Genomic DNA, 57,671 nt, shown 5'->3' with positions numbered 1-57,671 from the left:
TTTCGATGGAAAGAGGGGAAGCAGAGTCGCTACTGTTAAGGAGTATCCGGCTTTTCTGGTCGAGGTGTCCGTAGAGGACGATGACTCGGCCGGCCGGGACGCCATCGCTGCCAGGCTGACCGGGGAGCTTTCCGGGATGTTGGGGGGGACCATTCGGGTCCGATGCCCCAGCCGGGCCACCGTGTGGTGGCTGGGGATCGCGGCTCCGGACGAGGCGGCGGCGTTGGAAACGGCCAGACAGATCACGGTGACGAAACGGCGCGATGCGGGGCTGCTCATGAACCCCAACTACCAGCGCGCCGAATTCGTTTCCGCGGGAAGGATCGAACCGGTTACCTCATGATCGACTCGCTCCACGAGGAGTGCGGTGTGTTTGGGATCTTCGGGTCCGCGGGCGCGGCTGAAAACGCGTTCCTGGGCCTGTATGCCCTGCAGCACCGCGGTCAGGAGGGCGCCGGGATCGTTTCCACCGACGGCGAGCGCATGTACGAGCACAAGGGGGTGGGCCTCGTCGCACAGGTGTTCGACGCGGATGCCATCGCCGGCCTCAAGGGCAACGCCGCCATCGGCCACAATCGCTACTCGACGACGGGGCAGCCCGGGATTGCGAATCTACAGCCGATCCTGGTGGACTGTAAGGTCGGGAAGCTGGCACTGGCTCATAACGGCAATCTGGTCAACGCCCGCGAGCTCCGATCGGAAATGGAGGCCGCGGGGTCCATCTTCAACACGACGGTGGACAGTGAAGTGATTTTGCACCTGATTGCACGGAGCCGGGAAGCCTCACTCGACCGCATCGTCATCGACGCGGTGGGGCAACTGCGCGGCGCGTTCTCGCTTCTGTTACTGACGCGGGACTCGCTCATCGCCGTACGCGATCCGCAGTCGTTCCGTCCGCTGTGTCTGGGCCGTCTGGGTGATGCAACCATCATCACCAGTGAATCCTGCGCGTTGGACATAATCGGCGCCGAATACATCCGGGAAGTCGAGCCAGGGGAACTCGTCATCGTAGACGAGCGGGGGATTCGATCCTGGAAGGCGTTTGAGCCCCAGCAGCAGGCCAAGTGCATTTTTGAGTTCATCTACTTCTCGCGTCCGGACAGCAAGGTGTTCGGGGAAAACGTCGACAAGGTCCGCCGTAAGCTGGGAACCGTCCTGGCCCAGAAGCACCCGGTCGATGCCGACATCGTCATCTCTGTCCCGGACTCGAGCAATACGTCGAGCCTGGGATTCGCCCGCGAAGCGAACATACCGTTCGAGATCGGGCTGATCAGGAATCACTACGTGGGTCGCACCTTCATCCAGCCGAGCCAGTCGCTGCGCGACGGCACGGTGCGGCTGAAGTTCAACACGGTGGATGGCGTGCTCAAAGGCAAGCGCGTCGCCGTGGTGGACGACTCCATCGTGCGTGGTTCCACAATGAAGAAGCTCGTTGCCATGCTCCACAAGGCCGGTGCAAAGGAAGTCCACCTGCGCATCGCATCCCCCCCCGTCAAGTTCCCCTGCTTCTACGGAATCGACATGCCGTCGCGAAGCGAGCTGGTCGCGTCGTCGGCGTCCGTGGAGGAGATCCGCACGTATCTCGGGGTCGACAGCCTCGAGTACCTGACCATCGAGGATCTCCGCTCGGTCGTCGCCGATCCCGACAATTTCTGCAAGGCCTGCTTCAGCGGCGAGTATCCGGTTCCGTTGGCGTCTGACCTGAACAAGTCCGTGTTCGAGGACTCCGCCGTCGGCGCCTAGCGCCGCCGCCCCGGAGCCCGTCCACGCGACACCGCCGCGGCATACCGCCGGGGCGGGTTCGGGCCCTTGTATACAGGCAGGGCGCTCGCCGCATTAAGAGCGCATACATGAAAGTCAGGATCCAGTTCGAGAAACTGGGAGCCATCCGTTTTACGTCCCACAAGGACGTACTGCGGATTTTCGAGCGCTGCTTCGCCGCGGCCGGGGTGCCGGTGGCGTGGAGCGAGGGATTCCATCCGCACGTGCGGATGTCCTTCGGCCCGCCCATCCGGACCGGCTGGGAGAGCCGCCACGAGTTCATGGACGTGCAACTGGAGTCACCCATGGACGGCCTGGCGGAGGCGTGCAACGCAAAGCTCCCGGACGGGTTTCGGGTGGTCAGCGCCGTGCCTATTGACGACGCCACCCCCAAGCTCGCGACGGACATCGCCGCGGTCACCATGGAAGTGACCGTGGAGGCGGACGACGCGGCCGGTTCCAATCCGGAGTCAATCCGGGCGGCTGTAACCGAACAGTTCCTGAACACACCCAGTGCCGATACCGGCGAACCGAGGGTTGTGGAGGCGGAGGTTGTCCAAAAGGAGGACACGATCCGCATCCGCTACACGTCCAGCATGCAATCGCAGCGGGTCGTAACCCCGGAAGCGCTGGTTTCGGCGACGATCGGAGACCCCGACTCGTTCCGCGTGCCCATCAAAGTCATGCGCCTTGCGCAGTACGTGGCCCGTGACGGGCGGCTGGTTTCTCCCATCGATGAAGGAGTCGTGCAGATAAACGCATGAAAGAAGTAATGATCAACTCGACCTCCCTGGAGGTGCGGGCCGCCATCGTGGAGGATGGCGAGCTCGTCGAGTTCATGGTGGAGCGCGCGCAGACCCGTCGCCTGGTGGGCGACGTGTACCTGGGCCGCGTGAACGCCATTCTCCCCGGTATCCAGGCGGCATTCGTGGACATCGGCTATGAGAAGGCCGGGTTCCTGCACGCGGGCGACCTGGTTCCCGACACCGACGGGCTCGACGTGGAAGGCGGCGGTGTGGACGTGGAAGACGCCCCCGAAGCCGACCGTGGCGGCGGGCGTGGCGGACGCGGTGGCCGCGGCGGGCGCGGCGGACGCGGCGGTGGCGACCGCGGACGGCGCGATTCGCGCGACAAACCCGGCGTGCAGCCCATCGAGAAGATGCTGCAGAAGGGCCAGGAGGTGATGGTGCAGGTGACCAAGGAGGCCATCAGCACCAAGGGCCCCCGGCTCACCACGCAGATCTCGCTCCCGGGCCGTCACGTCGTGTACATGCCCAACTCGGACTACCTCGGCATCTCGCGGCGCATCGAGTCGCGCCAGGAGCGGCAGCGCCTGCGGCAGCTGATCGCGCGCAAGAAGCCGGCAAACTGCGCCATCATCGCGCGCACCGCGTGCGAAGGTGTCGAAGACAAGCAGATCGTGTCCGACATCAACTACCTGCACAAGCTGTGGCAGGAGATCAAACGCCGCGCGGAAAAAGCGCAGGCGCCGGAACTCGTGCACGAGGAGGTCGGCATGGTGGTGGGCATGGTACGCGACCTCATCGCCGAGGACATCGACAAGATCTGGATGGACAACGAGAAGGAGTACCGCAAGCTGGTCAAGCACCTGCGCGACGTGAGCCCGGACATCGCCTCGCGCACGCACCTGTTCCGCGAGAAGACGCCCATTTTCGACAAGTACAACATCGAGAACGAGCTGGAGAAGACGCTCGATCGCAAGGTGTGGCTCAAGAAGGGCGGCTATCTGATTTTCGATCAGACCGAGGCCATGGTGGTGGTGGACGTCAACACCGGCCGCTTCGTGGGCAAGCGCGACCAGGAGGAGACCATCCTGGAGACCAACCTGCTGGCGGCGCGCGAGGTGCCACGGCAGCTCAGGCTGCGCGACATCGGCGGCATCATCGTGATCGACTTCATCGACATGGAGAGCGAGGGCAACAAGAAGAAGGTGCTGGCCGAGCTCAGGAACCACCTGCGCAAGGACCGCTCGCGCGCCAAGGCGTTTGCGGTGAGCGACCTGGGCCTGGTGGAGGTGAGCCGCAAACGCGTGCGGCCGAGCCTGCTGCACTTCCTCTCCGAGGAATGCCCGTACTGCCATGGCACCGGCAAGGTGCTCTCATTCGATACGCTGGCCAACAAGATCGAACGGCAGATCCAGCGCATCGGGCAGCGCACGCGCGAGCGCCGCATCCAGTTGCGCGTGAACACGTCGTTCGCGGTGTTCCTGGAGGAACAGCGCTCCGCCATGCTGGACGCGCTGGAGAAGCAGCACCGCATCCGCATCGAAATCCAGGACGACCCGCGCCTGCACCGCGAGGACTTCAAGCTGGTTTCGTTGCAGAACTTCCGCGACCTGGTGGCGGAAACGGGGTAGTGCTTGACAAACCCGGGCCGGACGGCCGACGGTTGCGGGTGCAATGAAAACGCGTTTGTTTGTGGCGACCGTGTTCGTTCTCTCGGCCGTGGCGTCGTGCGGGCCGAAGGAACCGGAGATCACTCCCGCGGAGATTCGCGCCATCGCGAAGGAAGCGTATGTCTATGGCTTCCCGCTGGTGGACGGCTACCGCGTGCTGCACTCGTACTTCGTCGACACCGCTGGCCCCGACTACAAGGGGCCGTGGAACGAGCTGGTCAGTGTGGCGCGCGTCTACACGCCCGATGACAGGGCGGTACAGACGCCCAATTCCGACACGCCCTACTCGTTTCTGGGCGCCGACCTGCGCACCGAGCCGCTGGTGCTCACCATCCCCGCGATCGACAAGGGGCGCTACTACTCGCTCCAGTTCATCGATCTCTACACCTATAATTTCGCCTATGTCGGCACCCGCGCCACCGGCAACGACGGCGGCGTGTTCATGCTGGCGGGGCCGGGCTGGCAGGGCGAAACACCGCCGGGTATCACCGCGGTGATTCGCAGCGAAACGGAGCTGGCGCTGGTGATCTATCGCACCCAGCTCTTCGACCCGCGCGACATCGACGAGGTCAAGGACATCCAGCTACGCTACAAGGTGCAACCGCTGTCGCGTTTCCTGGGTGAGACACCCCCCGAGCGTGCGCCGGATATCGAGTTCATGCCGCCGCTCAGCAACGCGGCGGAGCGCAACTCGCTCGAGTTCTTCGGCGTCCTCAACTGGATTCTGCAGTTCTGCCCGAGGAATCCCTCGGAAGACCCCCTGATGGTGCGCCTTGCCCGGATCGGTGTGGGCGCGGGGAAGACGTTCGACGTGGCCGCGCTGGAGCCCGGCACGCGCACGGCCTTCGAGGCCGGAATGGCCGACGCGTGGGCGGCGTGCGACTCGATACAGGGCCTCGGGGCGTCTGGAAAGGTCCACAGCGGCGACGTGTTCGGCACGCGCGAGTTTCTTGGGGACAACTACCTGTATCGCATGACCGGCGCGGTGATGGGGATCTACGGAAACTCGAAGCAGGAGGCCATGTACCCGGCGTACCTGGTTGATTCCGGCGGGCAGCCGCTGGACGCGGCCGCCGCGCGCTACACGCTCACGTTTGCGAAGGGCCAGTTGCCGCCGGTGGACGCGTTCTGGTCCATCACCATGTACGACGCCACGACGAAACTCCTGGTCGCGAACCCCCTGGAGCGCTACCTGATCAACTCGTCGATGGTGAAGAAGTTGAAGAAGGACAAGGACGGCAGCATCACCATCTACCTGCAGTACGCGTCGCCCGGGCCGGGCAGGCAGGCAAACTGGCTGCCCGCGCCCAACGGACCGTTCTTCGTGGTCATGCGCCTGTATCAACCACAGCAACCGGCCCTCGATGGCAAATGGAGACAACCACCGCTGGAGCGGGTCAAGGGCTGAGCCGGTTGCGGAACCCGTCGTGTTCGATTACGTTCCAACGAACACGAGGAGGCCTTCCATGAAGAAGACAATCGCTCTGCTCGCGGCCACCGTACTCCTGGCGACGGTGCCCGCCTACGCCGACACGCTCACCATTGCCGTCCATCTCACCACCGATACCGGCGTCGGCGCGAGCATCGGCACCGTGGTGGCGACGGACACACCCTACGGACTGCTGCTGACACCCGATCTCAAGGGCCTTACCCCCGGGCTGCACGGCTTCCACGTGCACGAGCACGCGAGCTGCCAGTGCTCCGAGAAGGACGGTAAGATGGTGGCGGGCCTCGCTGCCGGCGGGCACTACGACCCCGCCGGGACCGGCAAACACCTGGGGCCCTACGCCGACGGCCACCTGGGCGACCTGCCGCCGCTGTATGTCGCGGCGGACGGCACCGCCACGCTCATGCTGCTGGCGCCGCGGCTGAAGGTGAAAGACCTCAAGGGCCGCGCGCTCATGATCCACGCCGGCGGCGACAACTACTCCGACACCCCCGCGCCGCTCGGTGGCGGTGGCGCGCGCGTGGCGTGCGGCGTGGCGGAGTAATCATGAAGCTCAAAGATGCACGCATTCTTATTACGGGCGGGAGCCTCGGTATCGGCAGGGCCGCCGCACAGGTGTTGTGCGAGGCGGGGGCGAAGGTGGCCATCACCGGGCGTCACGAGGAGCGCCTGCACCGGGCGGCAACCGAGACCGGCGCCGTGGCCATCGTGGCCGACGCCGGCAACCCGAAGGACGTGGAGCGCACCTACCAGGACGTGCAGAAGCGGCTGGGCGGTCTCGACTGCCTGGTCAACAACGCCGGCATCGGTGAGTTCGTGGAGATGGAGAAGGTCACCTTCGAGCAGTTCGAGAAGATCTTTTCCGTGAACGTGTACGGCGCCGCACTCATGGGCGCGCGTGCCGCCTCGCTCTTCAGGCAGCAGAAGTCGCGCGGGCACATCATCAATATCGGTTCCACCGCCGGGCTCAAGGGCTTTCCGGGCGGAACCGTCTACGCCGCGTCCAAGTTTGCGCTGCGCGGCATGACCGAGTGCTGGCAGGCCGAGCTGCGCAAGCACGACATCCGCGTGACCCTCATTGCACCCAGCGAAGTGGCCACCGCGTTCGGCCGCGAAGACGGCAGGGAACGCGAAGCGCCGCCCAACAAGCTCACCTCGATGGAGATCGCACACGCGATCAAGTCGGTGATCGAGCTGGACGACCGGGGCATGATCCCCGAGTTGTCGGTGTGGGCGACCAATCCCTGGTGACGGCCGCCTGACCCCGACCGTTACGGTTGTGAATATGAAGAAGCCGCCCCGTGCACGACGCTCGGGACGGCTTCTTTATGTCCACGCAGTGGCGAGTTACCGCTTCTCGGCTGCCGGGCGGCCCGGGTCGGCCGGCTTGCCGGCCTTGAGCGCCTTCATCACTTCTTCGATGGCGCGCTCGAGCTGCGTGTCGACACCCTTCGCGAGCTGCGCGGGATCCTCCGGCACCTCGATGTCGGGATCGACACCGTGTCCCTCCAGGAACCACGCGCCGGTGGGGTCGTACATGCGAAACGTCGGCACCGTCACCACGCCGCCGTCCACCAGCTCCGGCGCGCCCGAGATCCCGATCAGACCACCCCAGGTGCGCGTTCCGATGAGCGGCCCGAGGCCCGCCTTGCGGAAGTAATCCGGGAAGGCATCGCCACCCGAACCACTCCAGCCGTTGATCAGCATCACCTTGGGTCCGAAGTTCGCCACCGGCGGCCACTGCCACGTCTGTCCGTCGCGCACCGCCCAGAACGCCAGCGCAGGGCGGTTGAGCAGCTCGACGAAGCGGTCGGGAATCTGTCCGCCGCTGTTGAAGCGCTCATCGACGATGAGCCCCTCCTTGGTGAACTGGGCCATGAACTGGCGCACCAGCATGGACTGCGCGGACCGCCCTGTGCTCTCAACGTAGATGTAGCCGATCTTGCCCCCCGTCGCCTCGTCGACGCGCTTGCGGTTGCCCTCGATCCACTCCAGGTGGCGCAGCCGCGTCTCGTCGTCGAGCAGTTCCACCAGCACGTGCCGCGCGCCGTCCATGGACGGCTTGTCGTTCACGGTGAGATCCACGCTCTTGCCCGCCAGCCCGGCAAACGCGCCCCACGGCGCCTTGCTGGTATCGATGGGCCGCCCGTTGACGGCGAGGACGTAGTCGCCCGTCTTCACGTCTACAGCGGGCATGTCCAGCGGCGAACGTACCTCGGCGTCCCAGGGTGCGCCGCGCACGATGCGCCGGATGCGGTACGCGCCGCCCGAAAGCTCCCAGTCCACGCCCAGGTAGCCCACGGAGATGTCCGCTGCTTCGTCGGTGTCGCCGCCGCCGCGGTAGGTGTGCGACGAGCTGAGCTCTGCAATCAACTCGCCGATGACGAAGTTCATGTCCCAGCGCGTCACCGCCTGGTCCACCAGCTTGCCGTAGCGCGCGCGCATGGCATTCCAGTCCACGCCGTGCATGCCCTTGTCGTAGAAGTAGTCGCGCTGGAAGCGCCACGCGTCGTTGAACATCTGGTGCCACTCGGCGCGCGGGTCCACCGTCATCTCCAGCGTGCCCGCGGGCATTTTCTTCTCCATCTTCTGATCCTTGTCGATATCGACCACAGCGTAGTCGTCACCGTCGGCAATCAGGATCTTCTCGCCGTTGGCGCTCACCTCGAAGTAGTCCGCGTCGTCCACGATGGTCTGCTCTTCGCGCTCCTCGAGGTCGTAGTACATGACGGGCGAGTCCTCGTCCGCCGAGCCGGAGTTGGGACGGCGCTGGAATACCAGTTTGCCCGACACCGCCTGAATGCGCCCGAAGTTGCCCGCGTGGGGCGGCAGCACCACCACGCGGCGCTCGAAGCCGTCGAGCGTGATCTTCGTCTCCGGCGGTGCATCCTTCTTCTTGTCCTTGTCGGCTTTCTTCTCGTCCTTCTTGTCCTTGTCGCCGGTATCGACAGAAGTCGAGTCGTTCTTCGGCGCCAGCGGGGAGGGGACGTCGCCGGTGAGCGACGCCGCCGCAATCTGGGTGGCGTTGGGATACACCCACGAGTTGTCCATGTCGGAATAGACCGGGTCGAAGTTGCGGTTGGTGAGGAAGTAGAGGTACTTCCCGTCGGGGTCGAACGACGGCATGGTGTCGCTGTAGTAACCCGACGTCACCTGCGTGCTCTTGCCGCTCTGCGTGTCGAACAGGCAGATCGCACCCGCCTGGTTGGGCATGTCGCGCCGGTAGGCGAGCCAGCGGCTGTCCGGCGACCACGCCGGCGCAAAACCCTGCAACTCACCCTCGTACAGGAAGCGGTTCTGGTCGACGTCCATGGTGCGGTTCTTCGCCACGTCGTAGACGTACACCTTCATGGCCTGGTCGATGAACGCGATCATCCTGCTGTCCGGCGACCAGTACAGCCGGTAGCGGAAGCCGGGGCCGTACGACGTCACCTTGCGCGGTGCCGCCGAACCGGAAGCGTCGAGCAGCGTCAGTTCATACTCGCCCGACGCGTCGCTCCAGTACGCGACGGTCTTGCCGTCCGGCGACCACGCCGCGTACCGCTCCGCGGATGCGGGCGTGCGCGTGATGTCGATTACGGGACCGTTCTGGGCCGGCACCGAGAACACGTCGCCGCGCGCGGTGAACAGCGCGCGTTTGCCGTCGGGGGCGAGGGACACGTTGCTGATGAGATCCGCGGCGTTCTGCAGGCGCGGGAGCAGCGTGAGTTCGTCGGTGACCACCTTGACGTCGATGGCCTGGTAGGAATCGTCCGCCAGCTTGAGCACGTACAGGAGCCCGCCCGCTTCGAACACGATGTCCGACGGCCCCATGGCCGGGTAGCGCACGTCGAAGTCCTTGAACGTGGTCACCTGCTTGAGCGCTTTCGAATCCAGGTCGTACGACCAGATGTTGCCGCGCTGGCTCGCGTCGCGGTCAGAAAGAAAGTAGATCTTGCGCCCCGTCCACATGGGGAACTCGTCGTTGGCCGGGTCGGGCGCGATGGTCTGCGCGGTCTTCTTCTCGAGATCGAAGATCACCATGTCGGGCGCGGTGCCGCCCCGGTAGCGCTTCCAGGTGCGGTGTGCGCGCGAACGCGGCGTGTAGGCGATCGATTTGCCGTCCGGCGAAATCACGCCGAACTCGCCGTAGGGAACCGGCAGCTGCTGCGGCAGGCCGCCCGCGGGGGCGACCGCGTAGAACTGGCTGAAGCGCTGGCGGCCGCTGTGCATCATCGACGAGAACAGGATCTTCGAACCGTCCGGGTACCAGTCCAGCACGCGGTCGGTCATGCCGTGGTTGGTGACACGCACCGGCATGCCGCCGCCGGTGGGGATCACGTAGATGTCCGTGTTGCCGTCGTAGTTGGCGCCGAAAGCGATGCGCGTCCCATCCGGGGAGAAGCGCGGAAACAGCTCCTGCCCGGCGGGCGAACTCAACCGCGCCGCGGTTCCACCCTCCTTGGCGACCACCCACAGGTCGCCGCCGTAGGCGAAGACCACCTGGGTCTGCGACACGTCGGGGTTCTGCATGAGGCGCGCGTTGATCTGGGCGAGGGCGCCGGATGCGAACAGGGAAACCAGCGATGCGAGGATGAGCGAATGTCGTGCACGTTTCATGGGCATCTCCACTTGTATCTGTGAGGATTGGGCGTACAATTTCGGACGCGGCAGGACACGATACTTACACGGATTTGCCGCCACCGGAAGCCCCTAATGACAGGAGGAATGCCATGTCCTTCGGTGGTATTGCGGGTGGGGCGGCCGGCGCATCGGTTGCCCGGCGCCGGCGCCAGATTATCGCGGCCTTTCGTGCCGCCGGCGCCACCTCGCCGGCGCGGGCGGTCCCCGAGAGCTCGCTCGAGCTGCGCGGCCACCTCGTGTTCCGGACCATGCAGAAGCGGGGGATCATCGTGCGCACGCCCGACGGGCGCCTCTACCTCAACGAGGCGGTGGAGGCGGCCGTCAACCGCATGCGCCACCTGACCGTGGCCGCGATTCTGCTTATCATGCTCATCGGCATCGCCTGGGTCTTCGGCATGAAGGGGAAGGCGCCATGAAGCCGCGGATCAGCATGATCACCCTGGGGGTCTCCGACCTCTCGCGGTCGATCCGCTTCTACGAGGAGGGTCTGGGGCTGCCGCGCATCCCCATGGAGGCGGACGTGGCCTTCTTCAACCTCAACGGCACCTGGCTCGGCCTCTACCCGCGGGACCTCCTGGCCGAGGACGCCCAGGTCCCGGCCGGCGGCGACGGCTTCCGCGGGTTCTCGCTGGCCCACAACGTGGCCTCGAAGGCCGAGGTGGACGCGGTAATGGCCACGGCCGCCACCGCCGGGGCCCGCATCCTCAAACCGGCCCAGGACGTGTTCTGGGGGGGATATTCGGGCTATTTCGCCGATCCGGACGGCTTCCTGTGGGAGGTGGCCTGGAACCCGGCCATGTGGGTGGGCCCGAAAGACGAGTGACCGGCGAAGTTGACCCCTTGACACACCGGGGTCCCATGAATTACAAATGACAGGTTATTTTCTACCGCCTGGAGCGGCCCGGCACGGGTGCGGGCGGCGGAAACCTGAAGTGGAGCAATCATGTACGCCATCGTAAAAATCGCCGGCCTGCAGTTCAAGGCCACCCCCAATTCCATCCTCCGCGTTCCCAAGCTGGAAGCCGAGGTGGGTGGCAGTGTCAAGATCGAGGAAGTTCTGCTGTGGTCGGACGGCAAGAGCACCGAGGTGGGTGCCCCGTTCGTGGCCGGCAAGTCGATCAGCGGCGAAGTGGTCCGCCACGGCCGCGGCGACAAGATCATCGTCTTCAAGAAGAAGCGGCGGAAGGGTTACCGCCGCAAGAACGGCCACCGGCAGTGGTTCACCGAAATCCGGGTCTCCGGTTTCGGTGGCTGACGGGATGGGATGAAGGAAAATCAGTCATGGCTCATAAAAAAGGTGTAGGCAGTTCCAAGAATGGGCGCGACAGTCACGGCCAGCGGCTGGGAGTGAAGCGTTTCTCCGGCGAGTTCATCACCGCCGGTTCCATCATCGTTCGCCAGCGCGGCACCCGAATCCACCCCGGCCAGAACGTGGGCCGAGGAAAGGACGATACGCTCTTTGCCAAAGTCACGGGCACGGTCAAGTTCGAAACGTTCGGCAAGAACCGCAAGCGCGTCAGCGTCGTCGAAGCGAACTAGCGCTCCGCGAACCAAGCGTCCGGCCGGTCGCCCGGCCCCCGTGTCTCCATCCTTCGCGATCGTTCTCCCGGCCCGCTACGGGTCGACACGTTTTCCCGGCAAACCTCTCGCGACGATTTCCGGTAAACCCCTGATCGAGTGGGTATACCGGGGGGCGTTGCTCGTGCGCGGCGCAGAGCGCGTGGTGGTGGCCACCGACGACGACCGCATCGTGGACGCGGTGCGCGCCTTCGGCGGCCAGGTGATCATGACGCGCGACGACCACGTCACCGGCACCGATCGCGTGGCGGAGGCGGCGCGCAAGCTGCGCTCGCCCATCGTGGTCAACCTGCAGGGCGACGAGCCCGTGTTCGACCCGCGCATGGTGGAGCGCATGGTGGATCGCCTGCAGCGCGACCCCTCGGTCGACATCGTCACCGCCTGCCACCAGATTCACAGCGTGAAAGAATTTCAGAGCACCCACGTGGTCAAGGTGGCGCTCGACCGGCGCGGGCACGCCATGTATTTCTCGCGTACCCCCATTCCCGAGGGCGGGCTGGCCACGGGTACCGCATACCGCCACGTGGGCGTGTACGCCTTCCGCCGCGAGGCGCTGGCGCGGTTTGCGCGCCTGCCGCGCTCCCCGCTGGAGATCGCCGAGCGCCTGGAGCAGCTGCGGGCGCTGGAAAATGGCATGAGAATCGGCGTGGTGGAGACAAAACGCGCCACGGTGGGAGTTGACGTGCCCGCGGACATAAAAAATGTTGAAAGGGTCGTGCGAGTCTCCCTAGACTGAATCGAACGGGGACGAACCACTCACCCAACCGCGAAGGAGCAACGGAAGCATGAAATACATTTTCATCACCGGTGGTGTCGTCTCATCTCTCGGCAAGGGCATCGCGGCGGCATCGATCGGGTTGCTCCTCAAACAGCGCGGGCTGCGCGTCGTCATCCAGAAATTCGATCCCTATCTCAACGTGGACCCGGGCACCATGAGCCCGTTCCAGCACGGCGAGGTCTTCGTCACCGATGATGGCGGCGAGACGGATCTCGATCTCGGCCACTACGAACGCTTCCTCGACCAGAGTCTCACCCTCGACAACAGCGTCACCGCCGGCAAGGTCTACCAGGCGGTGATCGAGCGCGAGCGCTCGGGCGGTTACCTGGGCAAGACCGTGCAGGTGGTGCCGCACATCACCGACGAGATCAAGGCGCGCGTGCGCGCGGCGGGCGAGAAGGGCGACGTGGACGTGATCATCACCGAGATCGGCGGGACCACCGGCGACATCGAGAGCCTGCCCTTCCTGGAGGCCTGCCGCCAGATGCGCCACGAGGAGGGGGCGGAGAACTGCCTCTTCATCCATCTCACCCTGGTGCCGTATATCAAGGCGGCGCGGGAGATCAAGACCAAGCCCACCCAGCACAGCGTCAAGGGCCTGCTGGAGATCGGTATCCAGCCGGACGTCCTTCTGTGCCGCACCGAGGTGCCGCTGGGCAAGGACATCCGCAGCAAGATTGCGCTCTTCTGCAACGTGCGCGAGCGCGCGGTGATCGAGGCGCGCGACGTCGCGTCCATCTACCATGTGCCGTTGCACTTTCACCGCGAGGGACTGGACGACATCATCCTCAAGATGCTGCACATCGAGGCGGGTCAACCCGACCTGGAGGCGTGGGAGCGCATGATCCGGCGCATGACCGCCATCGAGGACGAGGTGAAGATTGCGGTGGTGGGGAAGTACGTGCAGATCCAGGACGCGTACAAGTCGATCATCGAGTCGTTCACGCACGCCGGCGTGCAAAACGACGTGCACGTGACCGTGCAGTGGGTGGATGCGGAAGACGTGGAGAAACTGGGCGCCGAAGAGGTTCTGCGCGGTGTGGGCGGTGTTCTGGTGCCGGGCGGGTTTGGAGATCGGGGCATCGCGGGCAAGGTGGAGGCCATCCGTTACGCGCGCGAGAACGACATCCCCTTCCTGGGCATATGCCTGGGGCTGCAGTGCGCCGTCATCGAATTCGCCCGGAATGTGTGCGGCATCAAGGACGCGCTCTCCAGCGAGTTCAGCCCCAACTGCCCCAACCCCGTCATCGATCTCATGGAGGGGCAGACGCACAGCGGCAAGAAGGGCGGCACCATGCGACTGGGCGCGTACCCGTGCCGCATCACCCCCGGCACGCTGGCCGAAGAACTGTACGGGGACGGCGAGATCAGCGAGCGTCACCGCCACCGCTGGGAAGTGAACAACGAGTACCGCGAAACGCTGGAGCGCAACGGGCTCACCTTCTCGGGAACGTCGCCGGACGGCAGCCTGGTCGAGATCATTGAAATAGCCGATCACGCGTACTTCATCGCCTGCCAGTTCCACCCCGAACTGAAGAGCCGGCCCAACCGGCCGCATCCGTTGTTCTTCGGGCTGGTTCGCGCCGCCAAGGCCCAGCGCAACTCGCATTCCTCCGCCCGGCAGATGAGCGCCTAGGCGCGTTGCGCGGGAGGTTCCGGTGCCGGTCTCCGCATCCATCGGGTCGTATCGCGTCGGCGGAGGCAACAAGCCCCTGCTGATCGCGGGGCCGTGCGTCATCGAGTCCGCCGAGCTCGCGCTCTCCCTGGCCGAATCCATCTCGAAGCTCCCGTCCGCCGCCGAGTTCCAGTTCGTGTTCAAGGCGAGCTACCTCAAGGACAACCGCAGCGCGGGGGACAGTTTCCGCGGTCCCGGCATCTACGAGGGCCTGCGCGTGCTGGAGAACGTTCGCGCGCGCGTCGGGGTGCCGGTGCTTTCCGACGTGCATACCGCCGCCGAGGTGCCGGCCGCCGCGGCGGTGCTGGACGTGGTGCAGATCCCCGCTTTTCTGTGCCGGCAGACCAGCCTGCTGGAGGCGGCGGGTGCGTGCGGCAAGCCGGTGAACGTCAAGAAGGGGCAGTTCATGGCCCCCGAGGACATGGTCAACGTGGTCAAGAAGCTCCACGCCGCCGGCGCCGACGACGTGCTGTTGACCGAGCGCGGGTCGACCTTCGGCTATCACGACCTGGTGGTCGACTTTCGCGGCTTCGCGCGCATGCGCGCCGCGGGAGCACCGGTGATCTTCGACGTCACGCACAGCCTGCAGCGGCCGGGTGGCCTGGGAAACAAGTCCGGCGGCGAACCGGCGCTCGCCGCCATGATGGCGCGAGCCGCGGCGGCGGTTCCGGTGGACGGCTTCTTCATCGAGACGCATCCCGACCCGTCGCGGGCACTCTCGGACGCGGCGTCGATGCTGCCGTTCGATCAGCTGGACGGTTTGCTCGCGCAGGTGGCACGCATCGTGGCCGCGTCGCGCGGTCTGGACGGCAACTAGCTAGGGGTATGGTGCAATCATGAGCTTTTCCGCCAAGTTGAGGCACGAGCTGGTGTCGCTCACCCTGGCGTGGGTGTACTTCGTGCTGTGGTTCGGGTTCCTCATCGCACTCAAAAAACTGATGCTGGAGCAGTACCACATCGAGTTCAAGGGACTCTCGATCGTGCTGGTGAGCGCGCTGATCCTCGCCAAGGTGATCCTGCTCATGGAGCCCATCCCGCTGGGAAAATGGGTGGGCCGCCGCCCCGCGTGGGTCGACGTGGTGGCGCGCACCGTCCTGTACAGCCTGGGTGTGGTCGTGGTGCTGGTGCTGGAGAAGGGTCTGGAGGGGCGGCACGAGTACGGGGGGTTCGGTGCGTCGGTGCAGGCACAGATGCGCGACACCAACGCCGAGCACATCGCGATGAACGCGCTCTGCATCACCACCGCCCTGCTGGTCTACAATGCGTTGTCCGTGGTGCAGAAGAACCTCGGGACGCGCACGCTGACCTCTTTCTTCCTGAAACCGCTGCCCGAGGAGTCCTCCTCGAAGCCCGCCGGGAAGGCATGAGGCGGGACACTCCATGGTGAACGTGATACCCTCATGCCGGTGAAGACGGACAGGAACAAGGATACCGACGCGGTCGTCGCCGGCGCACGCCGCGTCATCGACGAGGAGATAGAGGGGCTGCGCGCCCTGCGCGACGGGCTGGGGCCCGAACTGGGGCGCGCGGTGGACGCCATTCTTGCGTGCCGCGGGCGCATCATCGTGTCCGGGGTGGGCAAGTCCGGACAGATCGCCAAGAAGATCGCGAGCACCCTCACCAGTACCGGCACCCCCGCCTTCTACGTCCACGCCTTCGAGGCCAGCCACGGCGACCTCGGCCTGGTGCACGGGGAGGACGTCGTCGTCATCATCTCCAAGAGCGGCATGGGCGACGAGCTGCGCAGCTACGTGCCCGCGCTCAAGAAGCTGGATGTCACCATGATCGCCATGACCGCGTCGCGCAGCAGCTATCTCGCCCAGCACAGCGACATCGTGCTGGAATTCGACGGATCACACGAGGCCGGCTGCCTGGGCCTGGCCCCCACCACCAGCGCCACCGTGTCGCTGGTGCTGGGGCACGTGCTGGCCAGCGCGCTGGTGGAGCGGCGCGGCTTCACCGCGGAGGAGTTTGCGCGCACCCACCCGGGCGGTATGCTGGGCAAGCGTTTGAATCTCAAGGTCAGCGAAGTGATGCGCACCGGCAACGCGCTGCCGGTGGTAAGCGAGGCGACCACGCTGCGCGACGCGCTCTTCGAGACCATGGAGAAGAGCATCGGCTGCACCGGCGTGGTCAACGCCGCGGGTGTGCTCACGGGGATCGTGACCGACGGCGACATCAAGCGTATCATCACGCGCCGCGACGACGCGCTCGACGTCCCCGTCGGCGAGGTCATGACGCGCAACCCCAAGACCATCGAGCCGGATGTGCTGGCGGCCGACGCGCTGGCGCGCATGGAACTCAATCTGCCCGGGCCATTGCTTATGCTGTTCATCGTCGATTCCGGCGGAAAGCCCGTCGGCTTGCTGCACGTGCACGACATTCTTCGTTCCGGACTAAGAACGGAGTGAAGAATGCCGAAGCCGCTATTGTCGATCGCCGCGTTCCTGATCGTCATCGCCATGGCGGGCAGCGCCGCCGCGGAGGAAGCGCCGGCGCCGGAACACGACCTCACCAGTCTGGCCAAGACGAGCCAGAACCCGGTGGGGAACCTGCTGAGCTTTCCATTTCAGTTCAATTTCAACAACGGCGGTGGTTACGGCGACGAAACCATGTTCCTGCTGAACTTCCAGCCGGTGCTGCCGTTCGCGATCTCCAGCGAGTGGAACGTGATCTCTCGCACCATCGTGCCCTTCTACAATTTCCCGGGCGGATCCCCCGCCGACCGCATCACCGGCGTTGGGGATATCCAGCAGGCGTTCTACCTGACTCCCGGCAACCCGGGCAAACTCATCTGGGGCATCGGCCCCGTATTTTCGCTCCCCACCGCGACCAACGACCTGGTGAAGACCGGCAGCTGGGCCATCGGCCCCGGCGCGGTTGCGCTCACCATGGCGGGCCCATGGGTGATCGGCGGGCTCGTCAACCAGTACTGGAATTACTCGGACCACGGCGGGGATCCCAAGACCGACCTCTTCGTGGCGCAGCCTTTCATCAACTACAACTTCGGCAAGGGTTGGGCGCTCTCGTTTGCGCCGCTGATCACCGCAAACTTCGACGCGGCGGACGGGCAGGAGTGGACGATCCCGCTCGGCATGGGCATCACGCGCACCACCCGGCTCAACAAGCGCCCGCTCAACCTCACCGCGCAGTACTACGCCAACGTCGAGCGCCCGGACGGTGCCCCCGGCAACCAGCTGCGCATCGCGGTCATTCTGCTCTATCCCAAATGATTTCGGGCGGCGCGGGGGTTGCACCCCGCGCCCCGGTTCTGTGCCGGATTCGGCTTCGGTAACTCCTCAAAGTTCCTTATACTTCCGCATTTGGCACAGTCGTTGCTTGACACCACCTCTTGGTTGTGCTAACTACTTCAGTGTGAACGCTTTTGGTCGCCCGTGCCAATCTCGGGCGGACGGATTTTGAGCACAACCTCGGGTTGGGAGCCGGTGCGGACGCGGAAGAAAATCAAACGCGCCGCCGAAGTGGCGGTGGTTCAGGGGCTGACGCTGGGCGCCCGGCTGACCCCGCGTCGTGCCGGGCAGGCGATGTTCGCAGGGGTCGGCTCGCTGGCGGCGCGCCTCTTCCAGAAGGACCGGCGCCGCGCCGAGGACAACCTGGGCATCGCGTTTCCCGACGCCCCCGCGCCGTTTCGGCGCGCGCTGGCGACGGCGATGTTCAAGACGCTGGGCCGCAACGTATACGAGTTCCTGCGGCTGGAAGGGGCGTCGCAACGCACGCTGCTGGACCGCGTCGAACGCGTCGAGGGCATGGAGAACTTTCTCGCCGCGCACGGCAAGGGCAGGGGCGTCATCGTGATCACCGGCCACATCGGGTGCTGGGAGATCATGCCGGCGAACTTCGTGGCGCGCGGGTATTCGGTTTCGGTGATCGCGCGGCGCATGAAGGTGGCGCGGCTCAATGATCGCCTGGTGGGAATTCGAAAGTCGTTCGGCGTCGCTACCATCGACCGCGACGACAATCCGCGGCGGATGTTCGAGCCGCTCAAGCGCGGAGAGATTCTTGGTGTGCTGATCGACCAGCACACGCGGGTGGCGGGGATGTGGGTGCCGTTCTTCGGGCGCCCGGCGTACACGCCGACGGCGGTCGCGAAGATGGCACTGGCCAGCGGGGCCGCGATACTCCCCATGGGGGTGTTCATCGGCCGCAACGGCCGGCACGTGATCCACGTGCTGCCGGAGATCCCCGCCGGGAATCCGGATCGCGCCGGCCGCGAACGCGCGGTACGCGAAATCACCGAAGCGTGTTCGCTGGCGGTGGAACGGCTGATTCGGATCGACCCCAAGCAGTGGGTGTGGTTCCATCACCGCTGGCGCGGGCAGGAAACAGGAGACGACGGGGTGGAGGCGGCGTATGCGGCGGAGGCGTAAGGCACGGTGGCTGCTTGGGGTGCTGGCGGTGGCGGTGGCGCTGGCCGCGTGCGACAGGAAGGAAGAGCAGGACGCCGCGGTCCGGGATCCCGCCATCCCCGACGAGACGGTGACGGACTTTGCGACCCAGGAATCCGACAGTGGCCGCGTGCAGTGGACGCTCAGAGCGCCCCACGCAAACCGGTTCAACGCGAGGAACGTGTTTGTGATGGATGACCCCAGAATCGAGTTCTACGACAAGCTGGGGAACCTGCAGACCACGCTGACCGCCGACAAGGGCGAGTATCTGCTGGATTCGCACGACATGCTGGCGTACGGGAACGTGGTGGCGGTGTCGTTCAAGGGTGAGGTGCTGGAGACCGACAGCCTGCGCTACCTGAACGAGGCGGACATGATTGTGAGCGACAGTTTCGTCAAGTTGACGCGCGGCAGAGACGTGGTCACGGGAATCGGGCTGGAGTGCGACCACACGCTGGATTCGGTTGTGATCAAGAAGGACGTGCACGCCGTCGTCCGCGAGGAAGATGGAAAGTTCAACCAGTAAGCTCGCCGAGCTGGATCCGGTGCCGCAGCCCGGACAGCAGCCACGCCTGTCTACGGACAACGTGGTCAAGGTATACGGCCGCCGGCGCGTGGTGGGCGGGGTGAGCATCGACGTCAACGGTGGCGAGGTGGTGGGCCTGCTGGGGCCGAATGGTGCCGGCAAGACGACGACCTTCTACATGATCGTCGGTATGATCCGCCCCAACGACGGGAACATCCGTCTGGACGAGCGCGACATCACCCACACGCCCATGTACAAGCGTGCGCGCCTGGGTATCGGGTATCTCCCGCAGGAGCCGTCGATCTTCCGCGGGTTGAGCGTCGAGGACAACCTGATGGCGGTGCTGGAGACGATGCGCTACTCGCGCAGCGATCGCAAGCGGAGGCTGGACGAACTGCTCGAGCAACTGGACATATCGCACATCCGCAAGAGCATGGGATACCAGCTCTCCGGTGGCGAACGGCGGCGCGTGGAAATCACGCGTGCGCTCGTCACCAATCCCAAGTTCATGCTGCTGGACGAGCCCTTCGCGGGCATCGATCCCATTGCGGTACAGGACCTGCAGGGCATCGTGAGAAAGCTCAAGGAGCGGGGTCTTGGGATCCTCATAACGGACCACAACGTCCGCGACACGTTGAGCATCACCGATCGTGCCTACATCATGTATGAGGGCAACATCAAGCGGGCGGGTACGGCCGACGATCTGGCCGGCGACGCGGAAGTAAGGGAAATCTATCTCGGGAACTCGTTCCGGCTCTAGGCAGCGTAGAGGTCTGCACGCACTATGGACATGAAGTTCGGCCTTCACCTGAGACAGAGGCAGACGCTGGTCATGACGCCGAAGCTTCAGCAGGCGCTGAAGCTTCTGCAGATGCCGTCCATTGAGCTCCAGCAGATGCTCAAGCAGGAGATCATGGAGAACCCCCTGCTGGAGGAAATCGAGGAGTACGAGGAGATCACCGAGGAAAACGAGGAGAAGGAGGCTTCCGACGGTGACGGCAAGGACGAGCCGTCGGAGAGCAGCCAGGAGGAAGCCGACAGCAAACCCGACGGTGGCGAGGCCGGCGAGGAGCAGGTCGACTGGGACGAGTATTTCAACGCCGGCTTCGAGCTGGGGCGTGCCGGTGGCGAGGAAGAGCAGCAGGAGGAATTCTTCGAGAAGGTTCCCGTGGCCAAGCAGTCGTTCACCGACCAGCTCATGGGCCAGCTGCGCATCGCCACCGATGAACCCGCCACCCTCATGATCGGCGACTACATCATCGGCTCGCTAGACGAGAGCGGCTATCTCACCTGCACCATCGAGGAGATCGCGCACACCTTCGACGTCAATCTGGAGGAAGTGGATCGCGTCCTCGAACTCATCCAGTCCTTCGACCCGCCCGGCGTCGGCGCGCGCAACCTGCAGGAGTGCCTGTTGCTGCAGCTGCGCTTCCGCGGCGAGGACGACTCGCTGGCCGCCATCATCATTCGCAGCCACTTCGACGAGTTCAAGCAGAAGAAGTACATGGAGATTGCCCGCAAGCTCAAGGTCTCCGTGCAGGACATCCAGGACCAGTGCAAGCAGATCGCCACCCTCGACCCCAAGCCGGGCCTGGAAGTGGTGGTGGAGGATCCCAAGTACGTCATCCCGGACCTGGTGGTGGAGACCGTGGACGGCAAGTACGTGGTCTACCTCAACGACCGCAACGTGCCGCGGCTGCGCGTGAGCCAGCACTATCACGACGAACTCATGCGCGAGGTGCGCAACGGTGACAACGAGGCGCGCGAGTTCATAAACGCACGCCTGAAGAGCGCCAAGTGGCTCATCCAGACCATCGAGCAGCGCCGCCGTACCATGGTCAAGGTGATGGAGTGCATCGTTCGCAAGCAGCGCGAGTTCTTCGACAAGGGCACCGCGTTCCTCAAGCCGCTCACCCTGCAGCAGGTGGCGAGCGAGATCGGCATGCACGAGTCCACGGTGAGCCGTGTGACCACCAACAAGTACGTGCAGACGCCACGGGGCGTCTTCGAGCTCAAGTTTTTCTTCTCCTCCAGCCTGAGCACCCAGGACGGCGGGGAGGTGTCGGCCAAGAGCGCCAAGGACCACATCCGGCGCATCATCGAGGCCGAGAGCGCGCGTACCCCGCTGTCGGATCAGAAGATAGCCGATATGCTTAAGAAGGACGGGCTCAACATCGCCCGCCGGACGGTCGCCAAGTACCGGGAGCAACTCAACATCCTCCCGGCGCGGATGCGAAAACAATACTGATATTGGCCGCCCGGTGGCGTGCGCGGCCTTGCCCTGTGGGGCGTTGGAGTGTAGATTTGGAAGTGTGGAGTGCCAGATGATCCACGTTGCAGCGTTCCCCGACCGAACGATCGCACCCCGGGCACCCGAACTTCGGCGATCCGCCGCCTTTTACCTCCCAAACATGATTTTTCTTCGAGGCGCAAACTGTTGCGTTGCGCCCCTCCGAACGCCGTGCCGGGAATCCGGAACGGCGTCAATTGCCGATGATGTTAAGAAAGGGGTCGTCATGAACATTACCACGACGGCAAGACACTACGACCTGGCTCCCGCGCTGAAGGACTACGCGGAGAGCAAGGTTTTCAACCTCAAGAAGTACTTCGATCACATCGTCAATGTGCACATCATTTTCTCGCTCGAGAAGTACCGCCAGCGGGTGGAGTTGACCCTGCATGTGAATGGCCGCGACATGATCGGCCGCGCGGAATCGGAGGATATGTACCTTTCTGTCGACCGTGCTGTCGACAAGCTTGAAGAGCAGTTGAAGCGCCATCACAGCAAGCTCAAGAGCCGCAAGCACAACCGCGGTCTGGGCGAGGTTTCCGGAGAGGTAGCCGAGGCGGAGACGGAACAGCCAGGGGAATGAGCACCACCCGCAAGAAGACTCTGTCCGTGAAGCAGCTCCTGGATGAAACCCGGGAGCTGCTGGCATTGAGCCTGGTCAATGGCGTCGAGGAGGGGCCCATCCCGGCCACCGTCACCGACATCCACCGGCCCGGACTGGCGCTGGCCGGGTTCATGCAGAACTACCTCAACGAACGCATCCAGGTGCTGGGGGAGACGGAGATCCTCTACCTCAACACCCGCACCGACGAGGTGCGGGTGGAGGCGGTGGACCGGCTGTTCTCGGTTCCGCTGGTGTGCATCATCGTGACCCGGCAGCTCGACATCCCCGTCGAACTGCTCAAGGCGTCCGTGAGCCACAAGGTGCCGGTGCTGCGCACCAGCATGCTGACCACCCCCTTCATCCACGAGATGACCAAGTACCTGGACGACGCCTTTGCCGAGACCACCGAGGTCCACGGCACCCTGGTTGACGTCTACGGTGTCGGACTCCTGTTTACGGGCCGCAGCGGCATCGGCAAGAGCGAGATCGCCCTGGACCTGGTGGAACGCGGACACCGTCTGGTGGCGGACGACACCGTGCATGTGCGCAAGATCAGCGACGACGTGCTCACCGGGCGCGGTAACCAGCACCTGCGCCATTTCATGGAGATCCGCGGGATCGGGATCATCAACGTCCAGGACCTGTTTGGCATCCGTTCGGTGCGCGTTCAGAAACGCATCGAGGTGGAGGTGCTGCTGGAGGACTGGGACACCAAGAAGGACTGGAACCGGGCCGGTCTGGACGAGCGGACCACGGAAATCCTGGGCGCGCAGCTGCCCCAGGTGGTAATTCCGCTTTTCCCCGGCAAGAACATCACGGTAATCTCCGAAGTAATCGCGATGAACCACATGTTGAAGGTCTACGGCGTCAATGCGGCCGAGAACTTCAACACGCTTTTGATCGACATGATGAAGAGTGACAAGCAGACGAGGCACTATTTGAGATTCGATACTGAATGACACGCCCTGCAACGGCCAGCAAGATGATATCGGCGATAGTCGTCACACATGGCAATCTCGCGCGGGAGTTCATCGCGACCGCGCACCACATCTACGGGTCGGTCTCCGGTGTGCACGCCGTGAGCAATGAGGGCAAGGCGCCCGAGGCGCTGGCCTCCGAACTGGAGGCCATCATCGAGTCGGGAGGACCGGACGATTCCTACGTGATGTTCGTGGACTTCATCGGCGGGAGTTGCGGTCACGCCACCCTGGCCATAGAGCGCAGGCACCGAAACGTCCGTATCGTGTCGGGTGTGAACCTTCCAATGCTGCTCGCCTTCCTCAACAAGAGAACCGAAATCAATTTCGAACGTCTTCCATCCGAGCTCGCATCGCGCGGACGCGACAGTATCAACGCGATCGACGCGGACCAGTTCTGACCATGCCAATCAAGCTCGCTCGCATCGACGACCGACTGATCCACGGTCAGGTGGTGCTGGGCTGGGTTCCTTACGTCAAGCCCGACCGTATCGTCGTGGCCAACGACCGCGTGGCCACCAGCGACTGGGAGCGCCGCTTCTACACCTCCTGTGTCCCGCCCGAGATCAAGACGTCTTTCTTTTCCACCGAAGAGGCGGTACGGCGGCTGCAGAGCGAGCTCTTCCAGCAGGACGATCTGCTGGTGCTGTTCGAGTCGGGCCGGGATGTGCTCGCGTTGGTACAGGCCGGCGTCGGGCTGAAGCAGGTGAACGTGGGAGGGCTGCACTACCGCGAGCGTTCGGTGGAGCTGCTCCCATTCGTCTTCCTTACCGAAGAGGAACGCTCCTACCTGCGCGAGCTGGTCAAGTTCGGTGTAACGCTGTCGGCCCAGGACATTCCCTCCAACGCCGCGCGGGTGATCAACTCGCTCGTGGTGTGATGCCTTGATATCCGACGTCGTCCTCATTTCCGTTGTCGCCGGGCTGCTGGCGCTGGACGACCGGGCCGGCTGGCAGAGCCTGCTGGGTGAACCGGTCTTCGTCGGGCTCATCGTCGGTGCGATCACCCACCAGATGGCGGCCGCGATGATGGCCGGTGTCGCGTTGCAACTGGTCTGGTTCTCGATCGCCGCTGCGCGCGGGACGCGCCGCCCCAACACCGTGGTGGGCGGCGTGGTGGGTATCGGCGCCGCGTGCCTGGTGCTCAAGACCACCGGCGATACCCGGGTGGGCTTCGTGGTGGCCGCGGGCGTGTTCTTCGGGCTGCTGGCGGGCGAGGCCGGTGCCGTGGTCTCGCGGGCCGGGGGCGAAATACGCGAGCGCTGGCTGGTCGGCTTCAGGCTGCCGGGAACGCCGGAGGCCGCCACGCGCGACCTGCTCGCGCGTGTCGTCGCCTCGGCGGCCATCGTGGCGCTGGTCAACGCGGCCTCGGTTCTGGTGATGCTGCCGGTGGCGGTGGGGCTCGGCGACGCGCTCACCGGGCGCCTGGGCGGGGTATCCGCGGGCGCGGAGCTGTGGTTGAACACGCTCCCCGCGGTTGCGGCGGTGACCGTCTTCACCGCATTCGGCAACCGCGCGCTGGGGCGTTATGCGGCGCTGGGTCTGCTGGTGACCCTCGGGGTGGTGTGGCTGCTGTGAGCGGTCGGCTGGGACGCGGCGATCTGGCGCGTGTATTCGCCCGCCTGCTCTTCATCCAGGCGACCCTGCACCGGCGCGGCATGCAGAACCTGGGGGTCCTCTTCGCCCTGGACGCGGCCGCCGAACGCCTCTCCCCGCGCGGCAACGGCCTGCTCGACCGGCACACGGAGTATTTCAACACCAACCCCAACACGGCGCCGCTGGTGGTGGGTGGGGTGCTGCGCATCGAGGAGGACGGCGACGCGGGGGCTCCCGCGTCGGTGTCCCGCTTCAAGCAGGCCGCCGGGAGTGCGCTGGCGGTGGTGGGCGATATGCTGTTCGTGGGCGCCCTCAAGCCCCTTGCGTTGACTTTGGCCTGCCTGTCTGCTATATACAGTTTTTTTCCGGGGTTACTGGCGGTTCTGCTGCTGTACAATGCCGTGGTTATCGCGACCCGGTACTGGGGAGTGTCATTCGGGTATTCCCGGGGTTGGGGGGTGGTGGAGACCTTCTCGGGGCACGGTGTTGCGCGCCTCATCGGCAGTGCGAGAGGCGCGGCCGCGTTCGCCGGCGGGGCTCTGGTGGCGGTGCTGATAGCGCGCGCGCGGGCGGAGGGTATGCCCGTGGCCCTGGGGGGGATGCTGGTGGCCGCCGTGGTGTTGCTCGCCTCGCGCCGAGTGCCGGCGCCGTGGATAGCGATTGTCCTCTTCCCGCTGTCATGGGCGGTCGCCCTGGTGCTGAAGTAGGCGTTGAACGTATGGTGGAGTTCACGAAACAGGTGGGCAACAAGATCGGCCTGCACCTGCGCGCCGCGGGTGAGTTCGTCAAGGTTGCCGCGCAGTACAGCAGCGACATTCGCGTGTACCACAACGACAAGTATGCCAACGGAAAGAGCATTCTCGGGCTTGCCAGTCTCGCCGCAGCCAGGGGCGCCCGGATTCGGGTGGAAATAGAAGGTCCTGACGAAGCCGCCGCACAAGAAGCCCTCGAAGCCCTCTTCGACGCGAAGTTTTACGAAGACTAATCCGTAACACGCCACGCCGGATGCGGACCGGCCGGATGGCACGCACGAGCGCGCCATCGCGGATAACCGCCTGACCATGTCACGCAGCAGAGCCCACAAGGTAAACGGTCCGGCCAACGGACGGAACCACGCGAAGCCCGAGTTCGAGCGGCACGGGATTTCGGCGTCGCCAGGCATCGTCATCGGCACGGCGTTCGTGCGCGATGGCGGCCGCACGCGTGTTCCACGCCGTAAGGTGAAGCCGGCGGCGGTCGAGGCCGAGGTGGCCCGTTTCGGACGGGCGCTCGCCGAGACCCGCCGCGAGATTCGCGCGTTCAAGACGGACATCGCAAAGAAGATGGGCGATGATCACGCACGCATCTTCGACGCCCACCTGCTCATCCTCGACGACAGCTTGCTCACCGACGAGACCGGTGCGCTCATCCGCTCCGAGCGCCTCGACGCGGCCGCCTCCTTCGAGGCGGTGATCGACCGGGTCATCGATTCCATCGGCGGAATCGAGGACGAGTACCTCAAGGAACGCACCATCGACGTGCTCGACGTGAAGAAGCGGGTCATCCGGCAGCTGCTGGGCGACGATGCCGGCGACGCCAACCGCCCCAGCGAGCCCAGCGTGCTGGTGGCACACGACCTCTCCCCCAGCGACACCGCGCAGTTCGACCGCAACACAGTACTTGCCTACGCGACCGATCTGGGCGGGCGCACGTCGCACACCGCCATCATTGCGCGCTCGCAGGGCGTGCCGGCTGTGGTGGGGCTGGAGAACCTGGTTGACCAGGTCGAGCCCGGCGACACCGTGATCGTGGACGGGAACACCGGCTCGGTGATCGTGAATCCCACGCCGTCCACCATCGAGAGTTATCGCCTGGAGATCGAACGCTTCCGCGAACTGGAGGAGCAACTCCTCACCCTGACCGGGTACCCTGCGCAGACGCTCGACGGGCGCGCCTTCATGCTCAGCGCCAACATCGATGCGCCCGACGAGGTGGAGTCCGCCGTCGACCACGGGGGGCAGGGTGTGGGGCTGTTTCGAACCGAGTACTACTTCATCTCGCAGGACTACCTGCCCACCGAAGAGGAGCAGTACAAGGTGTACCGCGCGGTGGCGGAGAAGATGGAGGGCAGGCCGGTGGTTATCCGCACCCTCGATATCGGGGGCGACAAGATTGCCGGCTATCTGCACCGTTCGCCGGAACTCAATCCGTTCCTGGGCTGGCGGGGCATCCGCTTCTGTTTGACCCGCAAGGATATCTTCAAGACGCAGTTGCGCGCCATCTACCGCGCCAGCGCGCACGGCCAGGTGAAGATCATGTTTCCAATGATCTCGCAGGTGGAGGAGATCGTGCGCGCCAAGGAGATCTGCGCCGAGGTGCGCGACGATCTCACGCGGGAGCGCTACAAGTTTGCCGACGACGTGCCGCTGGGAATGATGGTGGAGACGCCGTCGGCGGTGGCGCTGGCGGACCACTTTGCCAGCGAGGTGGCCTTCTTTTCCATCGGCACCAACGACCTCATCCAGTACACCATGGCGGTGGACCGGGGAAACAGCAAGATCGCGCACCTGTACCAGCACCTGCACCCGAGCATCCTGCGGCTGCTGCGTATCACCGTGGAGGCGGCGCGGCGCAAGGGTGTGGAGGTGTCCGTGTGCGGCGAGATGGCGGGCGACCCGCTGGCGGTGCCCGTGCTGATCGGACTGGGCATCGACGGTTTCAGCGTGAGTCCCAACGTGATCCCGGAAGTCAAGCGCATCATCCGCTCGGTGACCTTCGATGCCTGTCGCGCGCTCGTGCGCCGCACCACCAAGTTCCGCACCACCGCGGAGATCGAGGCGGAGATCGAGGCGTTCCTGAAGCTCAACGTTCCTTCGATGGTCGACAACGGGAGACCGCGAACATGACGGCGATGAACGACCTGCGCGCCCGAATCGACGCGTCCGACATGCTCGGCCGCATTCTCGCGTTTCCGGAGCAGGCGGCTCGCGCCTGGGAGATCGGTGCCGCGTTCGTGAAGCAAGCGCAGCTGCCGCGAGGCCCCTTTGCGCGCGTGGTGGTGTGTGGCATGGGTGGATCCGCCATCGGGGGCGACCTGGCGCGGTCGTTCCTGGGCGAGCGCGCGGAGGCCCCGCTGATGAGCTGCCGCGACTACGCGCTGCCCGGAAACCTCGCCCGCGGCGCGCTGGTGGTGGCGTCGAGTTACTCCGGCAATACCGGCGAGACCCTCTCCGCCTACGACGCGGCGCGCGCGGCCGGTGCCGCCATCGTGGCCGTCACCAGTGGTGGCGAACTGGCGAAGCGCTGTGCCCGCGACGGGGTGCCGGTGTGCACCATTCCCGGCGGGATGCCGCCGCGCTCGGCCATCGGCTTCTCGCTCTTTCCCATGCTGCAGATTCTGCGCGCGTGCGGCGCGGCCGCCTTCACCGACGCGGAATTCGAGGAGTCTTTGGCGGCGGTGCGTGACCGCTGCGAGGCATACGCACCCGGACACAAGGACAACGCCGCCATCGAACTGGCGCACGGCCTGCACGGCAGGACCGCTTTCGTCTACGCGGCGCCCTCGCTGCTGGAAGGGGTGGCGCGCCGCTGGGCGTGCCAGTTCAACGAGAACGGCAAGGTGCTGGCCCACTTCGCTTTCTTCCCGGAGCTGAATCACAACGAGATCGTGGGCTGGGAGGCGTCTCCGCACCTGATGTCGCGTGCGGTGATCTTCTCGCTCGAGGACCGCGACGACCACCCCATGACGCGGCGCCAGGCCGGCGTGGGTCTCTCCATCATGGGCCCGCTGGCGGCGCGCGTGGAGCGGTTGGAGTCGCCCGGCGGCGGACGCCTGGCGCGCATGCTGTCCATGATGCTGCTGGGTGATTTCGCCAGCGTATACCTCGCGTATCTCAACGGCGTCGATCCCACGCCGGTCACCAAGATCGACCAACTCAAGAAGGAACTCGCGTGAAGGCCATCATCCCCGCCGCCGGAATCGGCACACGCTTGCGCCCCCACACCTACACGCTCCCCAAGGCGCTGTTGTACGTGGCGGGCAAGCCCATCATCTCCCACATCCTGGACGACGTGGTCCCGCTGGGACCCAGCAGCATCGTCCTCATCGTTGGCTACAAGGGGGAGCTGATCGAGGAGTTCGTCCGCCGCCACTACGCCGGGCTCCAGGTGGAGTTCGTCTACCAGGAGGAGCGCCGCGGCATCGGGCACGCGGTGGATCTCACCCGTGCGGTCGCCGACAAGGGCGAGCCGGTCCTGATCGTCCTCGGGGACACCATCATCAAGACCGACCTGGCCCGGGTCGTGGCCCAGAAGAGCAACGTGCTGGGGGTCAAGGAGGTGGAGGACCCGCGCCGCTTCGGCGTGTGCGAGGTGTCGGACGGCCGCATCACCCGCCTGGTGGAGAAGCCCCAGGACCCCCCCTCCAACCTGGCGCTGGTGGGGCTGTACTTCCTGCGCGATTCGGCCGGGCTGTTCAAGGCGGTGCGGGACATCATCGACCGCAACATCACCACCAACAACGAGTACCAGATCACCGACGCCCTGCAGCTGATGATCCAGGGCGGGACCGAGTTCCGGCCCTTCGTCATCGACGAATGGTTCGACTGCGGAAAGCCCGAGGCCATGCTTGAAACAAACCGTAAATTGTTGAAGAATGCGCCCAGCACGCCCCCCATCGAGGGGTCGATCATCATCCCGCCGGTTTCGATCTCGCCGGGTGCGGAGATCGTGAACTCCATTATCGGGCCGTATGTATCGATCGCCGAACGCGCGGTGATCCACTCGTCGATCATCCGCGATTCCGTGCTGTCCGAGGGTGCGACCGTCACCGAGGCGACCCTCGAGTCGAGCCTCATCGGCGCCAACGCCGTCATCCGGGGCGGGTTCAAGCGGTTTGACGTCGGAGACTCGAGCGAGATCATATTCAAATAGACGCCCGCGGGCGCACAGCAGAAGGAAGCCAAGGAGGCAACATGTCGGAGAAGCGGCTGTTCACGTCGGAGTCCGTTACCGAAGGGCACCCCGACAAGATTTCGGACCAGATTTCGGATTCGGTGCTCGACGCGATCCTCTCGCAGGACGCCACCGCCAAGGTGGCGTGCGAGACGCTGGTGACCACCGGACTCGCGTTCATCGCCGGTGAAATCACCACCACCGCGTACGTGGACATTCCGTCCGTGGCGCGCGGTGTCATCAAGGATATCGGCTACACGGATGCGGCGTTCGGTTTCGACTACCAGACCTGCTCGGTCATCACCTCCATCGACGAGCAGTCGCCGGACATCGCCATGGGTGTGGTGGGCAAGGAGGGCGCGGGCGACCAGGGGATGATGTTCGGTTACGCGTGCCGTGAGACGGAAACGCTCATGCCGGCGCCGATCTTTCTGGCCCACCGGCTCTCCGAGCGCCTGGCGTGGGTGCGGCGCAACGAAAAGGGCTGCGACTATCTGCGGCCGGACGGCAAGACGCAGGTCACGGTGGAATATGCGGACGGCAAACCGCACCGTATCGACACCGTGGTGGTCTCCACCCAGCATTCCGCCGACGTCAAGGATGAGGTGTTGCGGCGCGATGTGAACGACAAGGTGGTGCGCCCCATCCTGGCCAAGTTCGGTTTCAACGGCGGGGACTACCGGCTGCTGGTGAACCCCACCGGCCGTTTCGTGGAGGGCGGACCCAAGGCCGACTGCGGGCTCACCGGCCGCAAGATCATCGTGGACACCTACGGCGGCATGGGCAGCCATGGCGGCGGCGCCTTCTCGGGCAAGGACCCGAGCAAGGTGGACCGCAGCGCGTCCTACGCGGCGCGCCACATCGCCAAGAACATCGTGGCCGCAGAGCTGGCCGGGGAGTGCGAGATCCAGATTGCGTATGCAATCGGTGAGAAGGAACCGGTCTCGGTGATGGTGGACACGTTCGGTACCGGCAAGATCGATGACGAGAAGCTCACCCGCATCGTGCGCGACGCGTTCGATCTCACCCCCAAGGGTATCATCGAGCGGCTGAAGCTGCGCCGCGGCATCTACCGCAAGACCGCCGCCTACGGCCACTTCGGCCGCGAGGACAAGGATTTCACCTGGGAGCACGTTGATTTCGTCGAGGAACTACGCAAACGCGCTCAATCGTAGCGAGAAAGGGAACCAATGAAGCACGACATCAAGGATATCGGCCTCGCCCCGCAGGGCAAGGACCGCATCGAATGGGCCGACGACCGCATGCCGGTGCTGCGCAGCATCCGGGACCGCTTCCAGAAGGAGAAGCCGCTGTCCGGCGTGCGCATCGCCGCGTGCCTGCACGTCACCACCGAGACCGCCAACCTGATGCGCACGCTGCAGGCGGGCGGGGCGCAGGCCTCGCTGTGCGCGTCCAACCCGCTCTCCACGCAGGACGACGTGGCGGCGAGCCTGGTGGCCGACTACCAGACTTCAGTCTTCGCCATCCACGGCGAGGACAACGAAACCTACTACAAGCACATCAATCAGTCGCTGGATCTCAAGCCGCAGATCACCATGGACGACGGGGCCGACCTGGTCTCCACGCTGCACTCGAGCCGCGACGACGCGCTCAAGAACGTGTTCGGTGGCACCGAAGAAACTACCACCGGTGTCATCCGTCTGCGCAGCATGCAGAAGGAGGGCGTGCTCAAGTTTCCCATCGTGGCGGTGAACGACGCCATCACCAAGCACTTCTTCGACAACCGCTACGGCACCGGCCAGAGCACCATTGACGGTATTCTGCGCGCCACCAACGTGCTCTTGTGCGGTTCCACCTTCGTGGTGGCCGGCTATGGCTGGTGCGGGCGCGGCCTGGCGACGCGCGCGCGGGGCATGGGCGCCAACGTGGTCATCGTCGAGGTGGACCCGGTGAAGGCGCTGGAGGCGGTCATGGACGGCTTCCGGGTGATGCCCATCATGGAGGCCGCCAGCATCGGTGACATCTTCGTGACGCTCACCGGCAACATCGCGGTCATTCGCCGCGAGCACTTCGAGAACATGAAGGACGGCGCCATCGTCGCCAACTCCGGGCACTTCAACGTGGAGATCGAAATCGAGGAACTCGAGAAGATCGCCAACAAGAAGAAGCGGGTGCGCAAGGACGTGGACCAGTACACGCTCAAGAGCGGCAAGCGCATCAACATTCTGGGCGAAGGGCGCCTTATCAACCTGGCCGCCGCGGAGGGGCACCCGGCCGCGGTGATGGACATGAGCTTCGCCAACCAGGCGCTGGCGGCGGAGTACATGGTCAAGCAGCACGGCTCGCTCAAGATCGAGGTCATGCCGGTTCCCGAGCGCATCGACCGGGAGATCGCGCGCCTCAAGCTGGCGTCGATGAACTACAAGATCGATACGCTCACCGACCAGCAGGCGAGATACCTCGCCAGCTGGGAGCACGGCACCTGATCGGTTCCGGCCGGCTGATGTTTGTAACGGCGTGCGGGCCCGGTCGATCTGCGACCGGCCCGCATTGCCTTTTCTGGCCCGGGAACGGTCCCGGGGGAGGATGGCAGTGAACAGCGTGGTCCTGCGCGACGCCGACAGCGGGCGCTGGCTCGTATTCTCGGCCCCGCGCGAAATCATCGCCGTCAGCGACGTCGCGGATGTCCGCGGCGCGCTGCACGCGGTGGAAGCGGCCGTATCCGGCCGAGGTCTCCACGCCGCCGGGTTCATCGCCTACGAGGCCGCCCCCGCGTTCGATCCCGCGTTCGTGGTGCGGGATGCCGGCCGGCTGCCGCTCTTGTGGTTCGGCCTCTACGACGCACCCCGCGTGCGCGGCATGGGTCCGCTGCCCCGTGGACATTGCCCGTTGCCGGTGTGGCGTCCGGCCATCGAACGCGCCGAGTACGACCGCGCTTTCGCGCGTATCAAGTCGCTCATCGCGAGCGGCGACACCTACCAGGTCAACTACTCCTTCCGTTTGCGCGCCGCCTTCGCCCGCCATGCCGCGGGGGCGTTCTTTATGCACCGGATGGCGGGGCGCGACCCGGCGTTCGGCGCGTTCCTGTCGCTGCCGGAGTGGACCATCTGCAGCGCCTCGCCCGAGTTGTTCTTCCGCCTGGAGGGGGAGCTGCTGGAATCCCGCCCCATGAAGGGCACGCGGCCCCGCGGCCGTTTTCTCGCCGAGGACGACGCGCGCGCGGCCGAGTTGCGCGCGTCGGAAAAGGACCGCGCCGAGAACGTGATGATCGTGGACATGGTGCGCAACGACCTGGGTCGCATTGCGCGCACCGGCTCCGTGCACGTGCCGCGGCTGTTCGACGTCGAGCGCCACCCCACCGTGCTGCAGATGACGTCCACCGTGCGCGCGGAATCACGCGCCGGCGTGGCTGAAATCATCGAAGCACTGTTTCCGGCCGCATCCATCACCGGGGCGCCGAAGGCGCGCAGCATGCAGGTGATCGCGGAGGTCGAGTCGTCGCCGCGGCAGGTGTATACGGGTGCCATTGGCTTCATCGCGCCGGGGCGGCGTGCGCAGTTCAGCGTGGCCATCCGCACCGCGCTCATCGACCACGCGGCAGGAATGGCGGAGTTCGGGACCGGCGGCGGGATCGTGTGGGACTCGCGCCTTGACGACGAGTACAACGAATGCGGGGTGAAGGCGCGCCTGCTGCGCGAGCCCGCGCCGGTATTCGATCTGCTCGAGACGCTGCTGTGGCTGCCGGACGCCGGCTACCCGCTGCTGGAGCGGCACCTGGCCCGCCTGGCCGGGTCCGCCGCGCATTTCGGACTCCCGCTCGACACCGGCCGCGTACGCGCGGCGCTGGATGCACTCGCGGAAACCCTGCCGCGTGCGCCGCACCGCGTGCGCCTGCGGGTGGCGGCGGACGGGAGCGTGCACCTCGACGCGGAGGCCTTCGACGCCGAGGCCGGGCGCCCGCGCCGGGTGGCGCTGGCGAACGCCCCGGTGGACAGCCGGCACCCGTTCCTGTTCCACAAGACCACCGAGCGCGGCGTGTACCGGGAGGCGCTGGCCGCGTGCCCGGGCTTCGACGACGTGCTGCTCTACAACGAACGCGGCGAGGTCACCGAAACCACCATCGCCAACGTGGTGGTGGACATCGACGGTGTGGCCTGCACGCCGCCCCTCACCTGCGGCCTGTTGCCGGGCGTGCGGCGGGCGCGGATGATCGAGGAAGAGGGAGTCTGCGAGCGCGTCATCACGGTGGCCGAACTGCTCGCGAGCCCGCGGGTGCGCCTGGTCAACGCGTTGCGGGGTGTGTGGGAGGTCGAGGTCATTCCGGTCTGGTCGGCTCCACGATCCGAAACGTCGCTTCACGCAGCTCTTCGCTCTGCCAGAACTCGTCCTTCACACGCACCATGAAATCGTACAGCCCGGGTTCGAGGTTCTCGCTGTTGATGGTGATGTGGGTGGGCTCGGTGGCGCTGTAACCCGACGCCTTGAAGCGCGACGAGAACACCGCGTCCGCCCCGCGGAAACGGTCCAGCAGCCCCCGCTTGCGGTCGGGGTGGGGTGCGACCCGGTATTCCACCTCGTACTCGGACACGCCCTCGCGGTTGATCCCCAGGTTGTAGATCTCGAAGTACACCGGCACCGGCGAACCCACCGCATAACGGCGGATGGGGTGCGGCACCACCACCAGCGCGCCGCGCATGAAGGGCATGCTGGACTCCGCCGGGGCGATGCGCTGCGCGAAGAGCACGTCGCTGATGGCGAGCTCGCCGTCGAAGTTGCGCGCGGACACGTTGGTCCGGTATGCCGACGAGGTGCTCGCGTCGAGGTCCTGCATGGCCACGCCCACCCGGTAGTAGCCGCGCGGCAGGGTGAAGACGATCTGCGCCGGCATCAGGGCGGTCACCTCGCCCCGCACGCGGTCGGCAGGAACACCCAGCTCCTGCTGCTGGCGGTCGACGACGGCGTAGTCCGCGTCCATCACCACCACGCTGGCGCGGTAGGAACGCGCGGGCGGCGATGCGCCCTCCACCGGTTGCAGCGGGAACTCCAGGTTGACTTCCACGCGGTTCAGACCGTCGCCGCCGCGAAACTGCTCCACGCCGAAGTAGAAGGGAAACGATTTCTTCTCGAAATTGAACGGGTACGACGCGGGGGTGTCTTCGAGCACACCCTCGAAGTTGGACGCCATCTTGCGCACCTGGTTCATCTGGAAGACGTCGGACGGGTTGTCGGGAAGCGAGCGCGCGTAGTCGGGGTCGATGATCTCGTCGATGCGCTCCGGTGTCTGCGCCATGCGCGGGCGCAGGAAGCGCTGCGGCTCGACCATGCCGAAGAGCGCCTCGCGGATGCCCCACTCCACGCCGGTGTCGTTGACCTCTGGGGCGCGGTAGAAGTCGAGGTACTGCTGGGGAATGCGCTCCTGGATGGCGTCCTGGGTGTCGTAGATGAGGAACTCGGCCAGGTCGATGGACATGCCCTGCGAATCGCCCAGCGGCGTGATCGCATAGCGGTAGTTGCCGTTCAGGTTGATGTCCTCGAAACGCACGATCATCTGGTGGCGGCGGTAGTACCACAGCTCGCCGGGCGGCTCCACCCCGCTCGAGGTCACCTCCGAATCGATCTTGCCGCGATAGTCGGGGAAGCCGTAGCGGATCAGGATTTCGCCGCGCTTGTCCCAGCCCGGCCACGCATTGATGTGGAACTCCATGGCCGCGATGTCGGCGCGCAGGTAGTGCTCCGCCTTCATCTCGTTCTGGGGTGTGGTGGGTGTCGGGTCCTTCGCGGCCCAGAAGCGCATGGTCCACGCGCGCCGCGCGCTGTCGGAGGGCAGCGCAAAGTACTGCTGCAGCTGGTAGGGGTTCATCAGGTACTGCAGCGAGGCGATCTGCCGCTGGGTGCGCGCCTCCAGCTTCTCCAGGTCGGCCGCGCCGATCTTGTACTCGCGGGCGGCGTGCGCGGCGGTGGCGGCAAGCACCACCGCGGCGACGGCGGCGATGATGGCGGCGCGTTTCATCGGTCGGTCCGTTTCAGCATGATGAGCCCGATCACCAGGAAGATGATATTTCCCATCTGTGCTGCAAACAGCGGCGGCAGCACGCCGTTGTGGCCCAGGGTCTGGCCCACGCGCAGCACCGCGTAGTAGAGGAAGCTGATCACCAGGGTGAGGCCGAAGCCGGTTGCCACCGACTGCTTGCGCTTGCCCGAGGCCAGCGCCACACCGATGAGCACGAATATCGAGCCCGCGAACGGGAAGCTGAACTTGAAGTGCAGGTCCACCAGGTACTGTTCCACGCTGCCCCCACTGCGCCGCACGCGATCGATGTAGCGCGACAGCTCGGCGTAGCTCATGTCCTCCTCGTCGATCTCCTCCTCGGCAAAGTCATCCGGCTTCTCCGTCATCTCCGGGATGGTGAGCGAGTCGAAGGGCTCGATGTGCTCTTCCTGACCGTCGAAGGTGCGATCGTACCCGTTCACGAAGAGCCAGTGGTCGCCCACCCAGCGCGCGCGCTTGGCGTCGACGCGCCGCACCATGGTGTTGTCGTCGTACTGCTGTACGACCACATCGAACAGCGACAGATTGGCGTGGCTGTAGGACTGCGCCAGGTATACGAAGCCGCGCGCGCCCAGGTAGCGGAAGTCGGTCTTCAGATCCGGGTCGATGCGCTGGCGGCCCTCGATGTCGTGGCGCATGATGTCGTTCTTGGTCCGGTTGGCGCGCGGCACCACGGCGTCGTTGAAGAACACGAACCCCACGCTCACCAGCAGCGCAAAGGCGAACACCGGTGCCGCCACGCGCCGGATGCTCACCCCGGAGGCGAGCAGCGCGGTGAGCTCGTTGCGGCGCGACATGATGCCCATGGAGAACACCGTGCCCAGCAGCAGCGACACCGGGACCACGTAGGTGAGTACGAAGGGAATCGTGTGCAGGTAGTAGCGCGCGATGCTCCTGAGCGAGGCCTCGTGATCGATGAAGTTGTCGATCTCTTCGAAGACGTTTACGGTGATGTAGATCAGTACAAACGCGCAAACGCTGTAGGCGAAGATCCGGAGGAACCGGCTCAGCAGGTAACGATCATGAATTCGCGGTCGCATTGCGGCGGAAAATTGTGCGAAGGAGGGAAACCGCCGACCACTCCGATACGGCCTGCTCACGCGCGGCCTTGCGCAGCAGCAGGACCGCCATGATCCCAAAGATGATGTTCGGCGCCCACATGGCGACGAACGGACTGGTGATGCCGCGGTCGGCCAGCTTCTCGCCCCCGATCAGACCCACATAGTAGATCAGAAAGAACAGAATGCTCAAGCCGATCGCCATGTTCATTCCCGAGCGGCCCATGCGCAGCGCCAGGGGCGCCCCCACCAGCACGAAGATCACGCACGCAAAGGGAATCGAGTACTTCTTGTGGATCTCCACCTGGTAGCGGCGGATCTGCTGCGCGAACGAACCCCGCTTGTTGATCTCGGTCTCGATGCGCTGGCGGGTGAGGAACTCGTTGCGCGCCTCCAGCGGGACGACGCGGCCGCCGGAGTCGGACGGACGCACCCGCATGCGCGGCTTGAGACCGGATTCCGCCCCCCCCGCGCGCGCCTGGCGGGCGGCCTGCGCGCTGTCGCGGGGCGCCCACATGCGGGCGCGGTCGCGCGCGTCGAGCAGGGAGAAGGTGGCGTCCATGCGGGTTCCCGCCTCGCGGATCATCTCCTGGCGGGCCAACTCCATCTCCGAGCGGATCTCCTGGATCTTGTCCTCCATCATGCGCACGCTCATCTCGCGGTCGCCGCGGTAGTCGCGCTCCGAGCGCTGCAGGGAACGGTCCACGTCGCGGATGTTGATGGTGTACTCCTTGAACGACGTTCGCCGGTAGGTCTCGCGGTCCTTCGCCAGCGGCAGTTCGTGAATCTCGCCGTTCTTCAGATCCACGCGCAGCAGGTTCTGACCCTCGATGAACTGCAGGTGCCCGCTCTCGGCGATGATGGTGGTGGGGAGCGCGTCCTTCTCCGCCTTCTTGAAGATCTGCACCTCGGAGATGTCGCCGGTGCGGTCGTTCTTCTCCGCGAAGTAGATGGTGTAGCCCTGCAGGTCGTCGATGAAACGGTTGGCGCGCAGCTCCACGGTGGGCTGCTTGCGCTGGATGTCGATCAGCAGGTTGAGCAGGCGGTGGTTGGATTCCGGCAGGACGTGGTTGTTGTAGACCACCAGCCCCGCGCTCATCAGGGCGGCCCCGATCAGCCCGGGCACGATCATGCGGTAGAGCGAGACCCCGCAGGCGCGCATGGCGGTGATCTCGTTTTCGCCGCTCAGATTGCCGTAAGTCATGAGCGTTGCTGGCAATACGGCCATTGGTATGATTAATGCGAACATGTGCCCGAGACTGAGCGCAAACACTTGCAGCACGATGTGGAACTTCACGCCTTTGCCCAGGAACAGATCGATGTAGCGGAGGATGAAATCCATTATGAACACGAAGGTTATTACCGCCATCGAGAAGAAGAAGGGGCCGAGGTAGTTGCGAAGGATGTAACGCTCGAAGATCATCGGCGAACGTCGGTTCTGAGGAGGGATGGCTGCACGGACCTCTGAATAATTACTGATAATTGGTTTGCCGACAAGACGTTTTATCGATGGCGCTCCCCTGGCACCGCCCCCCGGACCCGCGGGTGGCGGTGGTAAAAGGACCAGGTCGAGGGGGCGTCGAGTTGTCTGTCCGCAGGTGTCGCTGAAAAGTGACACTTTACTGAGAATGCGTCCTCGAATCAGGACGAGCGGGTGGGGTCTGCTCGTCGCGCGAAGTCTCTCGAGAAGGTGATCGATCTCCTAAAACGATTGGTATCGACGTGCCGTGTTCATGCTGTTCCAGGTGGTCCGGAAGGGGGGCCCGTGCGCTCTTCCGGACACCGGCACTCATTCTTCTCCTCTGCATCGTCACCCCGCTGACGGTCGGCACCGCGCACGCCCAGGAAGACACCTTTTTCGCCTTCGACATCGACCTGGGCGATGTTTCCCGGCTCTACGACTCCCTTTACCGCGACCGCATCACCGGCGAACTCGACGTCGACTCCACCGTCACCTTCGACTGGAAGACGATCCGGCTGGGCAACCAGCACGCCCGCGTCCCCAGCTTTCTCCCCACCGACTCCGACACCGCCCGCCAGGTGGTGGACTACCGGCTGGTGCCCGGCTACCGCGCGGTGATCACTGTTCCGCGCACCGCATTCTTCGAGCAGGACGAGCGCGAGGTGGGCGAGCTGATGCTCCCGATGCCGCGCGACTTCGCCATCCCGGGGCTGCGCGTGCAGCTGTCCTCCGACGCCGACGTGGCCGACGAGATCCTGCGCGATTCGCGCGCCGCGGTATGGCGCGAGGCGGCACGCGCCAACCTGACCGCCTTCACGGTGGGCACCACCACCACCGCCGCCGGCGGCATCACCTTCGACATCCCGCTGCCCATGCCCAAGAGCCTCGAGTCCATCTTCGGTCCCGGCGAAAAGACCAGCATCACCATCCGCGGCCGCGAGCAGATCACCATCGCCGGTGAAACGCGGGTGATCGACCCCTACATCGGTTTCGAGGGGCGGCAGAACCAGTCGCTGTTTCCGTCGCTCGACATGGAGCAGAAACTGGACGTGAGCCTCATCGGCACCATCGGCGACAAGGTGTCGATCCAGGTGGACCACTCCAGCGAGGCCATCGGTGACGACGCCAACCGCGTGCGCCTGGCCTACACCGGCTACGAGGACGAGGTCATCCAGTTGATCGAGCTGGGCAACACCAGCCTCTCGCTGCCGGGCTCGCAGCTGGTGAGCATCTCCTCCAACGCGCAGGGGCTGTTTGGCGTGAAGATGCTGGCCAAGATGGGTTCCACCGACATCACCGTGATCGCCAGCAAGCAGCAGGGCGAGGCGGCGGCCGCCACCTTTACCCCCACCGGCGGCACGTTGGGACAGTCGGAAACACGCACCATCCGCGACGTGGACTACATCAAGAACAAGTACTTCTACCTCGACGACCCGGCCAGCTTCATCGGCGCCAGCGAGGTCGACTTCGAGGTGTACCGGACGGTGACGCCCACCGACCTCATCATCGACCCCACCATCCAGAGCCTGCCGGGCTGGGTGATTCCCGACTCGGTCGGCAACGGCCAGAGCATCCGCGATGCCGCCACCGCCATCAACGCCGGCAGCCGGCCGCGCATCGGTACGTTCGCGCTCAGCCCGCAGAAGTTCGAGCTGCTGGAACGCGGCATCGACTACGAGTTCATCGTCGACGCCATCACCCTGGACGTGATCGGCGTGGAACTGTTCGACCCCATCGCGTCCACGGCCCAGAAGTCAGTGGCGCTGCGCTACACCAACAGCCTGGGAACCCCGGTGGGAGGATCCTACGCGACCCTCGGCGTCATCAACCCCGCCACCGGCCAGGTGACGGTGGCGGGCTCGGCCGCGGACACGCTGATGCTGGAAATGATCAAGGCGCCGGACCCGAAGCCGGTGGGCCCGTACGGTTCCGTGTGGCGGCTGGCGGTGCGCAACATCTACAACCTCGGCCTCACCAGCATCGACGGCAACTCGCTGGAGATCATCATCGAGGACGTGATCAACCCGCGCGTCAACCCCGAGGTTCCGCAGAACTCGGATGTGCCCTACCTGAAGATTTTCGGCCTCGACCAGACCGATCGCAGCGGCACCGGGCCTCCCGACGGGCGTATCGACCTCACCAGCGGGCTGGTGAACCTGACCACCGGCACGCTGCAGTTCCCGTCGCTGCGGGCCTTCGCGCCCGACACCTTGAGTGTCACCGGGTGGACCGAAGGCCAGTTCCAGTTCAGCGGCGAGTACCAGCCGCAGTACGACAAGGCCACGCGCATCTACACCGACTTTCTCAACTCCACCCAGGAGGCGGACGTCCACCAGTACGTCATCAAGGTGACGGCGGTAAGCACCTCGAAGACCTTCCGCATCAACGCGCTCGACATCGTGGAGAACAGCGAGACCATCACCCTGAACGGGCGCAAGCTCACGCGCGGCACCGACTACAGCATCGACTACGAGACCGGCGAGGTGGAGCTGCGTGAGAGCGCGTCTTCGGACCTCACGCCGGACTCCAAGCTCACCATCGATTACGAATACAAACCGCTGGGCGGCATCGGCTCCAGCACCCTGGCCGGTTTCAGCACGCAGTCCAAGCTGGGCGAGAACGCGCGTCTCGGCACCACCTTTCTCTACGAGTCCAAGGCGACTGCGGCCGACCGGCCGCGGCTGGGCGAGGAGCCCACGCGCGGCATCGTGGGCGGTGTCACCGGTGGATACCAGCACCAGTCGCGCCTGCTCACCGACGTTGCCAACTGGCTCCCCTACGTGGACACCGACGCGCCCAGCACCATCCAGATCGACGGCGAGCTTGCGGCCAGCATTCCCAACCCCAACACCAGGAACGAGGCCTACATCGACGACTTCGAGGGGGTGGAGGACAGCGATCGCATTCCCACCTCGCGGCGCAGCTGGTACCCGGCCAGTCTCCCCGCCGGCATGGTGTGGGAGGACTCGCTGCGGCTGGACCAGTTCTGGTACAACATCGAGCCGGAGCGCGGGGTACACCGCCGCGACCTCAACCCCGAGCTCGACGAGCAGGAAAACACGCTGGTGCAGTCGCTGGACCTGGAGCTGATGAACACGCCCACCCTGACCGACTCCACCCGGTACGCGGGTGTCATGCTGGGCTTTTCCGGCGGCGGGCTGGACATCACCCAGGGGCAGTTCATCGAGATATGGGTGAACGACTTCAAGCCTGATCCACTGACGCGCGGCGGACAGCTGCACATCGACATGGGGATCATCGACGAGAACTTCTTCAATCCCGGCGATAACGTCTTCGACGACGAGGACCGGGACCGCGACGGGTTCGCCGCGGCCTTCGACGACACCGGTCTGGACCTGTTGTTCAACATCGACGAGCCCGCCATCATCCCGCCCCTGGGCAACGCGGATGACCCCTCCGGAGACGACATCGATGTGAACAAGATCAGCGGGCGCTACCTCAAGGTCAACGGAACCGAGGGCAACCGCTTCTACGACACCGAGGATCTCGACCGCAACGGGCAGCTGGGACGCGACAACGCGTACTTCAGCTACACCATCAACCTGGCCGACAGCGCGGAAATCGACATCCGCGCGCAGTACCCGGGCTACGACGGCTTCTCGGAAACGGGGCACGAGAACGACTCCTGGCGGCTCTACCGCGTCAAGATATCCGACAACACCATTGTGGCGCCCAGCGGTCTGCAGCCGCGCCTGGACGAGATCCGCCACGTGCGCGTGTGGTTCGACGGCGCCACCGAGATCTTGCGCGACAGCGGCACCGGCGCACGCCGTCTCCAGGTGTGCGAGTTCTCCATCCAGGGCAACCGCTGGGAGGCGGACAAGATCCGCAACCTGTACGACGGGGTGGAGACCGCCACCGGTGCGGACTTTGCCATCGGCTCCATCAGCACCAAGACCGACCCGGGCGTGTACAAGCCGCCGGTGGACCCCAACACGGTGAACCAGATTTCGGACAAGGAATCGTCGCTCGCGGTGCGCTACGCCAACCTTCCCGACAGCACCCAGTTGCGCATCCTCAAGCGCTTCGCGGGGGCGGGGCTGAACCTGACCCTGTACCGCGACCTGAACTTCTGGGTCCACACCGACGAGCTGCGCGACAGTGTGGAGTACTACTTCCGCATGGCGACCAACGAAGACAACTACTACGAGGTGCAGGTGCCCTTCACCGGCGAGTACTACAACGAAACCGGCTGGGCGCTGGTGCAGATCAAGCTCGCGGATCTCACCAACCTCAAGTTCGAGCCGTCCGACAGCGTCGTGACGGGGTCAGCCACCGACTTTGGTGACCCGAGCAAGGTCTACCCGGTGCTGATGCGCGGACTGCCCAACCTCAACGGGGTACGCTTTCTCTACGCGGGGGTGCGCAACCGCAGCAACTCGATTCCGCAGAGCGGCGAGATCTGGATGGACGACATCTATGTGGGCGACGTGCTGCGCGACTTCGACCACTCGGAGCGCGTGAGCGCCAACCTGAGCGTGGCGGGCGGTGCCATCAGCCTGGGTGGCAACTGGGCTCGCACCGGTGCGGACTACCGCGGACTGCGCCAGACGCGCGGCAGCGGTGTGGACCAGACCGTGTTCGGGCTGAACGCGCGCACCGACCTGCAGTACTTCCTGCCCCTGGCGGGGTTTTCGATTCCGGTCTCGGGCAACTACTCGCGCAATCGCTCGCTGCCCAAGTATCCCCCCAACAGTGACACCGAGATCCAGGATCCGGCGGTGCAGGACAGTCTGCGAACCGAACGCGTCGCGCGCGGGTTCACCACCTCGCTCACCCGGCGCGTGCAGTCGCAGAACTTCCTGATGCGCTACACCTTCGACCGCATCAAACCAACATTTTCCTACAGTGATCAGCGCGGAATCAGTCCGTCGGTGCGCGACACCACCACCAACATGGCGGGCTCGGTTTCTTACCAGCTCACCTGGTCGGGCGACAAGACCCTCCCGCTGTTCGGAAAGAACCGCATTCGGTGGTGGTTCAACTCGATCGACCTTTCGTCCAGCGCGAACCGGCAGACCTCGACGCGCTGGACCCTGCGAACCGGGGAGTTCCGCAGGGAACCCTACCAGTACAACGCGTCGCTGCGTAACCAGGGCAATATTCGCTACAACCCGTTCCGTTCGCTGGAGTCGAACTTCGGCGTGGCCATCTCACGGGATCTGGGGTTGCCGCACGACTGGCAGGGGGTCAACGTGGGTACGGAGGTGGGGCGCAGCAACAACCTGCGCGTATCCTTCGTCGCGCCGCGCTGGCCCATCGTGCGCCTGGTGGAACCCACCGTCGAGGTGCTGTCGAACTACAACGAGGATTCGAGTCCCAACGTGCGCCGCGAGGGCGATCCCAGCGGGACCCGCAACGTCAACGCGTCGCGCAACGACACCGGGCGCCTGCGCTTCGACCTGAGCAAGCACGTCACCACCCTCTACAAGTGGCTGGGGTGGGATCCTGCGGCGGTGACACCGCCGCCCGGTGGCGGTTCCGCCGTGCCGCCCGGCAACGCGCCGCCGTCCGGCGGCGGGCAACCCGCGGGACAGGGAGGCACCGGCGAGGCGGAGGCCGATACCACCGCCCAGCAACCGGCCCGGCCGCGCCCCGGGGTGGGCAGCGCGGTGAAGGGGTTCGGGCGGATCTTCACCCGCTTCCAGCCCATCAGCGCCAGTGTGCAGCACCGGCTCAACTCGAGCTACGCGCGCATCCCCGACCGCCCGGACCTCGCCTACCGGCTGGGCGCGAGTACCGCCAGCGGCGTGATGAAGGACGGCGAGTCGCTGGACACGCCCGACACGCGTCGCGAGGAGTTGAGCTACAACGTGAGCAGCAGCGTGCGGCTGATGGAGAAGCAGAACGGCCAGACCATCGACCTGCAGGCGCGCTATGCGCACGGCACCAGCGACAGCGACTTCCGCGAGAGCCAGACGCGCGCCACCAACAGCACCTGGCCCGACCTGCAGCTCAAGTTCGACAATCTGCACCAGTTCGGGCCGCTGCGGCCCATCCTGGCCGGCGGCGAACTCACCCTCGACTACCGTGAGACCCACAACGAATCCGGCACCAAGGGGCAGCCGGCCACGGTCATCGCGGAGACATCCACCATGTCGCCCTCGCTGCTGTTCACCTGGAAGAACGACCTGACCTCGACGCTGGGTGTCGCACGCTCGCAGAATTCCAGCGAAACACGCGGATCGAAGACGGTGACCAACAGCTTCTCGGTTACACTGGACCTCCGGAAGAACTTCCGTGCCGGCGGCAGCATCGGTCTGTTCGGCAAGGACATCAGTTTCAAGAACCAGTTGGAGTCCACCCTGAACATTTCCTATTCAAAATCGGGCGGCGAGCGATTCACCCCGGGTGCCACCACGGGAACGCCGATCCCCGCCACCACCAACATCCGGGTGGGGCCGCGCGTGACGTACACGTTCAACACCAACATCAACGGGAGCGCGTTCATCGACTACACCCGCGCCTACGCCGAGGCGCAGGACCAGACCATCACCACCTTGCGCCTGGGCATTTCGGCGGTCATCAACTTCTGATCGCAATGGGGGACGCATTGAACATGCCGCGTGTGTTTGTGGTTGCACTGCCGGCCGCCGGCCTGGTGGCCGCTGGCCTGCTGGCGGGTGGTTGCGCGGCGAAGGAGGTCCCCGCCTTCTCCGCCGACAGCGCGCTGGTGCACGTGGAGCACCAGGTGGCGCTGGGCCCGCGCGTGCCCGGCAGCCCGGCGCGCGATGCGGCCGCGCGCTACCTCGCGCGCACCCTGGAGCGCCACGGGGCCAGCGTGTCGTTGCAGGCCTTCGAGGTCGACGACCCCTACCGGCCCGGCCGCCTGCGGCTCATCAACATCATGGGCAGCTTCGCGCCCGACCGCGGACGCCGCCTCATGCTCGCCGCGCACTACGACTCGCGCCCCTGGGCCGACCAGGAAGCCGACTCCACCCTGTGGACCACGCCCATCCCCGGCGCGGTGGACGGTGCGGTGTCGACGGGCATCCTGCTGGAGGTGGCCCGTGTGGTGGGCGCACGGCTGCCCGCGGACATCGGGGTGGACGTGGTGCTCTTCGACGGGGAGGACTACGGCAAGGAGGGCGACCTGCAGTACTACCTGCTGGGCTCGCAGGGCTTCGTGGCGCGCGCCGCCGGGTACCGGCCGGTGGCGGCGATCCTGCTGGACATGGTGGGAGGCCGCGGCACGCGCGTGCAGCAGGAGGGCTTCTCGCGCCAGCGCGCGCCCGCCCTGGTGGATTTCGTGTTCGGGCGCGCGGCCGCGCTGGGCCTGGACTACTTCGAGCCGGTCGAGGGAACCCCCGTCTACGACGACCACGTGCCGCTGCTGCAGGCGGGCTATCCCGCCATCGACCTGTTCGGCTACGGCTACGGCGCCTGGCACACGCTGGGGGACGACCTCGACCAGGTGGACGCCGCCCGCGTGGCCGACGTCGGAACCCTGCTCCAGAGCATCATTTACGACTTCAGCTACCCCGCCCGCTGAGCCCGCCCCCGGACCCGGGGGGCGGTCAACCCCCTCCTGTGGCGCCCCTTGCGCCTGTGGCCACTTTTGTGGTACGTTGCCGATGAGTGTTGTGAGCGACCGAGTGGGCGGGTGGTCTGCCCACTTTTTTGTTGCCCGCCGCGGACCGGAATCCCCGGTCGGATCATGAAAGAAGCGGAACTGGAAAAGGTGATCGCGCCGGAGCTCGAACTGCTCGGTTTCGAGTGCGTCAAGCTCGAGGTGGTGGGCGGCGCGCGCAGCCCCATCCTGCGTATTTTCATCGACAAACCCGGCGGGGTGACCGTGGGCGAGTGTTCCTTTGCGAGCCGCACCATCGCCATGATGCTGGAGCGGGACGAACCGTTTCCCGGCCGCTACCTGCTCGAGGTGTCCTCGCCGGGCAGCAACCGCCCCCTGGTCAGGGAGGAGCACTACCAGCGCTTCGCCGGCCAGGAGGCCAAAGTGGTCGTGGAGCGCCCCGGCGAGGGGAGAATCACGTATACAGGCACCATCCGTTCCTGTATAAACGGAGTTCTGACCCTCGATATCGACGGCGGAGAGATTTCGCTCGCACTCCATGAGGTGGCGCGCGCCAACCTCGTCAATCAGGAATACAAGATCGACAAGAAGCGAGAAAAGGACCGGCGTCCGTCGCGCGCGGCGTGGCGCAGAGGTGAAGAGTAGATGAGCATCCATTTTGCAGAAGCGTTCAACCAGCTCATTCGCGAGCGCAGGCTTGACCGGGCGACCCTCCTGGACACGCTGACCCAGGGTTTTGCCTCCGCGGTTCGCCGCAAGTACGGCCCCACCGCGGAGGTTCGCATCGACGAGGATGGACACGGCGGCATCGAGTTGTTCCTCGTGCAGCACGTGGTGAAGGAAGTCGAGGACGACAGTCTGCAGATTTCCGTCGAAGACGCCCAGGAGTACGCCGACGGTGCGGAAGTGGGCGACGTGATCGAAATCAACCTCCCCTTCGAGGAGTTCGGCCGCAACGCCATCCAGGTCACCAAGCAGATCCTCATGCAGAAGATCCGCGAGTTCGAGCGCGACCGCGTCTTCGAGGAATACAAGGACCGCACCGGCGAGATCGTTTCCGGCAGTGTGCAGCAGATCGACCGCACCGGCATCCTGGTCAACCTGGGCAACGCCGAGGCGTTCATGCCCAAGAAGGACCAGATCCGCCGCGAGCGCTACAACCAGGGTTCTTCCATCCGTGCCGTCATCATGAAGGTCGACAAGGAAGCCAAGGGGCCCATGATCACGCTGTCGCGCACCAGCCCCGAGATGCTCAAGGTGCTGTTCACGCAGGAAGTGCCGGAGATCTACGAGGGCCTGATCGAGATCAAGAGCATCGCCCGCGAGGCGGGCGGCCGCTCCAAGATCGCCGTGTATTCGCGCGACGACCGCGTGGACGCGGTGGGCGCGTGCGTGGGCATGAAGGGCTCGCGCGTGCAGGCCGTGGTCAACGAACTCTCCGGCGAGCGCATCGACATCGTGCCGTGGAGCGACGACGTATCCACGTTCATTTCTCGCGCGCTTTCGCCGGCCAAGATCACGCAGGTGCGCGCCGACCTGGAAACCAAGTCGGTGATGGTCGTGGTGGACGAAGACCAGCTCTCACTGGCCATCGGCAAGGAAGGGCAGAACGTGCGCCTGGCGTCGCGGCTCACCGGCTGGCAGATCGAACTGGTCTCCAATCGCGAGCTCGAACAGCGCCAGCGGCTGCAGGAGCAGCTGTTGATGCCCATCGAGGAAATGGTGGGTGTCAGCGACAAGATGGCCGAGAAGCTGCGCGAGGCGGGCATCAACTCCGTGCAGAAGCTGATTCGCACGCCGCTGCCGGTGCTGCTGGAGATCCCCGGCTTCGGCGAGAAGACCGCGGAGAAGCTGCTGGAGACCGCCAGCGGCACCGTGAAGGAGCTGGAGCGCGCGCTCGAGGAACTCATCCGCAAGGAGAACGAGGAGCGCGAACGCGAGAAGCTGGCCGAGAAGCCGCTTTTCGACGAGGCGATGCTCAACGCGGAGGAAGCGGCTCCCGAGGAGGAGCCGGTGAAGCTCACCGAGGAGATGCTCTTCCGCGACCCGGCCGAGGTCGAGGCGGAGGAGAACGCCGAATCCGAAGCGGCCGCCGCCTCGGCGGAGAGCGCGGATGCTCCCGCGGCACCGGCGGCGGAGGAGAATGCCGCACCTGCGGAAACCGTGGAAGCGCCCGCCGCGGCAACGGAGAGTTCGGATGCACCCGCAGAGGACCAGCCGGACCGGAAGGACACGAACGAGTAAATGCGGATTCACGAGCTGGCAAAGAAGTACAACGTCTCGAGCGAAGAGCTGATCGCGCTCCTGAAGCAGTCCGGGCACGAAGTGTCCAACCACATGAGCGCGGTTGACTACGACATGCTCGCTGCTCTCGACCGTCACTTCTCCTGGTCCCATACCGCCACGAAGAAGCCGGCCAGGAAGACCGCCGCCAAGAGCAAGGCGGCCAAGGCGACCGAGGCCGCGGCTGCCGCTCCGGCCAGGACGAAGGCCAAGGTCAAGCTGGTCAAGGCCCGTGTCGTCAAGGCCGAGCCGGCCGAGGCGCCCGCCGCGGAGGAAAAGCCCAAGGCGCGGCTGGCCAAGTCCAAGACGGCCAAGGTGGAAGAGGCCGCTCCCGCGGCCGAGGCACCGCCGGCGAAGACCGCCACGTCCGCCCGGGAAGCGGCCGTGGTGGAAACGAAGAAGCCGGCTCCCGCCAGGGCGGAAGAGAAGGCGCGTCCGAAGAAGGAAGAGAAGCCGGCCCGCAAGGCGGGCAAGGGCAAGACGCACACCGTAGCCCCCGAGGAACCGGCCCGGGAAACCCCGCAACCGGCCGCGGCGAGCGGAGCCACGCTCACCATCGACGAGCCCGAATGGCGCGGACGCATCATCGAGGAGCCGCGCAAGCAGAACCGCGAGGCTGAACAGGTGCGCGAGAGCGTGCGCCGCCGCATCGCGGAAATGGAAACGACGCGCAAGACCAAGCGTCGCAAGACCCGCACGACGCCCGCCGAGCCCACCGACCTCCCGCCGGTTCGTGTCCAGGAAGGTGTCACCGCGGGCGACCTGGCGGCGGCCTTCGAGATGAGCGTCGACGAGTTGATCGCGCGCCTCGCGCGCCTCGACGTGGAGGCCTCGCCCAACAAGGAACTCTCGCGGGACAACATCGAACTGCTCGCCGAAGAGCTGGAGCGCCCGGTCGAAATCGAGGCGGTCTACGGCGAGATGCAGCTCAAGCACGCCGCCACCATCGACCCCGCCAAGCTGGCGCCGAGGGCGCCGGTGGTGACGGTGATGGGGCACGTCGACCACGGTAAGACCTCGATCCTCGACTACATCCGCAAGGCCAAGGTGGCCGCGGGTGAAGCCGGCGGCATCACCCAGCACGTCGGCGCCTACGAGGTGGGAACGGGCACCGGCAGGATCACCTTCATCGACACACCCGGCCACGAGGCGTTCACCGCCATGCGCGCGCGCGGCGCGCGCTGCACCGACATCGTGGTGCTGGTGGTGGCGGCGGACGACGGCGTCATGCCGCAGACCATCGAGGCCATCAACCACACCCGGGCGGCAGGCGTGCCGATGATCGTGGCGGTCAACAAGTCCGACCTGCCCGGCGTCAATCCCGCCCAGGTCAAGCAGCAGTTGATGCAGTACAACGTGCTCACGGAGGACTTCGGCGGTGAGGTGGTGGCGGTGGACGTATCCGCCAAGACCGGCCACAACATCGACAAGTTGCTGGAGATGATTCTGCTGCAGGCGGAGCTGGGCGACCTCAAGGCGGACCCCACCGCTTCTGCGCAGGGTGTGGTGGTCGAGGTGCGCAAGGAGGAAGGGCGCGGCATCCTGATTACCGTGCTCGTGCAGCAGGGTACGCTGAAGGTGGGCAACGTGTTCGTGGTGGGTAACGAGTGGGGCAAGGTGCGCTCCATGTTCGACCACGCCGGGCGTCCGCTGCGCGAGGCGGGACCGTCCAAGCCGGTGGTGGTGCTCGGTTCCAACGGCATGCCCGAGGCGGGCGACGAGTTCATCGGCGTCAAGGACGAGCGCGAGGCGCGCGAAGTCGCCAGCAAGCGCCAGCAGGCCATTCGTACGCGCGAACTGCAGCCCACCAAGGCGCTCACGCTGGAAGACCTCTACGCGCAGATCCAGGAGGGCGACGTCAAGGAGCTCTCCCTGGTCATCAAGGCCGACACCAATGGTTCGGTGGAGGCCTTGCGCGACAGCCTCTCGCAGCACAGCGTCGAGAACGTCAAGGTGAACGTGATTCACGCCGCGGTCGGGTCGGTATCCGAGTCCGACGTGCTGCTGGCGGCCAATTCGGGCGGTATCATCATCGCATTCAGCGCCAAGGTGGCGCCGAAGGCCAAGGAGATCGCCAAGCTCAAGGGCGTGGACATCCGCAGCTACCGCATCATCTACGAGGTGATGGACGACGTCGACAAGGCACTCAAGGGAATGCTGGAGCCGATTTTCGAGGAGCGCGTACTGGGCCGCGCGGAAGTGCGCAAGCTGTTCAAGGTCTCGCGGACCGGCACCATTGCCGGCTGCATGGTGGTCGATGGCAACGTGACACGCAGCGCGCAGGTTCGTGTGTTGCGCGCCGAAGAGGTCGTCTTCACCGGGCGCCTCGCATCACTCAAACGCTTCCAGGACGACGTCAAGGAAGTCGCGCAGAATTTCGAGTGCGGCATCGGGGTGCAGGGTTTCGACGATCTGCACGAGGGCGATATCATCGAGGCGTTCGTCATCGAGGAGAAGGCGCGGGTATTCTAGTCGCGGGTGCGCCGTGCCCGCGCCGGGCGCGACATGTTCGTCAAGCTTCTCACCGTCGATCTGCTGATCCCCGGCTGTTCTTCATTGAAAGAAAAGCGCTACGTGCTTTCGAGCCTCAAGGCGAGGCTGCGCAGCCGTTTCAATGTTTCCGTCGCCGAGGTGGATTTCCAGGACAAGTGGCAGCGCAGCATGCTGGCGGTGTCGCTGGTGGGAACGGATCACGGCACGCTGGACGGTGCCTGCGCGAAGGTGCGCAACTTCATCGAGAACGACCGCCGGGTGACGGTGGCGGATACGATGGAGGAGTTCAGGTAGTCAGGTGAAACTGTCTGGCAGAATACAATGAAGAAATCACACCATAGAATCGAGCGCGTCAACGCGGTCATCAAGGAGATCCTGAGTGAGATCGTGCTCAAGGACGTCAAGGACCCGCGCGTGGGGCTCGTTACCGTTACCGGGGTCAATACCGCGAAGGATCTCTCCGCCGCGCGCGTGTTCTTCAGTGTGATGGGCGACGAGGCGCAGCGCCAGATCACCATGAAGATCCTGCGCAGCGCGTCCGGCTACATGCGCCATACCATCGCCCGCGAGCTGGACGTCAAGGTGGCGCCGGAGCTGCGCTGGGTTTACGACGACTCTCTCGACCGCGCCTTCCGCATTGACCAGGTCCTGCACGAGGCCGAGGGCGCCGCGCCCGAAACCGCGGACGCAGCGCCGGAGCCGGACACCCCGGACGACGGGGAAGCGGAATGACCAACCGCTTTGAGAACCGCGTGTTCGTCATCGACAAGGCCATCGGCCCCACGTCGTTCGATATCGTCGCGGCCATGCGCCGCGTGACCGGCCTGCGCAAGGTGGGCCACGCGGGCACGCTGGATCCGCTGGCGCGCGGCGTGCTGCTGGTGTGCACCGGTACCGCCACGCGCGCGGTGGAACACTTCATGGACCTCGAGAAGGAGTATCAGTTCGACGTCCGCCTGGGTGTGGAAACCACCACCCTCGACGCCGAGGGCGACGTGGTGCGCGAGGCGCCGGTGCCGGAAGGGCTCACCCGGGAACTCCTGAATACCGCCGCTGCGTCATTCGTGGGGCCGTACGCGATGACCCCGCCCGCCTACTCGGCCATCAAGCGCAAGGGGCGGCGACACTACGAGCTGGCGCGGGCGGGCGAGGAAGCGCCCGTCGAACCGCGCCAGGTCACCATCTACGGCTTCGAGGTGCTCGCGGTGGAACTGCCGCTGGTGCGCTGCGTGGTGCGTTGTTCGCGCGGCACCTATGTGCGGTCCCTCGCGCGCGACTTCGGCGCGCGGCTGGGGCTGCCGGCTTCGCTCACCACCCTGGCGAGAACGCGCATCGGCGCGTTTGCAATCGAGGACGCGTTTCCCTCCGAAAAGCTCCTGCCGGATGGTCCCGAGCAACCGGCGGGTCTCGCGCTGGAGGACGCGCTTTCCTTTCTGCCCGGCGTGGTGATCACCGAGCGTGCGGGTCGCATGCTGCAGTTCGGGATGTCGCCGCTGCGCCAGGACGTGGTGGAGACCATCGGCTCGCCGCGACACGGCGCCATGCGCGTGCTGGGCGAAGACGGAACCTTGCTCGCGGTGGGCACGCGTGATTCCGAGCGCCCCCGCGACCCGTTGCGCATCTGCGATTCCTTCCGTCTCTACGTGGAGTCCGCCGGCAGCGCGCCCGCCAGTGCGCGGCCGCGCGTCGAGGGCTGACCGCGGGGCCGCATGAGAGTCGCACGCAGCCTGGAAGAACTCGCCACGCAACGCCCGGTCCGCAGCGGCGTGACGCTGGGGGTGTTCGACGGCGTCCACTGCGGGCACCAGCGCATCATCGAAGAGCTGATTGCGCGCCGCGACCTCGGACACGTGGAGAGCGCGTGGGCGATCACCTTCGATCCGCATCCGGTGCTCGTCACCCACTCGCTCGCCGCCCCCGCGCTGCTCACCACCATCGACGAGCGCCTGGAGCTGCTGGGGCGGATGGCGCTGGACGGCGTCTTCGTCCTCCCCTTCGACGAGACCACCGCGCACATGAACTACCGCGATTTCATCCAGCGCTACTTCCTGGACGCGATGGACATGCGCGAGCTGGTGCTGGGATACGATTGTCACTTCGGCCACAAGCGCGAGGGGAGTCCCGAGCGGGTCATGGAAGAGGGGGCCCGCCGCGGTTTCGCGGTGAAGGTGGTGCCGGCCGTCAACCTGGAGGGCGAGGTGGTTTCCAGCACCACCATACGTGCCCGGCTGCTGGGTTCGGACCTGGAGCGTGCCAACCAGCTGCTCGGCCACCCCTACCTCGTGCGCGGGCGCGTGGTGGAGGGGGAGGGCCGCGGGAGGGACCTCGGCTTCCCGACCGCCAACCTGCAGATCGCCGACCCGGGCAAGCTGTGGCCGCCGGCCGGGGTGTACGCGGTGCGGGTGGGCTGGCGCGGCTGGATTCATGAAGGGATGATGAACATCGGGCGGTCTCCCACCATCAAGCGGGGCAGCCGGGACGAGATCGAGGTGCATATCTTCGATTTCGACAACCACCTCTACGGCGAGACGCTCTCGGTGTACTGCGAGGCCTTCCTGCGTCCGGAGCACAAGTTCCCCACGGTGAGCGCCCTCATCGAGCAACTCGCCGCGGACCGCAACGCGGCCCGCGAGCGCCTGGGTGGCTCCCCGTGACGCCCCGGCACCCGGCGGCGCCCGGGGCGCGGTTATTGCCCTTTACACCTCCGGGGCCGTGTGCTAGCGTCCCGAAGTCTGACGGCTGGTCTTCATCCGGCTGTCGCCATCGTGTCGCGTACCGATGTACGAGGAGGTGATCAGACGATGGCAATGACTCCCGATCAGAAGCGGGACATAATCGAGAAGTACAAGCTCCACGACAAGGACTCCGGGTCGGCCGAAGTTCAGATAGCTCTCCTCACTGAGCGAATCCGGATGCTCACCGATCACTTCCAGGTGCACAAGAAGGACCATGCGTCCCGGCGAGGCCTGTTGAAGCTCGTTGGACGACGTCGCAAGCTCCTGGACTATCTCAAGAACCAGAAGATCGAAAGCTACCGGGAAATGCTGAAGCAGCTCAACCTGCGCAAGTAGCCCTCACGGGCTGCTGCGCGGTGTTGGCCGCGTCTTGTCGACGCGCCTCGTTTGCGTTTGTCTTCGTTAGACTCTAAGGCAGGTTTGTTTCAAAGATGACGACTCATACAGTATCGAGAACGATTAACGGCCAGAACTACACCATCGAGACGGGCCGGATGGCCAAGCAGGCCGACGGATCCGTTGTGGTCCGCATGGGCGACACGATGGTGCTGGTGGCCGTGGTGGCGGCGCAGAAGAAGACGGATCGCGACTTCTTCCCGCTCACCGTCGAGTACCGCGAGAAGTTCTACGCCTCCGGGCGCATCCCGGGTGGCTTCTTCAAGCGCGAAGGGCGGCCCGGCGAGCGCGAGACGCTCACCGCGCGCCTGACCGACCGGCCCATCCGGCCGTTGTTCGACAAGCACTTCATGTGCGAGACGCAGGTGATCGTTCAGCCGATCAGCTACGACGGGCTCAATGCCCCGGATGTGCTCGGGTTGGTGGGCGCCTCGGCGGCGCTGGCCCTGTCCGACATCCCGTTCAACGACACCATGTCCGGTGTGCGCGTGGGCCGGATCGACGGCCGGTTCGTCGTGAACCCCACCACCGAACAGATGGAGTCGAGTGACATCGACGTCATCGTGGCCGGCACCGACGACGCCGTCATGATGGTGGAGGGCGCCTGCAAGGAGGTCAGCGAAGAAGACATGCTGGCCGCGGTGCGCTTCGCGCACGAAGAGATCAAGCTCTTCAACAAGATGCAGCACGACCTGGTGGCCAAGGCCGGCGCCAAGACCAAACGCGTGGTCGAGGTTCCCGAGCGCCTGGCCGAACTGGACGGCAAGATCGAGAAGCTCTTCTCCGACCAGATCAAGAAGGCCCTGGTGATTGCCAAGAAGCTCGACCGGCAGGACGCGCTCAAGGCCATCCACACCGAGGCCGCGGCCATGTTCCAGCTCGACTACCCCGAGAAAGAGGCGTACATCGCCCTCGTCCTCGAGGAGATCGAGAAGAAGCTCATGCGCCACATGATCCTGGACGAGGGCCGCCGTCTCGACGGACGCGGCACCACCGACATCCGGCCCATCACCTGCGAGATCGGCGTTCTGCCGCGCGCGCACGGTTCGGCCCTGTTCACACGCGGTGAGACGCAGAGCCTGGTCAGCACCACGCTCGGCACCACCGAGGACGAGCAGATGCTCGACACCATCGAGGGTGAGAGCTGGAAGCGCTACATGCTCCACTACAACTTCCCGGCGTTCTCGGTGGGTGAGACGGGTCGCTTCGGCGGGCCCGGCCGCCGCGAGATCGGCCACGGTGCCCTCGCCGAGCGCGCCATCCGGCCCATGATCCCGGAGAAGAACGATTTCCCCTACACGATCCGCATCGTGTCGGAGATCCTCGAGTCCAACGGATCGAGTTCGATGGCATCGGTGTGCGGCGGCAGCCTGGCCCTGATGGACGCCGGCGTTCCCATCCCCAAGGCCGTCGCGGGTATCGCGATGGGCCTCGTGATCGAGGGTGACCGCGTGGCGGTGCTGAGCGACATCCTCGGCGCCGAGGACCACCTGGGCGACATGGACTTCAAGGTGACGGGCACCGCGCAGGGCATCACCGCCTTCCAGCTCGACACCAAGATCGCGGGCATTTCCGACGCGGTCATGATGAAGGCACTGCACCAGGCCAAGGTGGGGCGCTTGCACATCCTGGAGGTCATGAACCAGGCCATCTCGACGCCGGCCAAGGACATCTCGCCGTTTGCGCCCAAGATCACCACCATCACCATCCCCACCGACAAGATCCGCGAGATCATCGGCCCGGGAGGCAAGGTTGTGAAGCGCATCCAGGAGGAGTCGGGTGCCAAGATCGAGATCGAAGACGACGGAACCGTCCGCGTGATTGCGGTGAACACGGAGAGCGCGGAAATCGCGCTCACGCGAATCAAGGAAATCACCGCGGAGCCGGAAGTGGGCGCGATCTACGAGGGCGAGGTGCGGAGCATCCTTCCGTTCGGCGCATTCGTGCAGATCATGCCCGGCCGCGACGGCCTGCTGCACATCTCCGAGATCGCCTACCGCCGCCTCGAGCGCGTGGAGGAGGAACTCCAGGTGGGCGACCTGGTCAAGGTCAAGGTCCTCGAGGTCAACGGCGACGGCAAGGTTCGCCTGAGCCGCAAGGTCCTGCTCGAGAAGCCGGAGGGCTACGTCGAGGAGGAGCGGCACGAGCGCCCGCGCCGCGAAGGCGGCGACCGCGGCGGACGCGGCGGCGGACGCGGACGCGAACGGTCGCGGCGCTAGTCACCCCGTTCCCCGGGAACGCATCAGCGGCCCGCCCGCAGGATCTACTCCCGCGGGCGGGCGCAGTTGTTTACAGGGCGCGATGGGCCCATCGCGCGGAGCAACCTCATGAAGTATTCACGCAAGGCCAACAAGATCGTGCTGCCCGGCGGGCTCACGATCCTCCACGAGAAGAACCCCGTCTCCAAGGCGTTCTGCATGGGCGTATGGACGCGCACCGGCGCGCGCGACGAGAAGCCGCGCGAGGCGGGTTTGTGCCACTTCCTGGAGCACATGCTCTTCAAGGGAACCGCCACCCGCACCGCCAAGGACATCTCCCAGGAGATCGAGAAGATCGGCGGCTCGCTGGACGCCTTCACCACCAAGGAGACCATGGCCGTCTACGCGCAGGTGCTCGAGAGCCGGCGCGAGGTCGCCTTCGACCTGATAGCGGACATGCTGGCCCACTCGAGTTTTGCGGACGAGCAGGTGGCGATCGAGCGCCAGGTGGTGATCGAGGAGATCGGCGACGTCGACGACGCTCCCGACGACTTGATCCACGAACTGTTCGCGGCCGAAATCTATCCCGCGCACCCGCTGGGCCGGCCCATCCTGGGGTCGCGCAGCACGGTGTCAAAGTTCCGCCGCGCCGACCTCGTGCGCTACGGCCGGCGCCTGTTCCGGGCCTCCAACCTGGTGGTAGCGGTGTATGGCAACATGGATGAGGAGGAACTGATTGTGGAGTGCCGCGAGCGCTTCCGTTTTCCCGAGGGGACGCTCGCGCGCGACACCACGCGCCTGCGCAAGCCGCACGTGGTGCGCAAGCACGTGCGCAGGAAGCTCCACCAGCAGCACGTGGTCATGGGGCGCCGGACGTTCTCGTTCCTCGACGAGCGCCGCTATCCGCTCATGGTGCTGAACGCGATGATGGGGGGCGGCATGAGTTCGCGGTTGTTCCAGAAGGTGCGCGAGGAGCTGGGGCTGGCCTACAACGTGTTCACGTACCTGGATCACTCGCGCGACACGGGGATGTTTGCCGCGTACATGGCGGTCAACCCCGGCAACGTCCGCAAGGCGATGAAGGCGGTGGCGGCGGAGTTCGCCGACGCGCGCAACGGCGGCCTGACCGCCGCCGAGCTGGACGACACCAAGGCGCACATCAAGGGGCGTATCCTGCTGGGGCTGGAGACCTCCACCTCGCGCATGATGCGTCTGGCGCGCAACGAGATCAGCTATGGCTACCAGATTCCGGAGCGCGAACTGATCGACCGCATCGACTCGGTGTCGCTGGACGACGTGCGCGCTCTGGCGCGCGACCTCTTCGACACCGGATCCTTCACGGCCATCTCGCTGGGGCCGTCGGCCGCGGAGGTATGATTAGCACTGCAGGTCTCTGGAGAACGAGATTCATTGCGCATTGAAGTGCGCCGCGAGATCATAGGCGTGGATCGTTACTGTGTCAGAGCCCTGCGAAGTTGATTCCCAGGCGCCGGGCTTTGACTCCATATGCAAGCCTATCATCGAGGCCTGCTGCCGAAGCGTGGCTTCCAGAGCTGCCCTGCCCCCCTTGACCACGACAAGAGTGCCCCGGGTGATATACATCCCGTCGGAGGAAGAGTCGTAGTCGCAGTCGAGTACGTGCCGGCCGAGCGATCGTCCTGCGTAGTCGAGCAGTTCGAACTCAAGCGTCGCTGCCTGCCCGGCGCCCGGAAGGCATGCCGTGGGCCTCGCGAGCAGCAGCGTGGGAGTGAGCGAGTGGACCGCGGCCACGCGAGGAACCTCATCCGGTGAACTGCCAACGGACCTGGCGAACTTCTTCAGTCTGTCCAGATCGTCCGGGTACTCCGGCAGGTCGATCGCCATCACCTCACCGTCG

The 57,671-nt window shown here is 65.5% G+C and carries 51 protein-coding genes (1 of these 51 running past the window's edge); 46 read left to right on the top strand and 5 right to left on the bottom strand.

Translation table 11 applies throughout. From position 1 onward, the window contains the following. The 7 genes from OEX18_04575 to OEX18_04545 form a co-directional block, all read left to right on the top strand. Nucleotides 1–343, top strand: partial view of a hypothetical protein gene (locus OEX18_04575; GenBank protein ID MDH4336534.1) — the final stretch only. The gene continues 371 nt to the left of window position 1, outside the view; only the last 343 of its 714 coding nucleotides appear in the window; its start codon lies beyond the left edge, outside the window; it ends in the stop codon at nt 341–343. Then, nucleotides 340–1,743, top strand: a complete 1,404-nt coding sequence (gene purF, locus OEX18_04570) for an amidophosphoribosyltransferase (GenBank protein MDH4336533.1) — start codon at nt 340–342, stop codon at nt 1,741–1,743. Before OEX18_04575 ends, purF begins: the two co-directional genes overlap by 4 nt. 107 nt (nt 1,744–1,850) lie before the next feature. Further along, complete coding sequence (locus tag OEX18_04565; GenBank protein MDH4336532.1) at nt 1,851–2,525, top strand: TIGR03936 family radical SAM-associated protein; 675 nt, start codon at nt 1,851–1,853, stop codon at nt 2,523–2,525. Continuing rightward, nucleotides 2,522–4,138 carry an Rne/Rng family ribonuclease gene (locus OEX18_04560; protein MDH4336531.1) on the top strand — a complete coding sequence of 539 codons (1,617 nt, stop codon included), beginning with the start codon at nt 2,522–2,524 and terminating at the stop codon, nt 4,136–4,138. Before OEX18_04565 ends, OEX18_04560 begins: the two co-directional genes overlap by 4 nt. 43 nt (nt 4,139–4,181) lie before the next feature. Continuing rightward, on the top strand, nt 4,182–5,585 hold the full coding sequence (locus OEX18_04555) for a DUF1254 domain-containing protein (GenBank protein MDH4336530.1): 1,404 nt from the start codon (nt 4,182–4,184) through the stop codon (nt 5,583–5,585). Between the two features lie 58 nt (nt 5,586–5,643). Beyond that, nucleotides 5,644–6,168 carry a superoxide dismutase [Cu-Zn] SodC gene (sodC, locus tag OEX18_04550; GenBank protein MDH4336529.1) on the top strand — a complete coding sequence of 175 codons (525 nt, stop codon included), beginning with the start codon at nt 5,644–5,646 and terminating at the stop codon, nt 6,166–6,168. 2 nt (nt 6,169–6,170) lie between these two features. Continuing rightward, nucleotides 6,171–6,875, top strand: a complete 705-nt coding sequence (locus tag OEX18_04545; GenBank protein MDH4336528.1) for an SDR family oxidoreductase — start codon at nt 6,171–6,173, stop codon at nt 6,873–6,875. Nucleotides 6,876–6,971: 96 nt separating this feature from the next. Here OEX18_04545 and OEX18_04540 read toward each other — a convergent pair whose 3' ends face one another. Further along, on the bottom strand, nt 6,972–10,223 hold the full coding sequence (locus tag OEX18_04540; GenBank protein MDH4336527.1) for a PDZ domain-containing protein: 3,252 nt from the start codon (nt 10,221–10,223) through the stop codon (nt 6,972–6,974). Nucleotides 10,224–10,336: 113 nt separating this feature from the next. On the opposite strand from OEX18_04540, the gene OEX18_04535 reads away from it, so the two are divergent. The 27 genes from OEX18_04535 (at nt 10,337) to OEX18_04405 (ending at nt 33,973) form a co-directional block, all read left to right on the top strand. After that, nucleotides 10,337–10,663, top strand: coding sequence for a hypothetical protein (locus OEX18_04535; GenBank protein MDH4336526.1), 327 nt, complete (start codon nt 10,337–10,339; stop codon nt 10,661–10,663). Then, nucleotides 10,660–11,070 (top strand): VOC family protein, encoded by a 411-nt coding sequence (locus tag OEX18_04530; GenBank protein ID MDH4336525.1) that lies wholly within the window; start codon nt 10,660–10,662, stop codon nt 11,068–11,070. Before OEX18_04535 ends, OEX18_04530 begins: the two co-directional genes overlap by 4 nt. Before the next feature lie 120 nt (nt 11,071–11,190). Then, on the top strand, nt 11,191–11,502 hold the full coding sequence (gene rplU, locus OEX18_04525) for a 50S ribosomal protein L21 (protein ID MDH4336524.1): 312 nt from the start codon (nt 11,191–11,193) through the stop codon (nt 11,500–11,502). 26 nt (nt 11,503–11,528) lie between these two features. Further along, nucleotides 11,529–11,786, top strand: a complete 258-nt coding sequence (rpmA, locus tag OEX18_04520; GenBank protein ID MDH4336523.1) for a 50S ribosomal protein L27 — start codon at nt 11,529–11,531, stop codon at nt 11,784–11,786. A 58-nt stretch (nt 11,787–11,844) separates the two neighbouring features. Further along, the gene (gene kdsB, locus OEX18_04515) at nt 11,845–12,561 is read left to right on the top strand and encodes a 3-deoxy-manno-octulosonate cytidylyltransferase (GenBank protein ID MDH4336522.1); all 717 of its coding nucleotides are present in this window, start codon (nt 11,845–11,847) and stop codon (nt 12,559–12,561) included. A gap of 49 nt (nt 12,562–12,610) precedes the next feature. After that, nucleotides 12,611–14,239, top strand: a complete 1,629-nt coding sequence (locus OEX18_04510; GenBank protein ID MDH4336521.1) for a CTP synthase — start codon at nt 12,611–12,613, stop codon at nt 14,237–14,239. Between the two features lie 22 nt (nt 14,240–14,261). Then, nucleotides 14,262–15,095, top strand: coding sequence for a 3-deoxy-8-phosphooctulonate synthase (kdsA, locus tag OEX18_04505; protein ID MDH4336520.1), 834 nt, complete (start codon nt 14,262–14,264; stop codon nt 15,093–15,095). Nucleotides 15,096–15,114: 19 nt separating this feature from the next. Next, complete coding sequence (locus OEX18_04500; GenBank protein ID MDH4336519.1) at nt 15,115–15,645, top strand: hypothetical protein; 531 nt, start codon at nt 15,115–15,117, stop codon at nt 15,643–15,645. A 33-nt stretch (nt 15,646–15,678) separates the two neighbouring features. Beyond that, nucleotides 15,679–16,689, top strand: a complete 1,011-nt coding sequence (locus OEX18_04495) for a KpsF/GutQ family sugar-phosphate isomerase (protein MDH4336518.1) — start codon at nt 15,679–15,681, stop codon at nt 16,687–16,689. A gap of 3 nt (nt 16,690–16,692) precedes the next feature. Next, nucleotides 16,693–17,511, top strand: a complete 819-nt coding sequence (locus OEX18_04490; GenBank protein MDH4336517.1) for a neuromedin U — start codon at nt 16,693–16,695, stop codon at nt 17,509–17,511. Between the two features lie 213 nt (nt 17,512–17,724). Continuing rightward, the gene (locus tag OEX18_04485) at nt 17,725–18,666 is read left to right on the top strand and encodes a hypothetical protein (GenBank protein ID MDH4336516.1); all 942 of its coding nucleotides are present in this window, start codon (nt 17,725–17,727) and stop codon (nt 18,664–18,666) included. Then, entirely contained in the window at nt 18,650–19,210 is a 561-nt protein-coding gene (gene lptC, locus OEX18_04480; GenBank protein MDH4336515.1) for an LPS export ABC transporter periplasmic protein LptC, read from the top strand. Before OEX18_04485 ends, lptC begins: the two co-directional genes overlap by 17 nt. Then, nucleotides 19,191–19,970: an LPS export ABC transporter ATP-binding protein gene (lptB, locus tag OEX18_04475; protein ID MDH4336514.1), complete on the top strand. Its 780-nt coding sequence runs from the start codon at nt 19,191–19,193 to the stop codon at nt 19,968–19,970. The genes lptC and lptB overlap by 20 nt, the downstream gene beginning before the upstream one ends. 30 nt (nt 19,971–20,000) lie before the next feature. After that, complete coding sequence (gene rpoN / locus OEX18_04470; protein MDH4336513.1) at nt 20,001–21,458, top strand: RNA polymerase factor sigma-54; 1,458 nt, start codon at nt 20,001–20,003, stop codon at nt 21,456–21,458. 268 nt (nt 21,459–21,726) lie between these two features. After that, on the top strand, nt 21,727–22,083 hold the full coding sequence (gene raiA / locus OEX18_04465) for a ribosome-associated translation inhibitor RaiA (protein ID MDH4336512.1): 357 nt from the start codon (nt 21,727–21,729) through the stop codon (nt 22,081–22,083). Continuing rightward, nucleotides 22,080–23,063, top strand: coding sequence for an HPr(Ser) kinase/phosphatase (gene hprK / locus OEX18_04460; protein MDH4336511.1), 984 nt, complete (start codon nt 22,080–22,082; stop codon nt 23,061–23,063). Before raiA ends, hprK begins: the two co-directional genes overlap by 4 nt. Next, nucleotides 23,060–23,482: a hypothetical protein gene (locus OEX18_04455; protein ID MDH4336510.1), complete on the top strand. Its 423-nt coding sequence runs from the start codon at nt 23,060–23,062 to the stop codon at nt 23,480–23,482. The genes hprK and OEX18_04455 overlap by 4 nt, the downstream gene beginning before the upstream one ends. 2 nt (nt 23,483–23,484) lie before the next feature. Next, nucleotides 23,485–23,961 (top strand): PTS sugar transporter subunit IIB, encoded by a 477-nt coding sequence (locus OEX18_04450; protein ID MDH4336509.1) that lies wholly within the window; start codon nt 23,485–23,487, stop codon nt 23,959–23,961. A 4-nt stretch (nt 23,962–23,965) separates the two neighbouring features. Further along, complete coding sequence (locus OEX18_04445) at nt 23,966–24,658, top strand: PTS sugar transporter subunit IIC (protein MDH4336508.1); 693 nt, start codon at nt 23,966–23,968, stop codon at nt 24,656–24,658. Continuing rightward, nucleotides 24,655–25,383: a PTS system mannose/fructose/sorbose family transporter subunit IID gene (locus tag OEX18_04440; GenBank protein MDH4336507.1), complete on the top strand. Its 729-nt coding sequence runs from the start codon at nt 24,655–24,657 to the stop codon at nt 25,381–25,383. The genes OEX18_04445 and OEX18_04440 overlap by 4 nt, the downstream gene beginning before the upstream one ends. An 11-nt stretch (nt 25,384–25,394) precedes the next feature. Next, nucleotides 25,395–25,661, top strand: a complete 267-nt coding sequence (locus tag OEX18_04435; protein ID MDH4336506.1) for an HPr family phosphocarrier protein — start codon at nt 25,395–25,397, stop codon at nt 25,659–25,661. Nucleotides 25,662–25,737: 76 nt separating this feature from the next. Beyond that, complete coding sequence (gene ptsP / locus OEX18_04430) at nt 25,738–27,561, top strand: phosphoenolpyruvate--protein phosphotransferase (protein MDH4336505.1); 1,824 nt, start codon at nt 25,738–25,740, stop codon at nt 27,559–27,561. Beyond that, nucleotides 27,558–28,610 carry a bifunctional phosphoglucose/phosphomannose isomerase gene (locus OEX18_04425; protein MDH4336504.1) on the top strand — a complete coding sequence of 351 codons (1,053 nt, stop codon included), beginning with the start codon at nt 27,558–27,560 and terminating at the stop codon, nt 28,608–28,610. The genes ptsP and OEX18_04425 overlap by 4 nt, the downstream gene beginning before the upstream one ends. Continuing rightward, nucleotides 28,607–29,587, top strand: coding sequence for a sugar phosphate nucleotidyltransferase (locus OEX18_04420; protein MDH4336503.1), 981 nt, complete (start codon nt 28,607–28,609; stop codon nt 29,585–29,587). The genes OEX18_04425 and OEX18_04420 overlap by 4 nt, the downstream gene beginning before the upstream one ends. Before the next feature lie 41 nt (nt 29,588–29,628). Continuing rightward, nucleotides 29,629–30,783 carry a methionine adenosyltransferase gene (gene metK, locus OEX18_04415; GenBank protein ID MDH4336502.1) on the top strand — a complete coding sequence of 385 codons (1,155 nt, stop codon included), beginning with the start codon at nt 29,629–29,631 and terminating at the stop codon, nt 30,781–30,783. 15 nt (nt 30,784–30,798) lie between these two features. After that, nucleotides 30,799–32,055, top strand: a complete 1,257-nt coding sequence (ahcY, locus tag OEX18_04410; GenBank protein ID MDH4336501.1) for an adenosylhomocysteinase — start codon at nt 30,799–30,801, stop codon at nt 32,053–32,055. Nucleotides 32,056–32,161: 106 nt separating this feature from the next. Then, nucleotides 32,162–33,973, top strand: a complete 1,812-nt coding sequence (locus tag OEX18_04405) for a chorismate-binding protein (protein ID MDH4336500.1) — start codon at nt 32,162–32,164, stop codon at nt 33,971–33,973. Here OEX18_04405 and OEX18_04400 read toward each other — a convergent pair. The 3 genes from OEX18_04400 to OEX18_04390 are packed head-to-tail and all read right to left on the bottom strand — an operon-like array spanning nt 33,885 to nt 38,099. Beyond that, nucleotides 33,885–35,579, bottom strand: a complete 1,695-nt coding sequence (locus OEX18_04400) for a GWxTD domain-containing protein (GenBank protein MDH4336499.1) — start codon at nt 35,577–35,579, stop codon at nt 33,885–33,887. The genes OEX18_04405 and OEX18_04400 overlap by 89 nt on opposite strands. Further along, nucleotides 35,576–36,658 (bottom strand): LptF/LptG family permease, encoded by a 1,083-nt coding sequence (locus OEX18_04395; protein MDH4336498.1) that lies wholly within the window; start codon nt 36,656–36,658, stop codon nt 35,576–35,578. Before OEX18_04395 ends, OEX18_04400 begins: the two co-directional genes overlap by 4 nt. Then, the gene (locus tag OEX18_04390; protein MDH4336497.1) at nt 36,639–38,099 is read right to left on the bottom strand and encodes an LptF/LptG family permease; all 1,461 of its coding nucleotides are present in this window, start codon (nt 38,097–38,099) and stop codon (nt 36,639–36,641) included. The genes OEX18_04395 and OEX18_04390 overlap by 20 nt, the downstream gene beginning before the upstream one ends. 299 nt (nt 38,100–38,398) lie before the next feature. Here OEX18_04390 and sprA point away from each other — a divergent pair, with 299 nt between their 5' ends. The 12 genes from sprA to OEX18_04330 all read left to right on the top strand — a co-directional run bounded on the left by sprA (nt 38,399) and on the right by OEX18_04330 (nt 57,172). Continuing rightward, complete coding sequence (gene sprA, locus OEX18_04385) at nt 38,399–44,695, top strand: cell surface protein SprA (protein MDH4336496.1); 6,297 nt, start codon at nt 38,399–38,401, stop codon at nt 44,693–44,695. A gap of 23 nt (nt 44,696–44,718) precedes the next feature. Continuing rightward, the gene (locus OEX18_04380; GenBank protein ID MDH4336495.1) at nt 44,719–45,651 is read left to right on the top strand and encodes a M28 family peptidase; all 933 of its coding nucleotides are present in this window, start codon (nt 44,719–44,721) and stop codon (nt 45,649–45,651) included. 165 nt (nt 45,652–45,816) lie between these two features. Then, nucleotides 45,817–46,335, top strand: a complete 519-nt coding sequence (locus OEX18_04375; GenBank protein MDH4336494.1) for a ribosome maturation factor RimP — start codon at nt 45,817–45,819, stop codon at nt 46,333–46,335. Then, nucleotides 46,336–47,934: a transcription termination factor NusA gene (nusA, locus tag OEX18_04370; protein MDH4336493.1), complete on the top strand. Its 1,599-nt coding sequence runs from the start codon at nt 46,336–46,338 to the stop codon at nt 47,932–47,934. Continuing rightward, the gene (gene infB / locus OEX18_04365) at nt 47,935–50,445 is read left to right on the top strand and encodes a translation initiation factor IF-2 (protein ID MDH4336492.1); all 2,511 of its coding nucleotides are present in this window, start codon (nt 47,935–47,937) and stop codon (nt 50,443–50,445) included. It begins immediately after the preceding gene. Nucleotides 50,446–50,478: 33 nt separating this feature from the next. Then, on the top strand, nt 50,479–50,760 hold the full coding sequence (locus OEX18_04360; protein ID MDH4336491.1) for a DUF503 domain-containing protein: 282 nt from the start codon (nt 50,479–50,481) through the stop codon (nt 50,758–50,760). Between the two features lie 27 nt (nt 50,761–50,787). Further along, the gene (gene rbfA, locus OEX18_04355) at nt 50,788–51,198 is read left to right on the top strand and encodes a 30S ribosome-binding factor RbfA (GenBank protein ID MDH4336490.1); all 411 of its coding nucleotides are present in this window, start codon (nt 50,788–50,790) and stop codon (nt 51,196–51,198) included. Beyond that, complete coding sequence (truB, locus tag OEX18_04350) at nt 51,195–52,163, top strand: tRNA pseudouridine(55) synthase TruB (protein MDH4336489.1); 969 nt, start codon at nt 51,195–51,197, stop codon at nt 52,161–52,163. Before rbfA ends, truB begins: the two co-directional genes overlap by 4 nt. A 12-nt stretch (nt 52,164–52,175) precedes the next feature. Then, nucleotides 52,176–53,120: a riboflavin biosynthesis protein RibF gene (gene ribF / locus OEX18_04345; GenBank protein ID MDH4336488.1), complete on the top strand. Its 945-nt coding sequence runs from the start codon at nt 52,176–52,178 to the stop codon at nt 53,118–53,120. A 147-nt stretch (nt 53,121–53,267) separates the two neighbouring features. Next, nucleotides 53,268–53,537 carry a 30S ribosomal protein S15 gene (rpsO, locus tag OEX18_04340; GenBank protein MDH4336487.1) on the top strand — a complete coding sequence of 90 codons (270 nt, stop codon included), beginning with the start codon at nt 53,268–53,270 and terminating at the stop codon, nt 53,535–53,537. 95 nt (nt 53,538–53,632) lie between these two features. After that, nucleotides 53,633–55,816, top strand: coding sequence for a polyribonucleotide nucleotidyltransferase (pnp, locus tag OEX18_04335; GenBank protein MDH4336486.1), 2,184 nt, complete (start codon nt 53,633–53,635; stop codon nt 55,814–55,816). A 108-nt stretch (nt 55,817–55,924) separates the two neighbouring features. Then, nucleotides 55,925–57,172: an insulinase family protein gene (locus OEX18_04330; GenBank protein ID MDH4336485.1), complete on the top strand. Its 1,248-nt coding sequence runs from the start codon at nt 55,925–55,927 to the stop codon at nt 57,170–57,172. Nucleotides 57,173–57,202: 30 nt separating this feature from the next. On the opposite strand, the gene OEX18_04325 is transcribed toward OEX18_04330, so the two are convergent. Continuing rightward, nucleotides 57,203–57,671: hypothetical protein (locus tag OEX18_04325; protein ID MDH4336484.1), on the bottom strand; the 469-nt coding region annotated here is incomplete at its 5' end.

This window comes from Candidatus Krumholzibacteriia bacterium (genome assembly GCA_029865265.1).
Taxonomy (GTDB): domain Bacteria; phylum Krumholzibacteriota; class Krumholzibacteriia; order WVZY01; family JAKEHA01; genus JAKEHA01.
The sequence above is the reverse complement of the archived record's forward strand: the minus strand, read 5'-3'. Positions and strand labels throughout refer to the sequence as shown.

What these genes read in the sequence shown, in the direction of transcription:
- OEX18_04425 (MDH4336504.1), top strand. Translation starts at nt 27,558, where the DNA reads ATGACGGCGATGAACGACCTGCGCGCCCGAATCGACGCGTCCGACATG.
- raiA (MDH4336512.1), top strand. Translation starts at nt 21,727, where the DNA reads ATGAACATTACCACGACGGCAAGACACTACGACCTGGCTCCCGCGCTG.
- rpoN (MDH4336513.1), top strand. Translation starts at nt 20,001, where the DNA reads ATGAAGTTCGGCCTTCACCTGAGACAGAGGCAGACGCTGGTCATGACG.
- OEX18_04330 (MDH4336485.1), top strand. Translation starts at nt 55,925, where the DNA reads ATGAAGTATTCACGCAAGGCCAACAAGATCGTGCTGCCCGGCGGGCTC.
- OEX18_04535 (MDH4336526.1), top strand. Translation starts at nt 10,337, where the DNA reads ATGTCCTTCGGTGGTATTGCGGGTGGGGCGGCCGGCGCATCGGTTGCC.
- ptsP (MDH4336505.1), top strand. Translation starts at nt 25,738, where the DNA reads ATGTCACGCAGCAGAGCCCACAAGGTAAACGGTCCGGCCAACGGACGG.
- OEX18_04555 (MDH4336530.1), top strand. Translation starts at nt 4,182, where the DNA reads ATGAAAACGCGTTTGTTTGTGGCGACCGTGTTCGTTCTCTCGGCCGTG.
- OEX18_04560 (MDH4336531.1), top strand. Translation starts at nt 2,522, where the DNA reads ATGAAAGAAGTAATGATCAACTCGACCTCCCTGGAGGTGCGGGCCGCC.
- sodC (MDH4336529.1), top strand. Translation starts at nt 5,644, where the DNA reads ATGAAGAAGACAATCGCTCTGCTCGCGGCCACCGTACTCCTGGCGACG.
- OEX18_04510 (MDH4336521.1), top strand. Translation starts at nt 12,611, where the DNA reads ATGAAATACATTTTCATCACCGGTGGTGTCGTCTCATCTCTCGGCAAG.
- OEX18_04380 (MDH4336495.1), top strand. Translation starts at nt 44,719, where the DNA reads ATGCCGCGTGTGTTTGTGGTTGCACTGCCGGCCGCCGGCCTGGTGGCC.
- lptC (MDH4336515.1), top strand. Translation starts at nt 18,650, where the DNA reads ATGCGGCGGAGGCGTAAGGCACGGTGGCTGCTTGGGGTGCTGGCGGTG.
- hprK (MDH4336511.1), top strand. Translation starts at nt 22,080, where the DNA reads ATGAGCACCACCCGCAAGAAGACTCTGTCCGTGAAGCAGCTCCTGGAT.
- OEX18_04400 (MDH4336499.1), bottom strand. Translation starts at nt 35,579, where the DNA reads ATGAAACGCGCCGCCATCATCGCCGCCGTCGCCGCGGTGGTGCTTGCC.
- OEX18_04375 (MDH4336494.1), top strand. Translation starts at nt 45,817, where the DNA reads ATGAAAGAAGCGGAACTGGAAAAGGTGATCGCGCCGGAGCTCGAACTG.
- OEX18_04565 (MDH4336532.1), top strand. Translation starts at nt 1,851, where the DNA reads ATGAAAGTCAGGATCCAGTTCGAGAAACTGGGAGCCATCCGTTTTACG.
- OEX18_04435 (MDH4336506.1), top strand. Translation starts at nt 25,395, where the DNA reads ATGGTGGAGTTCACGAAACAGGTGGGCAACAAGATCGGCCTGCACCTG.
- lptB (MDH4336514.1), top strand. Translation starts at nt 19,191, where the DNA reads ATGGAAAGTTCAACCAGTAAGCTCGCCGAGCTGGATCCGGTGCCGCAG.
- truB (MDH4336489.1), top strand. Translation starts at nt 51,195, where the DNA reads ATGACCAACCGCTTTGAGAACCGCGTGTTCGTCATCGACAAGGCCATC.
- rplU (MDH4336524.1), top strand. Translation starts at nt 11,191, where the DNA reads ATGTACGCCATCGTAAAAATCGCCGGCCTGCAGTTCAAGGCCACCCCC.
- ribF (MDH4336488.1), top strand. Translation starts at nt 52,176, where the DNA reads ATGAGAGTCGCACGCAGCCTGGAAGAACTCGCCACGCAACGCCCGGTC.
- OEX18_04540 (MDH4336527.1), bottom strand. Translation starts at nt 10,223, where the DNA reads ATGAAACGTGCACGACATTCGCTCATCCTCGCATCGCTGGTTTCCCTG.
- OEX18_04455 (MDH4336510.1), top strand. Translation starts at nt 23,060, where the DNA reads ATGACACGCCCTGCAACGGCCAGCAAGATGATATCGGCGATAGTCGTC.
- metK (MDH4336502.1), top strand. Translation starts at nt 29,629, where the DNA reads ATGTCGGAGAAGCGGCTGTTCACGTCGGAGTCCGTTACCGAAGGGCAC.
- rpmA (MDH4336523.1), top strand. Translation starts at nt 11,529, where the DNA reads ATGGCTCATAAAAAAGGTGTAGGCAGTTCCAAGAATGGGCGCGACAGT.
- OEX18_04450 (MDH4336509.1), top strand. Translation starts at nt 23,485, where the DNA reads ATGCCAATCAAGCTCGCTCGCATCGACGACCGACTGATCCACGGTCAG.
- purF (MDH4336533.1), top strand. Translation starts at nt 340, where the DNA reads ATGATCGACTCGCTCCACGAGGAGTGCGGTGTGTTTGGGATCTTCGGG.
- OEX18_04500 (MDH4336519.1), top strand. Translation starts at nt 15,115, where the DNA reads ATGAGCTTTTCCGCCAAGTTGAGGCACGAGCTGGTGTCGCTCACCCTG.
- OEX18_04490 (MDH4336517.1), top strand. Translation starts at nt 16,693, where the DNA reads ATGCCGAAGCCGCTATTGTCGATCGCCGCGTTCCTGATCGTCATCGCC.
- pnp (MDH4336486.1), top strand. Translation starts at nt 53,633, where the DNA reads ATGACGACTCATACAGTATCGAGAACGATTAACGGCCAGAACTACACC.
- nusA (MDH4336493.1), top strand. Translation starts at nt 46,336, where the DNA reads ATGAGCATCCATTTTGCAGAAGCGTTCAACCAGCTCATTCGCGAGCGC.
- OEX18_04530 (MDH4336525.1), top strand. Translation starts at nt 10,660, where the DNA reads ATGAAGCCGCGGATCAGCATGATCACCCTGGGGGTCTCCGACCTCTCG.
- OEX18_04360 (MDH4336491.1), top strand. Translation starts at nt 50,479, where the DNA reads ATGTTCGTCAAGCTTCTCACCGTCGATCTGCTGATCCCCGGCTGTTCT.
- ahcY (MDH4336501.1), top strand. Translation starts at nt 30,799, where the DNA reads ATGAAGCACGACATCAAGGATATCGGCCTCGCCCCGCAGGGCAAGGAC.
- OEX18_04545 (MDH4336528.1), top strand. Translation starts at nt 6,171, where the DNA reads ATGAAGCTCAAAGATGCACGCATTCTTATTACGGGCGGGAGCCTCGGT.
- OEX18_04495 (MDH4336518.1), top strand. Translation starts at nt 15,679, where the DNA reads ATGCCGGTGAAGACGGACAGGAACAAGGATACCGACGCGGTCGTCGCC.
- infB (MDH4336492.1), top strand. Translation starts at nt 47,935, where the DNA reads ATGCGGATTCACGAGCTGGCAAAGAAGTACAACGTCTCGAGCGAAGAG.
- OEX18_04390 (MDH4336497.1), bottom strand. Translation starts at nt 38,099, where the DNA reads ATGATCTTCGAGCGTTACATCCTTCGCAACTACCTCGGCCCCTTCTTC.
- rpsO (MDH4336487.1), top strand. Translation starts at nt 53,268, where the DNA reads ATGGCAATGACTCCCGATCAGAAGCGGGACATAATCGAGAAGTACAAG.
- rbfA (MDH4336490.1), top strand. Translation starts at nt 50,788, where the DNA reads ATGAAGAAATCACACCATAGAATCGAGCGCGTCAACGCGGTCATCAAG.
- OEX18_04395 (MDH4336498.1), bottom strand. Translation starts at nt 36,658, where the DNA reads ATGCGACCGCGAATTCATGATCGTTACCTGCTGAGCCGGTTCCTCCGG.